This is a genomic window from Xanthomonas sp. BRIP62409 (assembly GCF_003992965.1).
In the GTDB taxonomy this organism is placed as follows: Bacteria; Pseudomonadota; Gammaproteobacteria; order Xanthomonadales; family Xanthomonadaceae; genus Xanthomonas; species Xanthomonas euroxanthea.
The window spans coordinates 172,161-229,831 of record NZ_QEZJ01000022.1; the positions used below are offsets into that span (position 1 = coordinate 172,161).

At 66.1% G+C, this 57,671-nt stretch carries 39 protein-coding genes and 1 pseudogene (1 of these 40 only partly in view); 14 read left to right on the top strand and 26 right to left on the bottom strand.

The genetic code is table 11. From position 1 onward, the window contains the following. The first annotated feature begins 675 nt into the window (after nucleotides 1–675). Complete coding sequence (locus tag EO170_RS13705; protein ID WP_126945690.1) at nucleotides 676–3,474, top strand: S8 family serine peptidase; 2,799 nt, start codon at nucleotides 676–678, stop codon at nucleotides 3,472–3,474. 191 nt (nucleotides 3,475–3,665) lie between these two features. Here EO170_RS13705 and EO170_RS13710 read toward each other — a convergent pair whose 3' ends face one another. Next, on the bottom strand, nucleotides 3,666–14,696 hold the full coding sequence (locus tag EO170_RS13710) for an autotransporter-associated beta strand repeat-containing protein (RefSeq protein WP_126945692.1): 11,031 nt from the start codon (nucleotides 14,694–14,696) through the stop codon (nucleotides 3,666–3,668). Nucleotides 14,697–15,424: 728 nt separating this feature from the next. Between EO170_RS13710 and EO170_RS13715 the strand changes: the two genes are divergently transcribed. Further along, on the top strand, nucleotides 15,425–17,236 hold the full coding sequence (locus EO170_RS13715; protein WP_126945695.1) for an EAL domain-containing protein: 1,812 nt from the start codon (nucleotides 15,425–15,427) through the stop codon (nucleotides 17,234–17,236). A 125-nt stretch (nucleotides 17,237–17,361) separates the two neighbouring features. Here EO170_RS13715 and EO170_RS13720 read toward each other — a convergent pair whose 3' ends face one another. The 4 genes and pseudogenes from EO170_RS13720 to EO170_RS13735 all read right to left on the bottom strand — a co-directional run bounded on the left by EO170_RS13720 (nucleotide 17,362) and on the right by EO170_RS13735 (nucleotide 21,298). Further along, entirely contained in the window at nucleotides 17,362–18,060 is a 699-nt protein-coding gene (locus EO170_RS13720; RefSeq protein WP_126945699.1) for a DUF1349 domain-containing protein, read from the bottom strand. Between the two features lie 134 nt (nucleotides 18,061–18,194). Beyond that, nucleotides 18,195–19,115, bottom strand: coding sequence for a M14 family metallocarboxypeptidase (locus EO170_RS13725; protein WP_126945702.1), 921 nt, complete (start codon nucleotides 19,113–19,115; stop codon nucleotides 18,195–18,197). Between the two features lie 461 nt (nucleotides 19,116–19,576). Beyond that, complete coding sequence (locus tag EO170_RS13730) at nucleotides 19,577–19,834, bottom strand: KGG domain-containing protein (RefSeq protein WP_024940389.1); 258 nt, start codon at nucleotides 19,832–19,834, stop codon at nucleotides 19,577–19,579. Nucleotides 19,835–20,162: 328 nt separating this feature from the next. After that, nucleotides 20,163–21,298, bottom strand: a pseudogene (locus EO170_RS13735) (NAD(P)/FAD-dependent oxidoreductase). Between the two features lie 234 nt (nucleotides 21,299–21,532). Between EO170_RS13735 and EO170_RS13740 the strand changes: the two are divergent. The 6 genes from EO170_RS13740 to EO170_RS13765 are packed head-to-tail and all read left to right on the top strand — an operon-like array spanning nucleotide 21,533 to nucleotide 27,546. Beyond that, a complete protein-coding gene (locus tag EO170_RS13740) occupies nucleotides 21,533–22,717 on the top strand; it encodes a glycosyltransferase (protein WP_119128761.1) in 1,185 nt (394 codons plus the stop codon). Between the two features lie 52 nt (nucleotides 22,718–22,769). Then, entirely contained in the window at nucleotides 22,770–23,543 is a 774-nt protein-coding gene (gene rfbF / locus EO170_RS13745; RefSeq protein WP_126945705.1) for a glucose-1-phosphate cytidylyltransferase, read from the top strand. A gap of 4 nt (nucleotides 23,544–23,547) precedes the next feature. Beyond that, nucleotides 23,548–24,597 carry an SDR family oxidoreductase gene (locus EO170_RS13750; protein WP_119131977.1) on the top strand — a complete coding sequence of 350 codons (1,050 nt, stop codon included), beginning with the start codon at nucleotides 23,548–23,550 and terminating at the stop codon, nucleotides 24,595–24,597. Then, nucleotides 24,594–25,175, top strand: a complete 582-nt coding sequence (rfbC, locus tag EO170_RS13755; protein ID WP_126945708.1) for a dTDP-4-dehydrorhamnose 3,5-epimerase — start codon at nucleotides 24,594–24,596, stop codon at nucleotides 25,173–25,175. Before EO170_RS13750 ends, rfbC begins: the two co-directional genes overlap by 4 nt. Then, the gene (locus EO170_RS13760) at nucleotides 25,172–26,473 is read left to right on the top strand and encodes an SAF domain-containing protein (RefSeq protein ID WP_126945711.1); all 1,302 of its coding nucleotides are present in this window, start codon (nucleotides 25,172–25,174) and stop codon (nucleotides 26,471–26,473) included. Before rfbC ends, EO170_RS13760 begins: the two co-directional genes overlap by 4 nt. Nucleotides 26,474–26,517: 44 nt before the next feature. Beyond that, a complete protein-coding gene (locus tag EO170_RS13765; RefSeq protein ID WP_126945714.1) occupies nucleotides 26,518–27,546 on the top strand; it encodes an acyltransferase in 1,029 nt (342 codons plus the stop codon). A 56-nt stretch (nucleotides 27,547–27,602) separates the two neighbouring features. Here EO170_RS13765 and cobA read toward each other — a convergent pair whose 3' ends face one another. From cobA to EO170_RS13805, 7 genes are all read right to left on the bottom strand, one after another. Beyond that, a complete protein-coding gene (cobA, locus tag EO170_RS13770) occupies nucleotides 27,603–28,349 on the bottom strand; it encodes a uroporphyrinogen-III C-methyltransferase (protein ID WP_206514018.1) in 747 nt (248 codons plus the stop codon). A gap of 67 nt (nucleotides 28,350–28,416) precedes the next feature. Further along, nucleotides 28,417–31,215, bottom strand: a complete 2,799-nt coding sequence (locus EO170_RS13775; RefSeq protein WP_164741045.1) for a nitrate reductase — start codon at nucleotides 31,213–31,215, stop codon at nucleotides 28,417–28,419. Continuing rightward, the gene (gene nirD, locus EO170_RS13780) at nucleotides 31,212–31,577 is read right to left on the bottom strand and encodes a nitrite reductase small subunit NirD (protein WP_164741046.1); all 366 of its coding nucleotides are present in this window, start codon (nucleotides 31,575–31,577) and stop codon (nucleotides 31,212–31,214) included. The genes EO170_RS13775 and nirD overlap by 4 nt, the downstream gene beginning before the upstream one ends. Further along, nucleotides 31,574–33,991, bottom strand: coding sequence for a nitrite reductase large subunit NirB (gene nirB, locus EO170_RS13785; RefSeq protein ID WP_241239446.1), 2,418 nt, complete (start codon nucleotides 33,989–33,991; stop codon nucleotides 31,574–31,576). Before nirB ends, nirD begins: the two co-directional genes overlap by 4 nt. A 58-nt stretch (nucleotides 33,992–34,049) precedes the next feature. Then, complete coding sequence (locus EO170_RS13790) at nucleotides 34,050–35,219, bottom strand: nitrate/nitrite transporter (protein WP_206514019.1); 1,170 nt, start codon at nucleotides 35,217–35,219, stop codon at nucleotides 34,050–34,052. A 972-nt stretch (nucleotides 35,220–36,191) separates the two neighbouring features. Next, nucleotides 36,192–37,268: a CmpA/NrtA family ABC transporter substrate-binding protein gene (locus EO170_RS13800; RefSeq protein WP_126945726.1), complete on the bottom strand. Its 1,077-nt coding sequence runs from the start codon at nucleotides 37,266–37,268 to the stop codon at nucleotides 36,192–36,194. A 4-nt stretch (nucleotides 37,269–37,272) separates the two neighbouring features. Continuing rightward, nucleotides 37,273–37,845, bottom strand: a complete 573-nt coding sequence (locus EO170_RS13805; protein WP_024940396.1) for an ANTAR domain-containing protein — start codon at nucleotides 37,843–37,845, stop codon at nucleotides 37,273–37,275. A gap of 82 nt (nucleotides 37,846–37,927) precedes the next feature. Between EO170_RS13805 and EO170_RS13810 the strand changes: the two genes are divergently transcribed. Continuing rightward, nucleotides 37,928–38,926, top strand: a complete 999-nt coding sequence (locus EO170_RS13810; RefSeq protein ID WP_126945729.1) for an NAD(P)-dependent oxidoreductase — start codon at nucleotides 37,928–37,930, stop codon at nucleotides 38,924–38,926. 28 nt (nucleotides 38,927–38,954) lie between these two features. On the opposite strand, the gene EO170_RS13815 is transcribed toward EO170_RS13810, so the two are convergent. Genes EO170_RS13815 through EO170_RS13825 form a run of 3 tightly spaced genes read right to left on the bottom strand, consistent with a single transcriptional unit; the run spans nucleotide 38,955 to nucleotide 41,170 of the window. Then, on the bottom strand, nucleotides 38,955–39,317 hold the full coding sequence (locus EO170_RS13815) for a hypothetical protein (RefSeq protein WP_126945732.1): 363 nt from the start codon (nucleotides 39,315–39,317) through the stop codon (nucleotides 38,955–38,957). Beyond that, complete coding sequence (locus EO170_RS13820) at nucleotides 39,301–39,870, bottom strand: molybdenum cofactor guanylyltransferase (RefSeq protein ID WP_126945735.1); 570 nt, start codon at nucleotides 39,868–39,870, stop codon at nucleotides 39,301–39,303. Before EO170_RS13820 ends, EO170_RS13815 begins: the two co-directional genes overlap by 17 nt. Nucleotides 39,871–39,916: 46 nt before the next feature. After that, on the bottom strand, nucleotides 39,917–41,170 hold the full coding sequence (locus EO170_RS13825) for a molybdopterin molybdotransferase MoeA (RefSeq protein WP_126945738.1): 1,254 nt from the start codon (nucleotides 41,168–41,170) through the stop codon (nucleotides 39,917–39,919). Between the two features lie 211 nt (nucleotides 41,171–41,381). Between EO170_RS13825 and EO170_RS13830 the strand changes: the two genes are divergently transcribed. Next, nucleotides 41,382–41,672: a hypothetical protein gene (locus tag EO170_RS13830; protein WP_104582646.1), complete on the top strand. Its 291-nt coding sequence runs from the start codon at nucleotides 41,382–41,384 to the stop codon at nucleotides 41,670–41,672. Nucleotides 41,673–41,682: 10 nt separating this feature from the next. Here EO170_RS13830 and xth read toward each other — a convergent pair whose 3' ends face one another. The 3 genes from xth to EO170_RS13845 form a co-directional block, all read right to left on the bottom strand. Continuing rightward, a complete protein-coding gene (xth, locus tag EO170_RS13835; RefSeq protein ID WP_126945742.1) occupies nucleotides 41,683–42,675 on the bottom strand; it encodes an exodeoxyribonuclease III in 993 nt (330 codons plus the stop codon). Between the two features lie 221 nt (nucleotides 42,676–42,896). After that, a complete protein-coding gene (locus tag EO170_RS13840; protein WP_104582648.1) occupies nucleotides 42,897–43,475 on the bottom strand; it encodes a DUF4142 domain-containing protein in 579 nt (192 codons plus the stop codon). Between the two features lie 504 nt (nucleotides 43,476–43,979). After that, on the bottom strand, nucleotides 43,980–44,195 hold the full coding sequence (locus EO170_RS13845; protein WP_104582649.1) for a hypothetical protein: 216 nt from the start codon (nucleotides 44,193–44,195) through the stop codon (nucleotides 43,980–43,982). A gap of 104 nt (nucleotides 44,196–44,299) precedes the next feature. Between EO170_RS13845 and moeB the strand changes: the two genes are divergently transcribed. Then, the gene (moeB, locus tag EO170_RS13850) at nucleotides 44,300–45,442 is read left to right on the top strand and encodes a molybdopterin-synthase adenylyltransferase MoeB (RefSeq protein WP_115677193.1); all 1,143 of its coding nucleotides are present in this window, start codon (nucleotides 44,300–44,302) and stop codon (nucleotides 45,440–45,442) included. Nucleotides 45,443–45,712: 270 nt separating this feature from the next. On the opposite strand, the gene glp is transcribed toward moeB, so the two are convergent. The 8 genes from glp to ndk form a co-directional block, all read right to left on the bottom strand. Continuing rightward, nucleotides 45,713–46,933 (bottom strand): gephyrin-like molybdotransferase Glp, encoded by a 1,221-nt coding sequence (gene glp, locus EO170_RS13855; protein ID WP_104582650.1) that lies wholly within the window; start codon nucleotides 46,931–46,933, stop codon nucleotides 45,713–45,715. 188 nt (nucleotides 46,934–47,121) lie between these two features. After that, complete coding sequence (der, locus tag EO170_RS13860; RefSeq protein WP_016904421.1) at nucleotides 47,122–48,519, bottom strand: ribosome biogenesis GTPase Der; 1,398 nt, start codon at nucleotides 48,517–48,519, stop codon at nucleotides 47,122–47,124. Nucleotides 48,520–48,529: 10 nt separating this feature from the next. Then, nucleotides 48,530–49,747: an outer membrane protein assembly factor BamB gene (bamB, locus tag EO170_RS13865; RefSeq protein WP_164740240.1), complete on the bottom strand. Its 1,218-nt coding sequence runs from the start codon at nucleotides 49,745–49,747 to the stop codon at nucleotides 48,530–48,532. After that, nucleotides 49,747–50,385 (bottom strand): tetratricopeptide repeat protein, encoded by a 639-nt coding sequence (locus EO170_RS13870; protein WP_104582652.1) that lies wholly within the window; start codon nucleotides 50,383–50,385, stop codon nucleotides 49,747–49,749. The genes bamB and EO170_RS13870 overlap by 1 nt, the downstream gene beginning before the upstream one ends. A gap of 70 nt (nucleotides 50,386–50,455) precedes the next feature. Next, on the bottom strand, nucleotides 50,456–51,316 hold the full coding sequence (locus EO170_RS13875) for a helix-turn-helix domain-containing protein (protein WP_104582653.1): 861 nt from the start codon (nucleotides 51,314–51,316) through the stop codon (nucleotides 50,456–50,458). After that, nucleotides 51,313–52,101, bottom strand: coding sequence for a type IV pilus biogenesis/stability protein PilW (gene pilW, locus EO170_RS13880; protein WP_119128876.1), 789 nt, complete (start codon nucleotides 52,099–52,101; stop codon nucleotides 51,313–51,315). Before pilW ends, EO170_RS13875 begins: the two co-directional genes overlap by 4 nt. Before the next feature lie 10 nt (nucleotides 52,102–52,111). Then, complete coding sequence (gene rlmN / locus EO170_RS13885) at nucleotides 52,112–53,317, bottom strand: 23S rRNA (adenine(2503)-C(2))-methyltransferase RlmN (RefSeq protein WP_104582654.1); 1,206 nt, start codon at nucleotides 53,315–53,317, stop codon at nucleotides 52,112–52,114. 18 nt (nucleotides 53,318–53,335) lie between these two features. Then, complete coding sequence (gene ndk, locus EO170_RS13890) at nucleotides 53,336–53,761, bottom strand: nucleoside-diphosphate kinase (RefSeq protein WP_024940120.1); 426 nt, start codon at nucleotides 53,759–53,761, stop codon at nucleotides 53,336–53,338. 217 nt (nucleotides 53,762–53,978) lie between these two features. On the opposite strand from ndk, the gene EO170_RS13895 reads away from it, so the two are divergent. The 3 genes from EO170_RS13895 to EO170_RS13905 all read left to right on the top strand — a co-directional run. Beyond that, entirely contained in the window at nucleotides 53,979–54,611 is a 633-nt protein-coding gene (locus EO170_RS13895; RefSeq protein WP_024940119.1) for a TetR/AcrR family transcriptional regulator, read from the top strand. Nucleotides 54,612–54,636: 25 nt separating this feature from the next. Continuing rightward, nucleotides 54,637–57,009, top strand: a complete 2,373-nt coding sequence (locus EO170_RS13900) for a 3-hydroxyacyl-CoA dehydrogenase/enoyl-CoA hydratase family protein (protein WP_126945749.1) — start codon at nucleotides 54,637–54,639, stop codon at nucleotides 57,007–57,009. 162 nt (nucleotides 57,010–57,171) lie between these two features. Further along, nucleotides 57,172–57,671 carry the beginning of an acetyl-CoA C-acyltransferase gene (locus EO170_RS13905; protein WP_016901771.1) on the top strand. The gene runs 706 nt beyond the window's last position, so the window shows 500 of its 1,206 coding nt (coding positions 1–500); the start codon lies at nucleotides 57,172–57,174; its stop codon lies beyond the right edge, outside the window.

A 57,671-nucleotide genomic window follows, 5' to 3' on the forward strand; every position in this document is an offset into this window, starting at 1 on the left:
TTGCGGCCCCCGCGTTTTTTCGCGGAATATGCGAGGAATCAAGCACAATGGCTGGGGTCGCTCGCTTTCGGTCAGTATAAATCGAGCGGATATAATGATTCTTGGGCAGGAAGTGAATATAACGCCGAGGCGATTTTCGATAGGCCAGAATCCGGCGAACGCATTACGGAAGAGTCTGCCAGAATCGCTAACTTACAGTCGAATCCGCTACAACGTGTGGGTCATTTACCGACATCTTCGACGGATTTCCTGATTACCTGCGATATGCATCGCATCTAGGATTGCCGCCCCCGGAGATTCGTGACCACTTATTGTTGTGTTCGCTCCGACATTCCGTTGCGGTTGGGCTCGGTACCGGGATTTTAATCCAATTTAGCTATGGATTAGATCGTTGAATCCTATGCGTGGCGTTTTTCTCTGAATAGCAACTGTCCGTTCAGGTTTTAGAGTTTATCGCTAGCGCCGTTAAACAATCTCGCAAGCACACGGTCGAATGCATTGGCGCATTACCGTGTTATCCGGAGCGCTTATCTGAGGGGACAGATTCGCGGCGGATAAAGTGAATAACGCGTGAAACCAATATGCCACGCCGGCGATCGCCGGTGCTGGAATCGTCTGCGCCAAATTTTAGGTTTTTTGCAGTTGCGGCGCGCCACTATCGGAATCGACCAACCCATGAATCGCTCGCTACTCGCAACCACCATCGCCTCCTGCCTTGTCCTGACCGCCTGTGGCGGCGGTGGCGGTGGCGGCAATGTCCGCAGTGATCCGCCGCAGACCACGGTGGTCGCCCCGACCCCGTCGACGCCTGCACCCACCACGCCGACGACGCCGACCGCGCCAACGCCCCCCACGACCCCGACGCCGTCGGAAACGCCTACAGCCGATCCGCTGCCCAAGGCCGCCCCGGCGCCTGCACCTGCGCCCGCCCGCTACCAGGGCCTGGGCAGCAACCTGCTGGTGCCGACCAACGCAGATCTGGCGCAGCAGGCCGGTGCCAAGGGTCAGGGCGTCAAGCTGGCCGTGCTGGACGACAATCTCTACGGCAGCTACGCGCCGGTCAGCGGCAAGGTCGATGGGTTCACCGATTACACCGCCAGCCCCGGCACACCGGAATCGACGTCGAACGCGCTGCGCGGCCACGGCACCGTCATCTCGGCATTGGTGCTGGGCAATGCGCAGGACGGCTTCGCCGGCGGCATCGCCCCGGATGCGGACCTGCTCTATGCGCGTATCTGCGCCGAAAATTCCTGCGGCACCCAGCAGACCCGCAGCGCTGCGGTGGACCTGGCCGCTGCCGGCGTGCGCATCGCCAACCTGTCGATCGGTGCCTCGTATGCGGATGCGGCCAGCAGCGCGAATGCGGCCCTGGCCTGGAAGTACGCGCTGACCCCGCTGGTGCAGGCAGATGCGTTGATCGTGGCCGCCACCGGCAACGACGGCGCGGCAGAAGCCTCCTACCCGGCCGCGACGCCGGTGCAGGAAGCCAGCCTGCGCAACAACTGGCTGGCCGTGGGCGCGGTCAACATCGACAGCGCCGGCAATGCCGCCGGCCTGACCAGCTATTCCAACCATTGCGGCGCCGCGGCGCAGTGGTGCCTGGTGGCGCCGGGCAGCTACTTCGCACCGGCGCTGGCCGGTACCGAACTGCAGGGCCAGATCGCCGGCACCTCGTTCTCCACTGCCGCAGTGAGTGGCATCGCGGCGCAGGTGCTCGGTGTGTATCCGTGGATGAGCGCCTCCAACCTGCAGCAGACCTTGCTGACCACCGCCACCGACCTGGGCGACCCCGGCGTGGACGCCTTGTACGGCTTCGGCCTGGTCAATGCGGCCAAGGCGATCAAGGGCCCGGCGCAGTTCATCAACAACTGGTCGGCCAACGTGACGTCCGGCTACGACAGCACCTTCAGCAACGACATCTCCGGCGCCGGCAACCTGACCAAGAACGGCGCCGGCAAGCTCACGCTCAGCGGCAACAACAGCTACACCGGCGGCACCAGCGTCAGCGACGGCGTGCTCGCCCTGTCCGGCAGCCTGCGCTCGGACGTCATCGTGCTCAACTCGGCCACGTTCGAATCGCGCGGCGGGGTCATCAACGGTGGCTACAGCCTGGCCAACACCACCGGCACCACCGCCATCGAATTGGGCAAGGGGCTGACCGTCACCGGCCAGGCCAGCTTGAAGGGCAACCTGCTGTTGCTGCCGGAAGCGGCTGGCTACAGCGTCGGCAGCAGCGAAAGGATCGTCAAGGCCGGCGCGCTGCAAGGCAGCTTCGACCGCGTGCAGTACGCCAACAACTTCTTCTGGACCGCCTCGCTCGCCTACGACCCCACCACCGTCACCGCCACGCTGACCCGCAATGCCTCCGCTGCCAGCGCGCAGGCGGCCGGTGCGCCGCAGTCGGTGGTCAACGGCGCCACCCAGGCCGATACGCTGGTCAAGGTGCTGGACACGCGTGTGGCCGCCGGCGATACCGATAACCTGGGTGGCCTGATCAGCGCCACCGGCGCGCTGCTGGCGGCCAATGATGCGCAGGTAGCCGCATCGCTGCCGACCCTGGCTGGTCAGGTGCACGGCATCGAGCGCACGCTGGGCTTCCAGTCCGCGCTCAACGATGCGCGCGTGGCGGCCGATCGCCTGCCCTATCTGGCCGACACCAGGTCGCTGACCACCTGGATGCAGGGCAGCTATCTGGACGGCGAGTTGGGCGGCAAGGGGTTCGACTCGGCCGATTACACCCAGCAGGCCACCACCGTCGGTGTGGATCTGCCGATGGGCAGCGCCGGCACCATCGTGGGTGCGGCGCTCAGTTCGGGTCAGGATCGTGCGCATATCGACGCATCGGCCAGCCGCCTGCGCTCGGACCGCTATGCGATGACCGCGTACCTGTATCAGCCGATCGGCCAGGCATATGTGTCCGGGATCGGTTCCTACGGCATGAGCAACGTGGACACCGAACGCACGGTGCAGGCCGGCAGCATCGGCGAGCGCCTGCAGGATCGCCGCCACGACACCAACTGGTCGCTACGCGCCGAAGTCGGCCTGATGCCGCATGCAGGGCTGTCGCCGTTCATCGCCGCAGGCGTGGTCAGCCAGACCCAGGATGCCTTCAGCGAGGCATCGGCCACCGGCCTGGGGTTGAGCGCCAACAGCGACACGCTGCGCGCCGGCTACGGCGAGGTGGGCGTGCGCGGCCATCTGGTGCGCGGCAAGTGGGGCTTCGATGGCTTGATCGCCTACCGTTCGCTGCTCGGCAACCCGAACTCTGATTTCACCGCGTGGTTCACCGGCCTGCCGGAAGCGCGCTTCAACGTGGCCGGTGAGCCGGTGTCCAAGCAGTCGGCACGTGCCTCGGTCGGCGTGCGTTACCAGCTCAACGATGCGTTCTCCATCTACGGCAACGTGGGCGCCGAGCGCGGTCGTTCGGATGCCAACAGCATCAATGCCAATGTCGGTCTGCGCTGGCAGTTCTAAGCGCCGGCCGCAACCCGCGGTGCAGCGGCAAGGCTGCGTGGCTGGCGTGCAAAAATCGGTACGCGCTACGCCGGGTCGCGGTTGCCGGCGCAGCCGGCCCGCACCTGGCGGCGCAGTCGTTGCAATGGGCGTGCCTGCGCTGGTGTCGAAAAAAAGCCCCGGCAGTGCCGGGGCTTTCTGGTTGCGGTGCATCAGAACGTCCATCCCCAGGTGACCTGGCCGCCGTATGCGGTCTGGCCATCGCCGTTGAGTCCTTGCAACGACAGCGCCATGCGGCTGTTGGGCGAGGTGATCAGGCTCACGCCCAGTTCGCCGACCACCGCGTTCTTCGCCAGCGTGACGCTCTGCACCGAGAACTGCGAACCGGTGCCGATGAAACCGGCCGACCGCTGCACGGCGCGGTCGCCGAATGCATGGCGCCACCCGACCGAGGCATACACCCCGGCGGCCGGACCCAACTGCCAGCGCCCGCGCAGACCCACCGTGCTGGTGGTGTACTCGTCCTTGGCACTGTCGACCAACAGCCCGGCAACCCCGCCACGCTCGTTGAAACCATCGGTCTTCAGATGCGTGTAGTCCGCCGCGACGAAGGGGCTGTACACCGCATTGCCGGTGCGCAGGTTCCATGCCGCTTCCATCGATACGGTGATGGCCTTCGCGTCGTAATCGCTGGTCAGCCGCTCTTCGAGCACATCGGGCAGCATCACCCGGCGGCTGCTGTCCACGCTGTAGTCCGCGTAGTCGACCGACGCCTGCAGAGCGAACGCGGACCAATCGGCCTGGCCGTAGATGCCGGCATGGGTGCCATCGATATCGGAACGATCGAGGGACTCGCGCGAGCGGGTTTCGATGTCCTGGTTACCGACCGCGATACCGACCACAGTGCGCTCGCCGATGCGCCGTTCCGCACCAGCCATGATGCCGTTGTCCTCGCGTCGCACCGAGGCGGCGTTGGCATCGCCATCGACACGGTTGGGCAGGCTACGGCCGGTGATCCAGACCGTGGTGTCACCCACGCGCGCATCCTGACTGTCGCCACGCAGGTGATTGCCGACCCCGCTCTGCAGGAAGCGGCTATCCAGCAAGGCGGTCGCCGTACTGGCATGGCTTTCGCCCGACAACGAGGCAAACGCCGTGCTGATCGCCTGCGGGTCGTCGGGCAGACGCACCACCGCCTGGTAGACCGGACTGGTGGTTGGCAAGCCATCCACGGCCGCTGCGGCAGCCTGCTGGTTCGGTGCGGTGACCGCATCGACCATGGCCTCGGTGTTGCGGCCGAACGACACCGACAGCGCGGTGGCGCTGGCGCTGACATTCGGTGAAACGAAGGCATAGTCGGAGACGACACTGCCGAACTGTCCGGTGAGCCCGCCAGTGGCGTTGATGACCGGAATCTCGGTAAACAGCGGCAGATCCGTCGCACGCACCAGTTGCAGGGTGCTGCCCGGCGCCAGCGTGGCCGCACCGCCCACACTGATGGGGGTGACCGCGCCGCCTGCGCCCGGCGTGACCTGCAAGGTGGACCCGCTGCCGAGCGTGGCATCGCCGCCGACGCTGATGGTGCCGACGCCGCCACCGATCGCCACGGTACCGCCCGAGCTCAGGCCACCGACGCTGCCGCTGCCGGTGAGCGTGCCGCCCGGGCCCACCGTGACCGGCCCGCCCAACGCGGCACCCGGATTGGCCGGGTTGCCCACGCTCAGGGTGCCCGCAGCAACTGTGATCGGCCCGGTGAAGCCGCCGCTGTTTGCAGTGACCAGCAAGGTGCCCACGCCATCCTTGAGCAGGCTGCCGCTGCCCGACAGGATTCCCGCGTAGGTGCCATTGCTGGCTTGCTGGAACACCAGCGCGCTGTTGTTGGCAATGTTGCCCTGAAGGCTGTCGGTATCGCCGATCACTGTACCGGCGTTGATCGTGGTGCCACCGAGATAGGCGTTGACACCATCCAGCGTCAACGCACCCGCGCCGTTCTTGATCACCGTACCGCTACCGGTGATGTTGCCGGCGAACGTGCCATCGCCGGCCTGGTCGAACACCAGTGTCGCGTTGTCGACGATGTTGCCCTGCAGGCTGGTGGTGGTGCCGATCAGGCTGCCGCTGGCGATGGTGGTGCCACCGCTATAGGTATTGGGTGCCACCAGCGTCAACGCCCCTGCCCCCTGCTTGACCACGCTGCCCGTGCCACTGACTGCACCGGCGAAGACACCATCGCTGGCCTGATCGAACACCAGCGTGGCGTTGTCCACGATGTTGCCCTGCAGGCTGGTGGTGGTGCCGATCAAGCTGCCGGCGCTGATCACGGTGCCGCCGGTGTAGGTGTTGGGCCCGAGCAGTTGCAGCGCGCCGGTGCCGGCCTTCTGCAGTGAGCCGGTGCCGCTGAGCGTGCCGGCATAGACGCCGGCCGTGTTCTGGTTGAACACCAGTGCCGCGTTGTTGGCGATATCGCCCTGCAGGCTGGTGGTGTCGCCGATCAAGGTGCCGGACGTGATCGTGGTGCCGCCGGTGTACCCGTTTGCACCGTTGAGCAACAACGCGCCGGCGCCATCCTTGATCACGCTGCCGGTGCCGGTGATCGACCCGGTGAACACGCCATCGGCCAGCTGGTTGAATGCCAGCGTCGCGTTATCGACGATGGCCCCCTGCAGGCTGGCGCTGTCGCCAACCAGGGTGCCGGCATTGACCGTGGTGCCACCGCTGTAGCTATTGCTGCCGTCCAGTGTCAGCGTGGAAACACCATTCTTGATCAACCCGCCGGTGCCGGTCACCGGACCGGTCAAGGTCAGATCGTTGCTGCCCGCAACCGCGACTGCACCTGTCAGCTCGACCGCGTTGGCGACTGTCAGTGCCTGATCGGTATCCAACGTGGTGCCGATCGCGGCGGTCAACGTCCCGGTGCCCAGTGCTTGTGCATCGCCCAGCACCAAGCTGCCGCTGGCAAGCGCAGTGCCGCCGCTGTAGCTGCTGGCCTCGGCAAGCGTCAACGCCCCTGCCCCCTGCTTGACCACGCTGCCGGTGCCGCTGACTGCACCGGCGAAGACACCATCGCTGGCCTGGTCGAACACCAGCGTGGCGTTGTCGACGATGTTGCCCTGCAGGCTGGTGCTGTTGCCGATCAAGCTGCCGGCGCTGATCACGGTGCCGCCGGTGTAGGTGTTGGGCCCGAGCAGTTGCAGCGCGCCGGTGCCGGCCTTCTGCAATGAGCCGGTGCCGCTGAGCGTGCCGGCATAGACGCCGGCCGTGTTTTGGTTGAACACCAGTGCCGCGTTGTTGGCGATATCGCCCTGCAGGCTGGTGGTGTCGCCGATCAAGGTGCCGGCCGTGATCGTGGTGCCGCCGGTGTACCCGTTTGCACCGTTGAGCAACAACGCGCCGGCGCCATCCTTGATGACGCTGCCGGTGCCGGTGATCGACCCGGTGAACACGCCATCGGCCAGCTGGTTGAATGCCAGCGTCGCGTTATCGACGATGGCCCCCTGCAGGCTGGCGCTGTCGCCAACCAGGGTGCCGGCACTGACCGTGGTGCCACCGCTGTAGCCATTGCTGCCGTCCAGGGTCAGCGTGCCGGTGTTGGTCTTGATCAGCGCGCCGCTGCCACCGATATCGCCGGCAAGCGTGAGGTCTGCCGGGTTGTCGACGCGCAGCGCAGCGCCTAGGGTGAGCGCATTGCCCACGGTTGCGGCAACAGGGTTGGTCAGCACCGCATCGCCGACCACCGCCAAGGTGCCGGTGCCCAGCGCGGTGTTGCTGCCGATCGACAAGGTGCCATCACTCAGCACGGTCCCGCCGGTATAGCTGTTGTTGCCACTGAGCGTGAGCGTGGACGCGCCGGCCTTGATCACGCCGCCGGCACCGCTGATCGCGCCGGTCAGGGCCAGATCGTTGCTGCCGAGCAGCGTCACCGCACCGTCGAGCACCACCGCGTTGCCCACGGCCAATGCCTGATCGGTATCGAGGCTGGTGCCGGCTGCCGCGGTCAAGGTGCCGGTTCCCAGTGCCTGCGCATCGCCCAGCACCAGCGTGCCGCCGCCGAGCGCGGTGCCGCCGGTGTAGGTATTGGCGGCGCCCAGCACCAGCGTGCCGGTATCGAGTTTCTGCAGCGTGCCCGTGCCACCGATGCCGACGTCGATGGTGCCGGTGACGCCGGGATCGACCCGGATGATGGTGGTGGCCGCATTGGCGCTCACTGCACCGGCGCCGGCATCGCTCAGCACATACCCGTCGCTGGCGAACTGCATGCCGGTGATGCCTTGCGTGCCCTGCACGCCCACGTTGCCGGCGGTGCCGGCGAACACGGCAAAACTGTTCTGCCAGTTGCCGTTGCTCAGCCCATCGATCGAGGTCCAGTTGCTGGGGCCGGCCGCCCAGATGCCTGCGCCACCGTCGATGCTGCCATTGGCGATCGTCTGCGCACCATCCCAGAACTGCACGTTGCTGCCGGGCGACACCAGCACCACGTTGACCTGCTGGGCCAGCGCGGTCTGCAGCGTCAGCTGGGCCGGGTCCACGCTGCCGGGCAGCGTGCCAACGCCCAGCCCGTTGTCGGTCAACCCACCGGTGTAGTCGATCAGGCGATACACGCCGGTGCCGAACCCGCCGATGTCGGTGATGTTGAGCGTGCCGTCCAGGGTGAGATCGCCGTTGACGGCCAACACGCCGGTCTGGCTGGGGACGCCCAGGAACGCGTCGAGCGTGGCGTTGGGAGCCAGGCTCAGGCTGCCGGTGGTGAGCACTGCGCCACTGCTCACCACCAGGCGGCCGCCATCACTCACCGTGACCGCCGCATCGACCACACCGCTGCCACTCAGGCTGCCCCCGCTGCCCACGGTCAGGCCGCCGGCACTGGCCAGCGTGCCATCCACATCCAGCGTGCCGGCGGTAACCTGGGTGGTGCCGCCGAGCGCGCTGGTGCCGGTGAGCTGCAAGGTGCCGGTGCCAACCTTGTCCAGATTGCCTGCATCGCTGAGGCTGCCGGCAAAAGTACTGCCGACGTTGTTGGCGCCGAGCTGCAGCGTCGTACCGCCCGACACTGCGACAGTGCCCTGCCCGGTCACCGCGCCCAAGGCCGTATCGCTGCCGAGCGACAGCCCGGCACCCGCGGCGATGTCCACGGCGCTGGTGTTGCCCAACGCGCCCGGGGCGGCAGTGGCGAGCACGCCGGCCTGCACCGAGACCGGGCCGGTGAACGTATTGACGCCAGACAGGGTCAGGGTGCCCAGCCCCGTCTTGGTCACGGCACCCGCGCCACTCAGCACCCCGGTCAAGGCCAGATCGTCCGCGCTGGCAATGGTCAGGTCGGCGCCCAGACTGACGCTGTTGCCCAATGCCAACGCAATCGCATTGCTCAAGGTGGCATTGCCCAGCACCGACAGGCTGCCGACGCCAAGCGCCGTGTTGCTGCCCACCGCCAGGGTGCCTGCGTTCAACACGCTGCCGCCGACGTAGCTGTTGGCACCATCGAGCGTGAGCGTGGAAGTGCCGTTCTTGATCAGGCTGCCCGCACCGCTGATCGGGCCGGACAGGCTCAGGTCGTTGCTGCCGACCAGGGTGAGCGCACCCGTGAGCGCCACCGCATTGCCGAGCGCCAATGCCTGGTTGCTATCGAGGCTGGTGCCGGTTGCTGCGGTCAACGTGCCGGTGCCAAGTGCCTGCGCGTCGCCCAGCACCAGGGTGCCGCCGCTCAGTGCGGTGCCGCCGGTGTAGCTGTTGGCCGCATTGAGCACCAGCGTGCCGGTGTCGAGTTTTTCCACGCCACCGATGCCGGAGATCGCCACATCGATGCTGGCGGTTGCACCTGGATCCACACGGATCGCGGTCAACGGGGCGGTCACCGCCAGCCCACCCGCGCCGGCGTCGGTCAACTGATAGCCGTCGGTGACGAACTGCAGGCCGCCGATGCTCTGCGTGCCCGCCACGCCCACCGCGCCGGCGCTGCCGGCGAACACCGCGAAATCGCCTTGCCAGGTGCTGTTGGCACTGCCGTCCTGGCTGGTCCAGTTGGTCGCCGCACCCCACGTCCCTGCACCGCCATCGACAGTGCCGTTGGCCGTGGTCTGCACGCCATCCCAGAACTGCACGATGCTGCCCGGCGCCGTCACCACCAGGTTCAGTTGCTGGCCGATGGCGGTCTGCAGCGCAAGCTGGCTGATATCCACGCTGCCGGGAAACAGGCCGATCGCCAGACCGTTGTTGGTGAGCAAGCCGGTGTAGTCGATCAGGCGATACACGCCCGTGCCGAACCCACCGATGTCGGTGATGTTGAGCGTGCCGTCCAGGGTAAGGTCGCCATTGACCGCGAGTAGCCGCGTAGTGCTCGGCGCTGCCAGTGCAACATCGACGAACGCACCCGGCGCCAGGGTCAGGCCACCCACGCTGAGCGAGGAGCCGCTGCTCAATGCAAGCCGGCCGCCGTCGGCGATGGTCACGTTGCTGCCCACGCTGCCGGTGGTGCCGGTGCCGGTCAAGCTGCCGCCCAGCGCCACGTTCAACGCGCTGGTGCCGAGGCTGCCGATCACATCCAGGGTGCCACCGCTGACCTGGGTGGCACCACCGATCACGCTGTTGCCAAGCAAGCGCACCGTGCCCGCGCCGACCTTGTCCAGATTGCCACCACCGCCCAGGCTGCCGGCAAAATCGCCGCCACCCAACTGCAGCGTGCCGCCGGCATCGGTAGTGACATTGCCGGCGCCGCTGAGCGCGGTGATCAGGCCACCGGTGCTGAGATTCAGCACTGCACCTGCAGCGACATCGACATTGCTGGCGTTGCCAAGCGACGCGGCCGTGCTGGCCACCAGCGTGCCGGCCTGGATCGCCAGCGGGCCGGTGTAGCTGTTGCTGCCATTCAAGCTCAGGGTGCCGGCGCCGGTCTTGATCAAGTCGCCGGTCCCGCTGAGGGCGCCGCTGATCAGCATGTCCGCACCGTTGTCCACGGTGAGTGCTGCGCCAAGCGCGATGTCGTTGCCCAATGCCACTGCAATCGCATTGCTCAGCGCCGCATTGCCGACGACCGACAGGCTGCCGGTGCCGAGTGCACCGTTGGCGCCGACCGCGATGGTGCCGGCCGTCAACGTGGTGCCACCGCTATAGCTGTTGCCGGCGTTGAGCGACACCGTGGTGGCGCCATTCTTGATCAGGCTGCCGGTGCCGGTGATGGCACCGTTCAAGCCCAGGTCGTTGCTGCCGATCAGCGTGAGCTGATCGTTCAACTGCAGCGTATTGCCCAGCGTCAATGCGGCAGTGGCATCCAGTTCGGCAGCACCGCCGACCAGCAGCGCACCCACGCCCAAGGCAGTGTCGTTGCCGAGCACCAGACGCCCGGAATCGAGCGCAACACCGCCGCTGAAGGTATTGGCATTGGCCAGGGTCAGCGTGGCAGCGCCTTGCTTGTCGAGGCTGCCGATCCCGCTGACGACGCCGTTGAGCGTGATGTCCTGCGTGCCTGGCAGCGTGAGGGCGCCATTCAAGGCAAGCGCATTGCCCAGCGTTACCGCAGTGCCGGCATCCAGCGTGGTGCCGTCGGCGGCGCTGAGCGTACCCAGCCCCAGCGCGGTGTCGCTGCCGACCACCACTGCGCCGCCCTGCAGCTGCAGGCCGCCGGCCCAGGTATTGCTGCCATTGAGGGTGAGCGTTTGCGCGCCGTTCTTGATCAGGCTGCCGGCGCCGTCGACCACGCCATCGAGCGTGAGGTCCTGGCCATCGATACCGAGTTGACCGGTGAGGTTGACCGCGTTCTGCAAGGTCACTGCAGTGCTGGCAGTGAGCTGCGTGCCATCGGCAGCCGTGAGCGCGCCGGTGCCCAGTGCAGTATCGCTGCCGACCACCAGGGTGCCGGTGTCGACCAGGGTACCGCCGGTGTAGAGATTGTTGCCGGTGAGCGTCAGCACACCGGCACCCTGCTTGATCAGGCTGCCCGCGCCACTGACGATGCCGGTGACGCCAAGATCGGTATTGCCGGTGAGCGAGAGCGCACCTTTCAGGGCGACGTCGTTGCCGATCGTGGTCGCGACGGTAGCCTGCAGCTGCGTGCCATCGGCAGCGGTCAGCACACCGGTGCCCAGTGCTGCGCCGTTGCCGATCAGCAAGGCGCCTGCATTGAGATCCACGCCACCGGCAAAGCTGTTGGGTCCAGCCAGCGTCAGTGCAGCGGCGCCGTCCTTGATGACGCCACCCACGCCGCTGACCGCGCCGGTGAGGGCGAGATCCTGGCTGCCGCCGAGTTGCAGATCCGCTTCCAGCGCGACGTTATTGGCTAGCACGCGTGCGGCGGTGCTGTCGAGCAGCCCGCCGCCGACGGTCAGGGTGCCAAGCCCCAAGGCCGTGTCACTGCCCAGGACCAGGCTGCCTGCGCTCAGCCGCGTCCCCCCGGTATAGCTGTTGTTGCCGGCCAGGGTCAGGCTGGCGGGACCCAGCTTGTCCAGGCTGCCCACACCGGTGATGGCGCCACTGAGTGTGAGCGCGTTGCTGCCCCCCACATCGACCAGGCCCGCCAATGCAATGGCATTGGCCAGCGTGCTGACGGTTGCAGTGTCCAGGGTGGTGCCAGCCGCTGCGTTGAGCGCGCCGACACCGAGCGCGGTGTCGCTGCCCACCGTCAGTTTGCCCGCGCTGAGCGTGGTACCGCCGCTGTACAGATTGTTGCCGCTCAGCGTGAGATCGCCGCTGCCGGATTTGACCAGGCTTCCGGTCCCGCTGACCGCGCCGCTCAGCGTCAGTGCCTGCGCCCCGCTGAGTGTCAACGCACCCGGGGTCAACGCGATCGCGTTGCTCAGCGAGGTGGCCGCCGTGTTTTGCAGGGCCGCATTGCCGGTGACGTTCAAGGCACCCGCGCCCAGTGCGGTGCCGCTGGCCACCTGCAAGGTGCCGGCATTGAGGTTGGTACCACCGGTATAGGTATTCAGGCCGCCCAGGGTCAGGGTGCCGGTGCCAAGCTTGGTCAACGCACCGGTGCCGCCGATGGCGCCGGTCAGGTTCACGGCATTGCCGCTGCTGCCCACGCCCAAGGCGCCGGTGAGTGCGATCGTGTTGCCCAGGGTTGCCGCTGCGGTGGCATCCAGCTCGCCGCCGCTTGCGGTCAATGTGCCGGTGCCCAGTGCCGCGTTCGCGCCCACCACCAGGCGCCCGGTATTCAAGCTGGTGCCGCCGGTGTAGGCGTTGTTGCCGCTCAACGTGAGGTCGCCCGCGCCGCTCTTGATCAGGCTGCCGCCACCGTTGATGGCACCGCTCAACGTCAGCGCCTGCGCGCCGGTCCAGTTCAACGGCCCGCCCAGGCTGATGCCGTTGGCCACCGTCAATGGCGCACTGCTGCTGAGGTTGGACGCGCCAGTGACATTCAAGGCACCGGTGCCCAGTGCCGAAGCAGTACCCAGTTGCAAGGTGCCCGATGCCAGCGTGGTGCCGCCAGTGAAGGTGTTGGTACCGCCGAGCGCGAGCGTGCCGGTGCCGGTCTTGTTGATGCCACCGGCACCGGCAAGCGTGCCGGTCAACGTGAGTGCGTTGCCGCTGGCGCCCACGCCCAGTGTGTTGGTCAGTGCAAAATTGTTGGCCAGGGTCACCGGAGTGCTGGTCTCCAGCTGTCCACCGGCGGCGGTCACCGTGCCCGCTCCGAGCGCGGTGTTGGTTTCGATCAGCAGCGTCCCGGCACCCAGCGTCGTGCCCCCGGCGTAGGTGTTGTTGCCGCCAAGGGTGAGCGTGCCGGTGCCGATCTTGTTCAGCGCTCCGGCGCCACTGACGCCGCCGCCGAGCCGCAGGTTGCTGGCACCGCCGATGCCGATGACGTTGTTGAGCACGAATGCGTTCGGCAGGTTGACGGCCGCACTCGCAAGTACGCTGCCGGCAGATGCGTTGACGGTGCCTGTTCCCAACGCGCTGTTGGTGCCCACGGTCAGTGACCCGCCGAGCAGGTTGACGCCGCCGCTGAAGGTATTGGTGCCGGTCAGGCCCAGCGCACCGGTACCGGTCTTGGTCAGCGCACCGGTGCCGTTGATGGGGCTGGCCACGGTCAACGCATTGGCGCCCTGCAAGGTCAGGCCACTGGTGCCCAACGTGATGCCGGCGGCCGGTGACAGGCTCAGGCCGGCGGCTGTTGCCTCCAGCGCACCGCCGTTGGCGCTGATGGCAGTCCCCAGCTGCGCGGGATTGGCGAACTGCAATACGCCGCCATTGAGCGCGCTACTACCGAAGTTGCTTGCGCCTCCCACCGACCAGGTGCCGCTATTGACGCGCAGGCTGCCGAAATTGATGTACTGCGCCGTGCTGAGCGTTCCTACGCCGGTGCTGCCGCTGCCGGTTCCGCTGGCCGAATTCTGCAGGATCAGCGTATTGGTACCGCCTGCACCGCCATCGACCACACCGGTCTGCGCAAAGCTCAGCAACCCGCCTGGTCCAAGCAATTCGAGCGCCAGCCCGCCGCCGCTGTTGACGCTGCCGCCGGTCACCGCAGTGAAGGTATTGGTGCTGCCTGCTCCCAACGACACGCTGCCGTTGATGGTGCCGGAATTGACGAAGCTGTTACCGGTGGCCGAGCTCTGGAAACCCACGCGCCCGTTGATGGTGCCGGTGTTGACCGCATTGACGGTACCGCCGCCGCTGACCGCAATCACCGGCGTATCCGCACTCAGGACCGATAGGTTCAACAACGCACGGCTATCGATCAGGCCGGCGTTGTTGATCTGCACGACGCCATTGCTGGCCGAGGTAATGCCGAGCGCCATACCGTCGAGATTGAGCAGATTGGCCCCAAGCACGCCGCCGGTGCCGTAGATCGCGCCGCCGGCGAGATTGTTGGCGGTCACCGCGGTGGAACTGGCATTGCCCATGGTGACGCCGGTGCTCAGCACCGACAACAGGCCAAGCACGGATGGATCGATCGTCCCGCTGTTGTTGAGGGTGGAATTGGTGCCGCTGAGCGCAACGGCGGTGCCGCCAAGCAAGCCGGCGGTCATTTGCGTGCCTGCCGCCACGTTGACAGTCAGGTTGTTGGTGCCGCTTGTGAAGCTATTGCTGGTGATTGGCAGCCCGGTGCAGGTGACGGTTGCGCCCGCTGCAGGAACCGCGGGCGTGCATGCTCCCCAGGCCAGCATCGGTGCGGCCACTCCCACCGCCAGGACGACAAGGTTCGACACACTGCGGCGGGTTGCCCCGGACTTGCGCCGCCGACGCACCAGTTCGTGCGTCACGACCCAATTGCCAATTGCTGCGTTCCAGACCAGCGCAAATGCACGATTCATTTTATTCCCCCTGTATCGCCGTGCAGAGACTCACGCACACACACACGCGCTCTCCAACAGCAGAAAGTTGATTTACTGTCGAGTCGGTTTAAAGCAATTAAAGCTGCGCCCGCTTTTATCGTTCTGCGGATGAGTGCGTTTAATACCACTCCCTGCGAACAATAGTGGGAGATTAATAAGAAAATCGCCATGCTTGAAACTGTGCTGAATATCACTAACCACAACACTGCCCACGACGCACGTCGAAATTGTCGATTGGTTTGCTCGTGCCCGCCAACGCTCTCCAGCCGCCTCATGCGATGGTCACCGCACGTCTGGCTGGTTGCATCTCGCTAAAAAAAGGCATTTTCTCGCATAAGGAGCTACCCATGCCTGGAAGAGTCCGAATACCTGACGGTGATTTGATGCGGCCACCGAACTGCTGGCGAACCGGACCATTTGATTGACGATCGCGCACTTGATGCTGCGCTGCAGAAGCGATTTCCGGCATCGGCTATCACACTCTGCCGATGAATGAGTCCGCTTTCATCATTAAGACCACTGCCAACCGTCGACGCCAATCAGCGATTACGGTATTTGTGTGCAGGCGTTCCGTCGGTCCGGTTTATGGTCGTGCTCGATAGTGCGGACGGAGTTTATTGAAGCGAGCCGGATTACTTCAACGGCGTGACACCGGATGATCGTCACCTGTCGATGACCTCGGTTTGTTTCTAGTAGCCATGCGGTGTGTGATGTTCAACACGGAATCTGACGACATGACGCTTGCTTTGGACCCCAAACGGCAGGAACAGCACTTCGACTGGTCAGGTGTGCCGATCGACCTGGGCGGCATGGAGCCGCTCGATCAGATCGCGCGCCTGCTCTGCCATGCACTGGTTGCGCCCGCGGCTGCATTGACCATCGTCGAAGGTGGTCGCGTGCGCGTGCTGGCGGCGCGCGGCATCAGTACCGAGCATGTCGAGCAAGCCATCGAACTGTGCCGGCATGCGTCTGCCGCGGCCAACGGGGTGAGGGAACTGATCGAACCTGCCGCACTTGCGCCGATCCAGTTGGGCGACGCCGCCTTCCCGGGCCTGCCGGCACGGTTTATTGCGTGCGTCCCGGTGGGTGCACCGCAGACCGGCGTGTCCGGCACCCTGTGCGTGATCGACACGCGTGAGCGTCTCCTGGCCAGCCAGGAACACCAGCAGCTGTTGATGTTCGCCAACGTGGCAGCGGCGCAGCTGGAGTTGCAGTTCGGTGCCGGGCGGCGCGAACCGCATAGCGGCCTGCTCAATGCACGCCAACTGCAGTCAGATCTGGATGCCCTCGCCTTCGGCAGCCACTGCGTGCCCACCATTGCCGCCTTCATCGAGGTCTATGACACCCAGGCGGCCAATGAAGCGCGTCAGGCGCTGGGCATGCAGCCACTGGAAGAACTGGTGCGCCACGCCAGCTATGTGCTGACGCGTGCATTGCGCGGCAAGGCCACCGTCTATCACGTGGCACCGATGCGTTTTGCGTTCTTCCTGTTGAATTCCGCGCCCGACGAGATGGAGGACCTGTTGCTCGATCTGCGCGACATGTTGCATGCACCGATGGATGCGGCCGGCATCCCGATGTCGTTGACCTTTCATGCCGGCGTGGTGCGCTTTGCACCGCAGCAGCCGGACACCAACGATGTCATGCGCAAGGGGCTGGTGGCGCTGGGCGATGCGATCAGCAACCACGCCATCGTGTGCTGGTACAGCGCCTCCCACGACGATGCGATCCAACGCTCGTACCGGCTGGCGCTGGACGCCGAAAAGGCCCTGGAAGCCGGTGATTTCCGCCTGGTCTTCCAGCCCCGGATCAATCTCGAGGACCTGTCGGTGACCGGCTTCGAGGCACTGCTGCGCTGGCGGCATGCCAGCCTCGGCCCGATCGGCCCGGACGAATTCATCCCGTTGTTCGAAAAGACCGCCTTGATGTGCACCGTCACCAACTGGGTGATCGAGCACGCGTTGGTGCAATTGGCCAGCTGGCGCGCGCAGGGCCTGGATTTTTCCTTGTCGATCAATCTGTCCTCGCGCGATTTCGGCAACCTCAATCTTGCCGCAGACCTCATCCACCGCTGCCGGGAACTGGCCATTCCCACCCAGCGGATCGAGCTGGAAATCACCGAGGGCCGCTGGCTGCGCAGCAATGTGGAGGCGGTGCCGCGGCTGCGCACCCTGCGCGACGCCGGCGTCAGTGTGGCCATCGACGACTTCGGCACCGGCTACAGCAACTTCGGTTACCTCACCGAGCTGCCGGTCAACGTCCTCAAGCTCGATCGCTCGTTGGTGACCGGCATCGCCACCAAGGCCGGCATGCAGATGCGCGCCGAGGCGGTGGTACGCCTGGCCAGTGCGCTGGGATATCGCACCGTGGCAGAAGGCATCGAACACGCCGACGAAATTGCACTGCTGCGCAGTTGGGGATGCGACGAAGCACAGGGGTATCTGCTGGCCCGGCCGATGGAGGCTGAGCTGGTCGCCGCGTATGTGGCAAACACGGTGGCCGAGCAGCGCTTGCCGTGATGCGATGTGTCCGGGGCGCGCCATGCGCGCGCATCTGCAGTGATCGATGCGCGCAGTACCGCCCTCGCCTCCTGCAGTGAGACACGTGGCAACGCAGCGGCGCATGCTGCGTTGCCACGCGGCGATCAACTCAGATCGTGCAGGTCCTTGCCCAGCGGCGGACCAAGCGTCCAGTCGGAAAAACGCACCTTCAGCCCGGCACGCTCCGGGGTGCAGCACATCGGCCCGACCTGATATGCCTCGGCAACGGGAAACGGGCAAAGCCTCAGCAGCGGCCAGGTCTTTCCATCGGCCGATACCTGCAGACGCAGGACGCCGTCGGCAACGGTGGCGCGGATCCAGAAATCCTTGGGGTCGCCCTCGTAGGGGCCGGTCGCCCAATCGGAGACAGGGTTGGTCAACACGCTGCTGAGCATCGCACGGCCATCGCTGAGCTCGATGCCCGCCTTGACCCAATGCTGCTCGTCCACGCGCACCATGATGCCGGCCTGATCGTAGAGCGACTCGTATTGCGCGCGCACCCGCAGCTGTGCAGTGAAGCGCGCCGCGGCGGTGAGGCCGAGAAAATGCCCGCTATCGCGGGTAAACCCGTAATGCGTCTTGCGCCAGAAATCGGTGGCCTTGTCGGTGACCACATCCAGTGTGCCGCCGTCGATCGCGACGGTGCGTGGCCGATTGAGCCAGCTGCCATCCTGCCACTGCGTGTGCTGTGCCATCGTGTTCTCCGTGTTGGGTTGCCTGGCAAGCACGCCGCCGCTGATGGCCATTCCCATCGCGCCGCCCAGCAGGCGTCTGCGTGCACTGTCTATCGCATCGTGGGTCATCCAGTGTCTTCCATGCATTTGACGAACTGCATAGTCTAGCCGCGCAGTGGGTCAACGCGCATGCGCTTGCGCAGCGGTGCAGATGCTGACGTTGCCGTGGCGGCAGCTCCGATGCGCGCTGCCGGCCCGTGCTGTCAGTGATGTGCGAGCGCGTAGTCCAACGCCGCGCAGATGGCCGCCACCTGCGCGGCATTGCACTGCGCAGGTGTCGCGCGTGGGCTGTCCGGATACACCTCGGTGGTGGTGCGATACCGTGCGCCGGTGACGCCTGCGCACAACCCCAGACGCCGCACCGGGTAATTGATGACGCCATGCGCGACCACCGCTGCACCGATGATCTGGCCGTTTGCATCGGCAGGTGCGATATGGGTGACCTCGGCGACGGCGGCAATGATTGCCTGCTGAAACTGCGGTTGCGGATCTTCGCTGTCGCCCACCAGGTAGAAGCCATCGGGAATGCTGCCAGGCACGAAGTCGACGCCGTCACGTGCGGCCAGGGCCGGGCGAAATTCGCTTTCGTCGCTGTCGGTGGTTTCGTGCAGGTCGATGTGCACCAGCGCCTGCCCGGCCACTGCGGCGACCAGCTGCATCAATGCCGCCGACTCGGCGGCCGGGCTGTCCGGGCGAAACGCACGATTGGGGTCGATGGCATCGGCATTCCAGCGCTGGACCCGCTCGTAGCCCCACGGATTGACACAGGGCGCCACCAGCAGATTGAGCTTGCCTGCGTAGGCTGCGGCACGGTGCTGCAGGAATTGCAGCGCACCTTGCACGCCGCTGGTTTCGTAGCCATGCACGCCACCGGTCACCAGCGCCCACGGCAACGCGGCGTCCCAGCCGGCGCTGCGCAGCGCAATCAGCGGAAAGTGCTCGGACGCCGCCTGGATCGTTCCATAAGGCACGCGCTCGAGGCTGGCATCCAGCGCATCGATCACCTGCACCACATCCGTCGCATGACTGCGCTGACGCAGCTGGCGTGCCCGCCATGCGGCGCGCTCTGCATCGCCCCAGGGTTGCCTTGCGGTGCCGATCGGATACGCCATGCGCTCTGTCATTCCAGGTGCCATCCAATGAAAAGACGGCCAGGGTAAGCGCTTCACGCTGGGTGGTCCATTCGGCGGCTGGCGCGATGCCCATGGCCCGCAAGGCCGAGTCCGGTTGCAGGCCGGCGCTGCTGGAAATTCTGCAGCGGATGCAAATCCTGCATTCGCTTGGGAAAACACAGTAGGCAATTGCGAAATATTTCCCTGCAATCGATAGCGTGCGCACGGCAATCAGTGAAAAAACTTCCGACACCCCGGTGATGCATTGCACATCAACATCTGCGTCACGTCTGGAACAACTCAAGCAAGGCGAAAGTCGTCGAAGACCCCGCGCAGCTGCAATCGATTGTTCACGCCTTTCTGGTGACCTGGCGGCCACGTCCGCAAAACGATGCAGGCCCCGCACGTCGCGTGCAGGGCCTGCGGTCCCGCTGCAGCAAGAACGGCGCGCCGGAGGCGCGCCGCACTCTTGCCTAGACGGCCTCTTCCTGAGGTTTGGCCTGCTTGGAACGCCCCCCCTTGCTGCCGATCCGCGACATGTGATCGCGATCGCGGCTCACGGCCTGGCCGCCCTTGCGGCCCGCTTCGCGTGCTTCGTCGCTGGTGAATTCGTGCGCATTGCCACTGGCATGCGCTGCCTTGCCGCCACTGCTCGCCAACACGCGGCGTTTTTCAGGATCCAATGCGGCAAAACCGCGCCGGCTACGCGTACTGCTTTGTCCGTCTTCCACTGTGCCTCCTCTCGATGCGTCGATCACGCCACTGGTAGGGGGGATAACGCAACTATCGTGCCAACACGTAAAGCCAGGCGAGGCGGTGCACGGCCGCACGTTGCAGGAAAAAACAGCTGCGCTCGCTGTGCAAATCTTGCACTCCCGGTAATGGCTGGCCGACGCGTCGCAGGCCAAATGTGGATAGCGCTACCAGTGCGCCGGCGCGCGCGCCTCATCGCGCCGATGCTGCCCGGCACCATCTCGGCATGCAGCATCGTCGGAGCATCGATGTCCTCGCTTGCCCAAGGAACCAGCAAGCCGGAATCAACGCCAGGGCGCGGCGACGTCAGGCCGGCAGCGCGGGAACGGTGCGCCCGGCAGCCAGCAATGCGGCCACATGCCGCGCGATGCTCAGGCAACAGGTCAGGCCTGGCGACTCGATGCCGAACAGGTTCACCAGGCCGGCGATGCCGTGCATGGACGGACCATCGATACGGAAGTCGACCGCCGCCTCGCCTGGTGCGCTGATCTTCGGGCGGACGCCGCAATAGCCGGGCTGCAACGCGCCGTCCGGCAGGCCAGGCCAGGCCAGTAACGCCGGATCGCTGCGGCAAACCGCGCGGCATGGCCTGGCGCGCAGTGATAGTCGGGCTGCGCGACCCACTCCACGTCGGGGCCGAAGCGCGCACGCCCGTGCAGATCCAGCGTGAGATGCACACCCAGGCCACCGGGTTCGGGCATGGGGTAGATCAACTGCTGGAATGGCGAGCGCCCTGCCAGCGTGAAGTAACTGCCCTTGGCGAAATAGCCGCGCACCTGCGCATGCGCTGGCAGGCCATCGATCCGCGCGGCCAGCGGCGGTGCACCATGACCTGCTGCGTTCACCAGCCAGGCACAGGACAGCCGTGCCGATGGCTGACCTGCGACGGTCACGCGCAGCCCTTGCGCAAGCGGCTCGACCTGGTCGACGTGCGCACGCAGCGCCACGGTGGCTCCATGCGCTTCGGCATCGCCCTGCAACGCCAGCATCAGCGCATGGCTGTCGATGATGCCGGTGGTGGTGGACTCCAGCGCCGCGACGCAGCGCAGGGCCGGCTCGCGCGCCTGCATGTGTGCCGCGTCGAGCGGCAGCAACCCGTGCGCGCCGCTGGCAATGGCGCTACGGTGCAGCCGATCAAGCTGCTCGCGCTGGCCGTGGTCGCAGGCGATGATCAATTTGCCGCAGCGCCGATGCGGCACGTGGCGCTGCTGGCAGTACGCGTACAACAGTGCATTGCCACTGATGCACAACCGCGCCTTCAACGAACCGGCCGGATAGTAGAGCCCGGCATGGATCACCTCGCTATTGCGTGCGCTGGTCCCGGTGCCGATGGCGGCTTCGGATTCCAGCACCAACACCTCGTGCCCCCGCATCGCCAGCTCGCGCGCAATTGCCAGCCCCACCACTCCGGCACCTATCACGATGCACTCGACGTCTTGCATGGCCGTTCTCACACGAGGGTCGATCAGTCTATCCGCCTACTAGAACGCACAGGATTGTTGTGATTGCCATCACTTTTTTCTCACAAACCAACCCTATATTCGGCTCGACATATGACGTAAATCACGTTACTCGACGCTACAGACGTTTCCCGCATTTGCGGTGTGCATTCTTCCCCCTACCCGAGCGCGCGCTGTCGCGTCCGGTTCGAAGCTGCAATCACCGAAGGAGTTTGAATGGACGCAACGCGTTCGGTCCTGCTTGCCTCCAATTACGAGGCATGGCCAGAGGCCTTCAATGGGCAGGCGTATGCGTTGCTCAACGTGATCCGCAGCCTGGAACACGCGCAGTTGCTGTGTCCGCCCGCGGCCGAGTACACCCGCGGACGCGGCGTCAATCCCGGCGTGTCGTATCTGCTCAACGAACTCACACACCGTGGCGTGTCTGCGCTGCAACGGCTGAGCGGGCGGCCTGCGCTGTCCAACGCACAGCCCCGGGTGGTCGAACAGGACCATGACCTGTTCTTCTACGTGTGCCAGTTCCCCAGGGAATTGGGCACACTGGCCCGCATCAAGGGATGGCGCGAGCGCTGCCGTACCCGCGTGGTGTATCTGCTGGAAACCTGGCCGGAATTGCTGGACTCGCAGAAGGCCGAGTTGAAACTGCTGGACCAGTTCGACCATGTCTTCGTGCTCAACGCCAGTTGCGTCGATGCGCTGCGCCGCTACACCAGCACCCCGGTGTCGTTTCTGGCCAGCGCCTGCGACACACTGCTGGCGACGCCACTGCCGCGGCCGCCACAGCGCTGCATCGATGTGGTTAGCATCGGCCGGCGCATGCCGCAGGTGCATGCGCACTTGCTGGCACATGCACAGGCCAACCCCGATTTCTTCTATCTGCACGATGTGCTGCGCGGCGGCGCGGTGCAGGACTGGGCGGCACATCGGCTGCAGTCGGCCGCCATGATCAAGCGCGCCAAGTTCTTCATGGCGCACGACTTCGTGGTCGACACCCAGGGGTTCTTCAAAGGTGTGAAAAAACAGGCACTGGCAACACGCTATTTCGAAGGTGCCGCCGGCGGCGCGGTGATCCTCGGCTCCGCGCAGGCATGTCCGGAATTTGCCCAGTATTTCGATTGGGAAGACGCCGTGATCGAGCTGCCGGCCGATGGCGCGGAGATCGGCCCGTTCCTGCGCGATCTGGAGCAGCAGACCGAGCGCCTGGAGCGTGCCCGTCTGCACAACGCCGTGCAGTGCCTGCGACGGCACGACTGGGCACACCGGTGGGCGCAGATCCTGCAGACGCTGCAGTTGCCGCCCCCGCCGCTGATGGCCGAGCGCCTTGCCATGCTCGACAACCTGGCCACGATGGCCGAACAGGCCGCCTGCCCGCCGGCGATCGCGCTGAGCATGACCGCCTAGCGCCTTATCGCACTGCGCCGCGACCAGCGGCGCCTCAGTTCAAGGATCAGCAATGAAAGCAGTCATTCTGGCAGGCGGCCTGGGAACGCGCATTTCCGAGGAAACCGCCATCCGCCCCAAGCCGATGGTGGAGATCGGCGGCAAGCCGATCCTCTGGCACATCATGAAGATCTACGCGCACCACGGCATCCAGGATTTCATCGTCTGCCTGGGCTACCGCGGTGAGGTGATCAAGGATTTCTTCATGAATTACCACATGCGCGAATCCGACGTCACCTGCGACCTCGGCAGCAACACCACCACCTTGCACAACACCCGCGCCGAGCCCTGGCGCGTGACGCTGATCGATACCGGCGCACAGACCATGACCGGCGGCCGGTTGCGCCGCGTGCGCGAACATCTGCGCGAGGAGGCCGCGTTCTGCATGACCTATGGCGATGGCGTGGCCGATGTGGACATCACTGCCGCCATCGCGCTGCACCAGCGCGAAGGCCGCATGGCCACGGTCACCGCCGTGCAACCGCCCGGCCGCTTTGGCGCCCTGCGGGTGGAAGGCGAGCAGGTCACCGGATTCCGCGAGAAGCCGCTGGATGGCGATGGCCTGATCAACGGCGGTTTCTTCGTGCTCGATCCGCGCGTGATCGACGTGATCGAGGGCGATGCCACCGTGTGGGAGAACAGCCCGCTGGAAACGCTGGTCGATCGCGACGAGCTGAGCGTGTATCGCCACGACGGCTTCTGGCAACCGATGGACACGCTACGCGACCGCAATCATCTCGAAACCCTCTGGTCGTCCAATCGCGCGCCCTGGCGCGTGTGGGAGTAACAACATGCGTATTCTGATCACCGGCAACATGGGCTACATCGGCCCGGTCGTGGCCGCACATTTGCGTCAGCGCTATCCGCAGGCCTGGTTGGTGGGGCTGGATCGCGGCTGGTTCGCGCACTGCCTGTCCGACCCACGCCGCCTGCCGGAAGTGGTGCTGGACCAGCAATGGTTCGGCGACGTGCGCGATCTCACTGCGCAGCAGTTGCAGGGCTTCGACGCGGTGGTGCACCTGGCGGCGATCTCCAACGATGCGATGGGCAAGCGTTTCGAGCTGGTCACCGATGCGATCAACTGCCGCGCCAGCGTGGCGGTGGCGCAGGCGGCCGCGCAGGCCGGCGTGGGGCACTTCGTGTTCGCCTCCAGCTGCAGCGTGTATGGCGCCGCCGCCGATGGCACGCCACGGTCGGAAACCAGCGCCATCGCACCGCTGACGGCGTATGCGCATTCCAAGATCGATACCGAGCGTGCGCTCGCACAGCTGGACACCGACATGGTGATCACCTGCCTGCGCTTTGCCACCGCCTGCGGTGCCTCGCCGCGTCTGCGGCTGGATCTGGTGCTCAACGATTTCGTCGCCAGCGCGGTGGCCAACGGCACCGTGGAGGTGTTGTCCGATGGCTCGCCCTGGCGGCCGTTGATCCATGTGCGCGACATGGCGCGCGCCATCGACTGGGCAGTGAGCCGTACGCCCGCGGCCGGCGGGCAGTTCCTGTTCGTCAATGCCGGGTCGGAGCGATGGAACGTGCAGATCCGCGATCTGGCCCATGCAGTCGGCGTGGCGATTCCCAGTGCGCACGTTGCAATCTCCACCAGCGCGCCGACCGACAACCGCTCCTATCGCGTGGACTTCTCCCTGTTCGAACGCCTGGCGCCGGAACATCAGCCGCAGGAAACCCTGCGTTCGACCATCACCGAGCTGCGCGACGACCTGCAGCGTGCCGGGTTCAACGATGGCGACTTCCGCCAGCGGTCGGACTTCATTCGTCTGCGCATCCTGCAGCAGCTGGTCGACACAGGCGCCCTGGCACCGGATCTGAGGGTGGCGGCATGATCTTCCACCCCACCCCGCTGGCAGGCGCGTTCGTGGTCGAGCCGCAGCAGCGTGGCGATGAACGCGGCTGGTTCGCACGCGTGTTCTGCACCCAGGAGATGGCGCAGGCCGGCCTGGTCGATCAGTTCGTGCAGGTCAACAACTCGTTCAATGCGCAGGCCGGCACCCTGCGCGGCATGCATTACCAACTGCCGCCCGCCGCCGAGGTCAAGATCGTGCGCTGCATCCGTGGCGCACTATGGGATGCGATCGTGGACCTGCGCCCGGATTCACGCACGTATCTGCAGTGGTACGGCATTGAATTGACTGCCGACAATCGCCTGGCCCTCTACGTGCCGCGCGGCTTTGCGCATGGCTTCATCACCCTGCAGCCGCAGACCGAGGCGTTGTATTTCGCCAGTGCGATGTACACGCCGCAGGCCGAGCGCGGCTTGCGCTGGAACGATCCGCGCCTGGGCGTGCAGTGGCCGCTCGAACCACAGCTGGTGTCCGACAAGGATGCCGCCTGGCCGGACTTCAACGAACACCAACACGGCATCCCCACCCTTGCCGGACTCACCCAGCGGGAGCGCGCATGAACATCGATCGTCTATTGCAGGCCCGTGCTGTCGAAGGCCGCCCATTGCGTGTCGGCCTGTACGGCGCCGGCTTCATGGCACGCGGCATCGTCAACCAGATCACGCACTCGGTGCCGGGCATGCGGGTGTCGGCGATCTGCAACCGCAGCGTGGACAAGGCACTGGAGGCCTACCGCCAGGCCGGCCAGCACGCGCGCGTGGTGGATGGCGCCGGCGAGTTGAAGCGCCAGATCGCTGCCGGCATTCCTGCGGTGACCGACGACCCCGCACTGCTCTACGAATGCGATGGGCTGGATTGCCTGATCGATGCCACCGGAGCCATCGACTACGGCGCGCGCATCAGCCTGGGCGCCATCGCCCATGGTCGCCACATGGTCACGATGAATGCCGAACTCGACGGCACCGTCGGCCCGCTGCTCAAACGCAAGGCCGACGCGGCCGGGGTGATCTTCAGCGCCTGCGATGGCGACCAGCCCGGCGTGCAGATGAACCTGTACCGGTTCGTACGCTCGATTGGTCTGACGCCGCTGCTGTGCGGCAATATCAAGGGCCTGCAGGACCCGTATCGCACACCGGCCACACAGGCCGGTTTCGCCGCGAAGTGGGGCCAGGACCCGCATATGGTCACCAGTTTTGCCGACGGCACCAAGATCAGCTTCGAGCAGGCGATCGTGGCCAATGGCACCGGCATGTCGATCCTGCAGCGCGGCATGACCGGCCATGAGCATCGCGCACATGTCGACGAACTGACCCGGCGCTACGACATCGAGGCCCTGCGTGCGGTCGGAGGGGCGGTGGATTACGTGGTCGGCGCCCTGCCCTCGCCCGGCGTGTTCGTGCTGGCCAGCCACGACGATGCCAGGCAGCAGCATTACCTCAATCTCTACAAGCTCGGCGAAGGTCCGCTGTACAGCTTCTACACGCCGTACCACCTGTGCCACTTCGAGGTGCCGCTGTCGGTGGCGCGGGTGGTGCTGCTGGGCGATGCAGTGCTGCAACCCCTGGGCGCGCCGCTGGTGGAAGTGATTGCCACCGCCAAGCGCGACCTGGCCATCGGCGAAACCATCGACGGGCTCGGCGGCTACATGAGCTACGGCCAGTGCGAGCGCGCCGACGTCACCGCAAACGCAAGGCTGCTGCCGATGGGCGTGGCCGAAGGCTGTGTGCTCCGCCATGCGGTGCCCAAGGACCAGGTGCTGACCTACGACGACGTGCAGTTGCCGGCCAATCGCCTGATCGATCGCCTGCGTGCCGAGCAGGCCAGCGTCTTCGCCGACGCTGCGGAACTGGCTGCCTGAGCGCGCAGACAGCGGCCTGCGGCCGCGTGCCGATGCCGCAGCCGATGGCCGTGCTGCCTGCCCGTCCCACCATCGGCGTGCTGCAGGCCGGGCGTGCGCTGGCCGCCACGATGGTGGTGCTCAGCCACAGCGTGCTGCCCACCACGCACCTGGTGCAGCCGTTACCGGCATGGCTGGCCGCGGCGCTGGCGCACGGCTACCTGGGCGTGGATTTCTTCTTCGTGCTGTCGGGTTTCATCATCTACTACGTCAACCATGCCGGTGCGGACACGCCGGGCTGGAGCCGCGATTACGCCGGCAGCCGTCTCAGCCGCATCTATCTGCCGTACTGGCCGGTGGGGATCGCGCTGGCGCTGGCCTATACGCTGCGGCCCAGCCTGGATGATGGCGACACCGGCTGGTCATGGCTTGCCACGCTGACCCTGCTGCCGGTCGGCGGGCAGTCTGCATTGGGCGTGGCGTGGACGCTGGGCTACGAGCTGGTGTTCTACGCACTGGCGTGGCTGTTCTTCCGCAGCGGGCATCCGCTGCGCTGCGCGCTGCTCTGGGCGGGCCTGACGCTGCTGCATGCCGCCGTTGGCGCGCCGTTCGCGCAGCCGGTGGAGCTGTCCTGGCGGGCGTTGCTGCTGCATCCCATCACGCTGGAATTCGTGTTCGGCATGCTGGCGGCACGCGCGGTCTTGAGCGCTGCACCGTGGATGGTGTGGGTCAGCCATGCAGTTGCGGTGGTCGCGTCCGCGTGCTTCGTGCTCGATGGCATGCAACGCGTGCATTCGCCGCTGTTCGGCCTGGCGCTCGCCGGCGCAGTGGTCGGCCTGGTGCGCGCGGAGTGGCGTGGCTGGCTACGTATCGGCCCGGTGCTGCTGTTGCTCGGCAATGCGTCGTATGCGATCTACCTGGTGCACATGCCGCTGATGTCGCTGGTGGCACGCACCACGCGGCGGATGGGGCCGCTGGCCACCTGGCCGGTGAACCTGCTGCTCAGCGTGGGCGCCGCACTGCTGCTCGGCGTGCTCTATCACCTGTGCTACGAGCGCATCGCGTTGCGGCATGCGCGCCGCCTTCTGCGTTGAAGCGTCACGATGCCGCCGCGCGTGGATTGGCGCGCGCGGCGGTCCGCAGGTCGCGCTCAGCCCACCGCCTGCTCCAGCACCCTGCCGGCGCGATCGTCGCACTGCGCTGCCGCCTCGGATAAGGCAGCGCCCACCAGCAGCAGGGTCGGCAAGCCGGGCAGCATTGCCGCAGCGGTAATCCCCAGCTCGCCCAGCGTGGTGAGCCGGCGTTGCTGCTCGGGCCGGGTGACGGCCTGCACGATGGCCGCCGGCGTGCTGGCCGGCAGATGCACCAGCAAGGCGCTGGCCAAGGCCTCGGCACGCCGCAGGCCCATGTAGATGCCCAGCGTCGTGCCGCTGGCGGCCAGTGCGCCCCAGTTCGGTGCGCCGTGATCGTGCGTATGCGCGGTGACGAACGTGATGCCATGGCAATGGCTGCGATGGGTCAGCGACACCTCCAGCGCGGATGCCGCGGCGAATGCGGCACTGACGCCGTTGATGATCTGCACGCCCACTCCGGCGCGGCGCAGGAAGCTGATCTCCTCGCCGGCGCGCCCGAACAGCAGCGCATCGCCGCCTTTGACGCGCACCACGCGCAGGCCCTGCAAGGCGTAGCGCCGCATCAGCCGGCAGATGAAATCCTGCGGCGTCGAGCGGCAACCACCACGCTTGCCGACCCGGATCACCCGCGCCTGTGGCGCGAGGTCGACGATCTGCGGGTTGGCCAGATCGTCCAGCAGCACCACTTGCGCGGCCGCCAGCGCCTTGACCGCCTTGACGGTGAGCAGGTCCAGATCGCCGGGGCCGGCGGACAACAACACCACATCACGTACGCAGGAAGGAAGGACTGACATGAGAAGGTCTCGCAGGATGTGAGGTCAGGAAGGCCGCTCAGGCGTGCCGTGGTTGCCGGCACAGCCGGGTGAGTTGCGGGACACAGGAGCCGCAGACCGTGCCGCAGCCAAGGCGTTGCTTGAGCTGGGGCAGATCGGCACCGTCGTCGATGGCGGCATGGATCGCAGCAGTCGAGACCTGCATGCAGCTGCAGACGATCGGGTCGCTGGGCGCGCCCTGCGTCTGCGCAAACACCGCCAGCCGCGGACCACGCCACGGCAAGCCTGCCAATGCGGTGCGCAGTAATGCCTGGTTGGCCTCGCTGGGCTGCGCTGCGGTGAGCAGCAGGCCGTCGATATGGCTGTGGCCATCCTGCATGCGCCAGCCCACACGACGCATCAGCCCGCGGCGCAGGTCGCGGTACTCCAGCACGTCGGCGCCGGCCGGCAGCTGCAGTGCCGCAATCAGACGGTCGAGCCAGCCGGCATCCGGGGCGCGCTCGCAGGCCGCATGCAAAACCGCCCAGTGCCCGCCGGCCCCGGCCAGCGGCTCGGCATGCAGCCGCAGCGATGCATAGCCGCAATCGCGCAACAGCGGCTGCAGCGCCCGTTGCAGGGCCAGCGCATCGCCGCGCCGCGCCGCCAGCAGATGCCAGCCGAACACCGCCTTCTCCACCCGCACCGCCGCATGCTTGAGCTCGGGCTGCTGCGAGCGCGCGTCCACCGCCGGGCTGCTGACTTCGTTGATGCCGCCGCTGGACAGGTGCTGCCCGCTCCAATGCATCGCAGCGAACACGGTGCCCGAGCGCAGCTCGTCGGAGAGTTCCAGCGGCAGCACCAGCGCACCGCGCTTGCTGGCGATCTGCACCAGCTCGCCAGCGACCAGGCCGCGTCGCGTCGCATCGTCCGGATGCATGCGCAAGGCCGGTTCGGGGCTATGCGCAAACGCTGCCGGCACGCGTCCGCTGCGCGACATGCCATGCCATTGGTCGCGCAGCCGCCCGGTCAGCAGCCGCATCGGGAAACGTGCCGAGGTCGGCTCGGCCACCTTGCGATACGGCGTGGCGTGGAAGCGCGCGCGCCCGTTGCCGGTGGCGAACACGCCGTCGGTATAGCGACGCGCCTGCCCGTGTGCAGTGCCGGCAGGGAATGGCCACTGCTGCGGCCCGCCGTCCAGCATCGGGTAGTCCAGCCCGCCGATATCCAGGTCACGGCCCACCGTCAACGCGCGATGCTCGTCGAAGATCTGCGCGGCGCTGTCGAACCCGAACAGGCCTGTGCCGCTCGCTGGTGCAAGACGCGCCTCGAGCCGGCGCGCCACTTCACTGGCGATCCACCAATCCGCGCGCGCCTGGCCCGGCGCGTCCACCGCCTTGCGCACGCGGGTGATGCGACGCTCGGAGTTGGTCACGCTGCCGTCCTTCTCGCCCCAGCTGGTGGCCGGCAACAGCACGTCGGCATACGGCACGGTGTCGGTGCCGGAGAACGCGTCCTGCACGATCACCAGCTCGGCCTGTTCCAGTGCGGCGCGAATGCCATCCACCTCCGGCATCGAGTGCACGGGGTTGGTACACACGATCCACACCGCCCTCAGGCTGCCGGCACGCAGGCGCTCGAACAACTGCACGGCCGGTGTGCCGGCCGTGGCACTCAGCCGGCCGGCCGGCAGATGCCACAGGCGTTCCAGTTCCGCACGGTCCTCGGCATTGCCGATCTCGCGATGCGCCGCCAGCATCGTCGCCATGCCGCCGACCTCGCGCCCACCCATCGCATTGGGCTGGCCGGTCAGCGAAAACGGGCCTGCACCCGGCTTGCCGATCTGCCCGGTCGCCAGATGCAGGTTGATCAGGGCCAGGTTCTTGTCGGTGCCCTGCGCGGACTGATTCAGGCCCATGCAGTACAGCGACAAGGCCGCCGGGCTGCGCCCGAACCACTCGGCCGCCTGCACCAGGTCCTCATGCGAGATACCGCAGATCTCGGCGCTCATGCGCGGGGTGTATTCGCGCAGCAGGTGCTTGAGTGCGTCGAAGTCCTCGGTATGGGCCGCAACGAAACGCGCATCCACCAGACCCTCCCAGATCAGGTGATGCAGCATGCCGTTGAACAGCGCAACGTCGGTTCCGGGCTCGATCGCCAGGTGCAGGTCGGCCATGGCCGCGGTGTCGGTGCGACGCGGGTCGATCACGATCCAGCGAATCCCGGGATTGCGCGCGCGTGCATCTTCCAGGCGGCGAAACAGCACCGGATGCGCATACGCCATGTTGCTGCCGGCAAACAGCACGGTCTGCGCCAGCTCCAGATCCTCGTAGCAGGTCGGCGGGCCGTCGGCGCCCAGCGCGAGCTTGTAGGCGGTGACCGCGCTGGACATGCACAGCCGCGAATTGGTGTCGATGTTGTTGGTGCCGAGCAGGCCCTTGGCGAGCTTGTTGAAGACGTAATAGTCCTCGGTCAACAACTGGCCCGAGAGATAGAACGCCACCGCATCCGGGCCATGCTGCTCGATGATCGCCGCCAGCTTGCCGGTGACGTGGTCGAGCGCCTGATCCCAGCTCACTACCGCCCGCGGCGCCTGCCGATGACGACGCAGTTCGGGCGCGAGTACGCGCCCCTGGGTGCTGGCGACGGTCTGCGGCAAGGCCAGGCCCTTGCTGCACAAGCGGCCATGATTGGCCGGATGCAGCGGGTCGCCTTCGATCCCGACGATGCGTTCGCCAGTGGCATCGTGCTCGCTGTGGATCAGCACCCCGCAGCCCACGCCGCAGTAGCAGCAGGTCGAACGCGTGATGCGGTGCATCGGCGCGGGCGTCTGCGGCGGCACCGCCTCACCGGTCAAGGGTCGCTGCTGGCCGTCGCTCATGCGGCCGGCTCGGCGACGGCATCCGGCAGCGATACCGGCTGCAACACGATCCACACCGCCTCGGCCTCCACCTTGACCGGGTAACGCGGCGCGCAGCCCACATCCGGCGCGCAGGCCTGGCCGCTCTGCAAGGCGATCGCCCAGCCGTGCAACGGGCAGGTCACCGTTTCGCCGGCCACGATGCCCTGCGACAACGGCCCGCCCTTGTGCGGGCAGCGGTCGCGCAACGCAAACACCTGGTCGCTGGCGGTGCGGAACAGGGCGATCGGCGCAAGGCCGTCGACTTCGAGCACGCGCGCGCCCAATGCAGGCAGGTCCTGCAGCGCGCACACGCGGATCCAGGCGGTCTGCTGCATGTTCATTCCTCCACCGTCGCGGCCGGCGCGGCGATGCGCAGCGGTTGGTACTCCTGCCGACGTTCGCCGGCGACACGCGCCTTCCACGGGTCGACCAGACCCTCGAGCGAATACAGCAGGCGCTCGTACAAGGCACGCCGGTTGGCCGCGTCATCCACCACTTGTGCGCGGATGTAATCCAGCCCCACCCGTGCGATGTAGTGCACGGTGCGATCCAGGTAATACGCCTGCTCGCGATACAGCTGCAGGAACGCGCCGGTGTATTCGCGCACGTCCTCTGCGGTGCTCACCTTGACCAGGAAGCGCGCCACTTCGGTCTTGATGCCGCCGTTGCCGCCGACATGCAGCTCCCACCCCGAGTCCACCGCGATGATGCCGACATCCTTGATACCGGATTCGGCGCAGTTGCGCGGGCAACCGGACACCGCCAGCTTCACCTTGTGCGGGCTCCACATATTGGCCAGCATGGTTTCCAGGTCGATGCCCATCTGCGTGCTGTTCTGGGTACCGAAACGGCAGAACTCGCTGCCCACGCAGGTCTTCACCGTGCGGATCGACTTGCCGTAGGCGTGGCCGGAAGGCATGCCCAGATCGCGCCACACATCCACCAGGTCTTCCTTCCGGACCCCAAGCAGATCGATGCGCTGGCCACCGGTCACCTTGACCATCGGCACGGCGTACTTGTCGGCGACATCGGCAATGCGGCGCAGCTCGCCGGCATTGGTCACCCCGCCCTTCATCTGCGGAATCACCGAGAAGGTGCCGTCCTTCTGGATGTTGGCGTGCGCACGCTCGTTGATGAAGCGCGACTGCGGATCGTCGATGGCCTCGTGCGGCCAGCTCGACAACATGTAGTAGTTGATTGCCGGCCGGCAGGTCGCGCAACCATTGGGCGTGCGCCATTCCATGAAGGCGTAGGCCTGCGCATGGGTCAGCAACCGGTGCTCGCGAATGGCGCGACGCACCTCGCCATGGCTCAGATCGGTGCAGGCGCAGACGGCCTTGGTTTTCGGCGTTTCCTGGAAGTTGGAGCCCAGGCAGTTCATCAGGATCTGCTCGACCAGCCCCGTGCACGAGCCGCAGGAACTGGCCGCCTTGGTGTGCTTCTTCACCTCATCGACGGTGAACAGCCCCTGCTCGCTGATGGCTTTGACAATCGTGCCCTTGCACACCCCGTTGCAGCCGCAGACCTCGTCGCTGTCGGCCATCGCACTGGCGCGGTCCTGCCCGCCGGTACCGGCATCGCCGAGTGTGCTCTCGCCGAAGATCAGCTGGTCGCGCTGCGCCTGGATCGGCGTGCCGTCCTTGAGCAGCTTGAAGTACCAGCCGCCATCGCTGGTGTCGCCGTACAGGCAGGCGCCGACCAGCACATCGTCGCGGATCACCAGCTTCTTGTAGACCCCGCCGGCCGGATCGGACAGCACGATCTCCTCGCAGCCATCGCCGCCCATGAAATCGCCGGCCGAAAACAGGTCGATCCCGGTGACCTTGAGCTTGGTCGAGGCCACCGAACCGCGGTAGATGCCGATGCCGAACTGCGCCAGGTGATTCGCGCACACCTTGGCCTGCTCGAACAACGGTGCCACCAGGCCATACGCAATGCCACGGTGGTTTGCGCACTCGCCCACTGCGTACACGCGCGGATCGAAGCTCTGCAGACTGTCATTGACCACGATGCCGCGCGCGCAATGGATGCCGGCGTCTTCGGCCAGCCGGGTATTCGGGCGGATGCCCGCTGCCATCACCACCAGATCGGCCGGGATCTCGCTGCCATCGGCGAACTTCACGCCAATCACCTCGCCCTGCGCATTGCCCAGCAATGCACTGGTCGCGGTACTCAGCTTGAACTCCAGCCCGCGCGCGCGCAGTGCCTGCTGCAGCAGATTGCCGGCCACCGGGTCGAGCTGGCGCTCCAGCAACCACCCGGCCAGATGCACCACGGTCACGTCCATCCCGCGCAGCTTCAAGCCATTGGCCGCTTCCAGGCCGAGCAGGCCGCCACCGATCACCACCGCGTGCCGCTTGCTGCGCGCGGTCTCGATCATCGTGCGCGTGTCCTGGATATCGCGGTAGCCGATCACACCGTTCAAATCGTTGCCGGGGATCGGCAACACGAACGGCACCGAACCGGTGGCGATCAACAAGCGATCGTACTCGGCCTCGGTGCCATCGGCGGCGATCACGCGGCGACGCACCCGATCGATGCGCGTGACTTCCTTGTTCAAATGCAGGTGGATGCCGTTGTCCCGATACCACTGCAACGGATTGAGCACGATATCGTCGAACTCCTGCTCGCCGGCCAACACCGGCGACAGCAGGATGCGGTTGTAGTTGGGATGCGGCTCGGCCCCGAACACGGTGATCTGGTACATGCCCGGCATCAGCTTGAGCAGTTCCTCCACGGTGCGGATGCCGGCCATGCCATTGCCGATGACGACGAGTCTGGGTTGCTTCATTGCCTGGATTCCTGTCGACATGTCAGACCCGCGCCGCGCCGGCGCTGGACCATTCGCTACGCCACTGCGTCTTGACACCGGCCAGCAACGCCCAACCACCGAGTGCGAACGCAGCGAACACCCACATGCCGATCGCGTAGCTGCCGGTGTGCTGCTTGAGCACGCCCAGGCCCGCAGCCAGCGCAAACCCGCCGATGCCGCCGGCCATGCCGATCAAGCCGGTCATCACGCCGATGTCCTGCGCAAACCGCTGCGGTACCAGCTGGAACACCGCGCCATTGCCGGCGCCCAGGCACAACAAGGTCAGCACGAACAAGGCCAGCGTCACCATCGCACCGCCCGCACCGACACCTGCGATGCCCACCAGCGCAGCCACCAGGAGATAGACGGTGAGCAAGGCACGCGTGCCGCCAACGCGGTCCGCAATCACGCCGCCCAACGGGCGCATCACCGACCCCGCCAGCACGCAGGCAGCGGTCGCCCAGCCCGCAGTGCGCGCATCGAAGCCGAACTGGTCGTGGAAGTAGCCCGGCAACGCGCTGGCAAACCCGGAGAAACCGCCAAAGGTCACCGAATAGAAAAACATGAAGCGCCAGGCATCGCGGTTGCCCACCAGCACGCGGCCGTAGTCAGACCAGCGCTTGCGTGCGACCGGTGCCGGCGCCTCCTTCGCAATCAAGACAAACACGATCAGCGTCAGCAGCAACGGGATGCATGCCAGTCCGAATACATTCTGGCAACCGAACGCCAACGCCAGCATCGGTGCGAACAACGCCGCCAGCACCGTGCCGGAATTGCCCGCACCGGCAATGCCCATCGCCGTGCCCTGATGCTCGGGCGGATACCAGCGCGAGGCCAGCGGCAGCGCAACCGCGAACGAGGCACCGGCAATGCCGAGCAACACGCCCAGCAGCAACACCTGCCCCATGCTGTGCACGCCGAACTGCCAGGCACCAAACAACGACGCGATCACCGCAAGCTGTGCGGCAACGCCGGCACGCTTGGCACCGATACGATCGGCCAGCATGCCCAGCGCCAGCCGCAGCACGGCGCCGCACAGGATCGGCACCGCCACCATCAGGGCGCGCTGCTGCGTATCCAGTCCCAGCGATTGCGCAATCGGCACCTGCAGCGGACCGAGCAGATACCACACCATGAAGCTCAGGTCGAAATACAGGAAGGATGCGAACAAGGTGGGCGTGTGCCCGGATCGCCAGAACGAGCGCTGCATAGAGACCTCTTCGAATGCGATGGCCAAAAAAAAAACGGCGCCCCTCCGGTAAAACCGGAAGGACGCCGTTGTCCTTAATGCGTGCGGATCGCCGTTGATCCGCTGCATCGTGTGTGTGTTGTTGCAGGTACGCCGTTGCACCTGCACGTGAGTGCCAAGCAATCAACGTGCCAACTTGCGCACCCGGGGCATCATGCCGCTGCAAGTCACTGGAAAATGGTGGCTTTCTTGCAATGCCTGAAGTTCGCCAACGATCTGTCGAGGAACGGATGCAGCGTGCCGTTCCCGGCTTTCGTGCGCCGATGCACCAATAGCGTGCGTCGGTTGGTGCGCGCCCTGCCCCCATCGCATGGCTAAGAGCGCCGAATACATCTGGTGCACTACAAGGGCGCGGTGTCCTTATTAGATGCAGTCAAATGTTTAGGTCAAAGCTTGGCTAGTCGAGGGCGCGATGCCCTCACCGCTTGCGGGACATGCCGTGAATCCATCCGTGGACGCTCGGTGGCGGCCTCCATGCCGCAACACGGTCCCGCAACCGGCGAGGACACCGCGCCAGACAGTTGGTCGGCGCTTAGTTGAAAAGCTGTCTTTATTGTGGCGTGCATCAGACATGGAGCCGATGCTTCATGATCGAACGAGGCGCATCCAGCACTGCTCTTGCCATGCACACCGACCATCTCGACTGGCCCTTGCCCGCTCACCGTCGCGGGACCCTGAGCGGCATGGATGCCGCGCCGGAGCCTACAAGGACGTACTTGCGGCGTGTCCTGCGATGGTGGGCGGGCAAGGGCCCTGCAACCAAGCGGCAGACCACATGCCTCGCGCCGTTGCCGTTGCCGTTGTAATTTTTGCCGCTGCTTCCGCTTCCACTCGATCCAGTGCATCCAGCCAACCGCAGCCTGGCTGGCCGCACGACCCTCTTGTCAGCCACGCTCAGCGCGAATCGAACAACCGATTGCTGCGGTGATCGCCCTCCGGCACGGCCACGCCGATGCGTGCGGCCGCGCGCCGATAATTGTCCAGTCGATGGATGTCGCGCAGCCGCGCGATGTCGTCTTCCTGGATGTCATGCCAGCCCCAGCGTTGAAACTGGGTCAGGAACCACTCGCCGTCCGATAGCCAAGGCATGTTGACCGCGCCATCGCGGTGAAAGGCCAGCGCCGTCCCATCGTTCGCAGATGCCTTCGCATCGGCATCGGCATCGGCGTCGAGGCAGGCCGCCAGATGCGCCGCCGACACACCGATATGCTGCGGCTCGGCCAGCCACTGCGCACATTGCGCGCGATTGGCCGGGTCAGCATCCAGCCAGCGGCAGGCCTCCAGCACGCAGGCGGTCAGGCGTTCGGTCAACTCGGGTTGCAGCGCGGCGAATTCGCGTCGGCAGGCCAGCACTTTTTCCGGATGGCCGGCCCACAGCTCGCCACTGCGGATCACCCGTCGACCGCTGCCCTGCGCCTGCGCAACCGCCGCCCATGGCTCACCGGAGCAATAGCCATCGACCAGGCCACTGGCCAAGGCGTCCGGCATCTGCGGCGGCGGGATGCTGAGTACCTCCACTTCGCGCATCGGGTCCACGCCGCGTGCGGCCAGCCAGTAGTACAGCCACAACGCATGCGTGCCGGTGGGGAAGGTCTGCGCGAACACGGCGCGGCGACCCAGGCTGGCCAGCGCCTGTGGCAAGGTCTGCCCATCGGCCAAGGCCTGCGCGAGCGCAGGTGCCAGCGTGATCGCCTGGCCGTTGTGGTTGAGCGTCAGCAACAGCGCCATCGGGCACTGCGGCCCGGCAATGCCCAGGTCGATCGCATAGACCAGGCTGGCCAGGGTGTGCGCTGCATCGACCTCGCCCGCCAGCAGACGGTCGCGTACGCCGGCCCAGGACGCCTGCCGTTGCAAGTGCAACTGCAGCCCATGCACGTGATCCAGGCCCAGTCGTTGCGCCGCGACCAGGGGCGCGCAATCGATCAGCGGCATGTAGGCCACGCGCAGTACGGGGAGGTCGGCTTGGCTCATGTGGTCATCCCAGCAACTCGGCCATGGCCACGATGCGTCGCGCCACTTCGGCCAGTTTGACGCCCTGCTTCATCGCCTGCTGGCGCAGCGCCGCGTAGGCGTCGGCCTCGCTCAGGCCGCGTTTTTCCATCAACAGGCCCTTGGCGCGATCGATCAGCTTGCGGTCCTGCAGCGCCTGCTGCACATCGTCCAGGCGCTTGCGCATGCTGCTTTCCTGCGCAAACCGCGCAAGCGCCACCTGCACGATCGGCGCCAACCGCGCCGGCGCCAGGCCATCGACCACATAGGCAGTGACGCCGGCGCCGACGGCCGCATGGATCAAGGCATCGTCGCCATCTCCGGAAAACATCACCACCGGGCGCGGCGCGTGGGCATGCAGCATCGACAGTTGCTCCAGGGTGTCGCGCGAGGGCGAGTCGACATCGATCACCACCACGTCCGGCTGCTGACTCTGTACCGCATGCAGCAAGGCACCGACCGATGCCACATCGTCGAGCACCGTGTAGCCGGCGCGCGTCAATGCCTGACGCAGTTCGCCGATCGGCTTTTCGGTATCGTTGACCAGCAGGACACGCATTGGTGGCAGCGAGGCGTGGACGTGGCCTGATGGTGCCATGCAACATGCCGTCGATGCGAGCCATCCTTTCGGAGTACGTCTGATGCCGTTGTTCCCGTTGTTCGCAAACCTGCAGGCGCGCGCCGTGCTGGTCATCGGCGGTGGCGAAGTCGCCACGCGCAAGGTGCTGGCGCTGCTCAAGGCCGGTGCGCACATCCGCCTGTACGCGCATGCGCTCTCGCCCGAACTGGCAGAGCTGATGCAGGCCGGCCGTTTCGAACAATTGGGCGGCCAGTTCGATCCCGCCTGGATCGATGACGTGTGGCTGGTGGTCGCCGCCACCGACGACGGCGCGTTGAATCAACATGTCGCCACTGCCGCCGGCGCGCGTCAGCGCCTGGTCAACGTGGTGGACGATGCGGAGCTGTCGACCTATCAGGTGCCGGCCATCGTGGACCGCGATCCGCTGGTCATCGCCATTTCCTCCGCCGGTGCCGCACCGATGCTGGCACGCCGCCTGCGCGAACGGCTCGAGCGCGAACTGGATGTCTCGGTCGGTCGCTTCGCCGGCCTGTTTGCGCGTCACCGCGAGCGCATCCGCAGCCAGTTCCCCGACATGAACCGGCGCCGGCGCTGGTTCGACCGCGTCATCGACGGCAACGTGCCGCTGCTGCTGCAGGCCGGCAACGACGACGCGGCCGAAAGCGCCTTCATCGCCGCACTGGACGACGCCGGCGCGGTGCCGGCACGTGGCAGCGTGCAACTGGTCGGCACCGGACCGGGCGATCCCGGCCTGCTCACCCTCAAGGCGCTGCGCGCGATGAATCTGGCCGACGTCCTGCTGATCGGCGACGACATCCCCGAGGCAGTGCTGGAACTGGCAAGGCGCGATGCCTCACGCCGCGGCTTGCCGCACGATGCCGCTACACAACACGATCTATTGCTGGAACTGGCCACCGAAGGCCTGCACGTGGTCGCGTTGCGCAGCGGCGCCGGCTACAGCGATACCGATGCTGCCGCAATCCAGGCCGCGCTGCAGGCGCGTGGCCTGGCGTGCGAGCGTGTACCCGGCATTGCTGCGCGGCTTGAAGCCGGCGCATAAGCGGTGCGCGCGCGCGGCCACCGCCACCTCAGGTTTTCGGAAAGCGCTTGCGCGCACTGTCGCGCACATCGATATCGAAGGTCACCTGTAACGTCGTCTGTTCGGCATGGCCAGCACCGGCGTCGAAGCTGAAGCGCAGCCCCTCGCGGCTGGGCAATTGCCTTGCATGGTCCTCCAATGCATCGCGCGGCACCGACAACTGCCAATGGTCGGTGGCGCAGTTGCAGGCTGCGTGACCGCCGGTCAGGCTCACGCTGTGGCGCACCAGGCGCGCGCCCTGCCCGCTCGGCAAGCGGCTCAGGTTCTCGACCGTGCGCCCGGCAAGCAACTCGGCCAGTTCGGCTTCGTCGATGCGAAAGCGCAGCTGCTGACCTTCAATCTGGATTTTCATGCGTGAGCTGACTCCACTGCTCGGGCGTATTGCAATTGACGAACGCGGCGCGTTGGCTGGCGGTGACAGCCACGCGATGGCAGTGCAATGCGGCCTGCAGGGCGCGCAGCGAGCGCGACGGCCCGGCGCCGGCCATCAGCGCAGCGAGTGCCTCACGCACAGCGGCATCCAGGTACAGCCGCATTGGCAACATCTGGTCTTCGAAGGCAACGCAGCGCCGATGTGGCGGGGCCAGCAGCCGCTCTAGCAATGCCCTGGACAGCAGTGGCATGTCGACCGGGACTACCACCAGCGTCACTGCATCGGCCAGTCGACTGATGACGCTGGCCAGGCCGCCAAGCGGCCCCAGGTCCGGCTGCACGTCGGCAATCCCGGCATAGCCCGGGCGATTGCCGCTGATCACCACATCGCGCGCGCCGGCATCACGCAGCAAGGCCTGCATGTGCTCCAGCAATGGACGGCCGTGCCACTGCAGCAGCGCCTTGTCCTGCCCCATCCGAGAGGACCGGCCACCGGCCAGCACCACACCCGTCCAGGCAGACGTGGCACTCATGCCGCCCGCCCGCCGGCACCACATCGCGCCACGTGCCGGCGCACGCTCATGGCACAAGCGCCGGTGCGGCCGGCTGCAGATGGCCCAGCCCGAACACCTGCGCCGTCGTCGCGGGCGCGGCGCCTGCGTCCTGCGGTTCCAGCACTGCCCACACATTGGCCTGCAGCAACGGCGCCACGCGGAACGACTCCTGCTGCGGCAGGATCTGCACGCAGAGCACGCCGGCAGCGCTGCAGCTCAAGCGTGCGCGCAGGTGCTGCCGCCAGAGTGGCCGTGCCTGCATCGGCGTCTCCAGCGCAACCTGCAAGCCGCGCTCGGCCGGCATGCCAAGCAAGCCGCGCAACGCCGGCTCGACGAAAAAACGCAGCCCGGCGGCGCTGGCCATTGGATTGCCCGGCAGGCCGACATACAGCACGCCGTCCTCGAAGCGCGCCAGCAACACCGGCTTGCCCGGCCGCACTGCAACCTTGTGGAACAGCACCGCCGCGCCATGCCGTGCCAAGGCATCCGGCACGAAATCGTAGCGACCGCGCGACACCGCGCCCGTGCTCAGAATCACATCTGCGCCCGCATTGCGCGCCTGCGCAAGCGCCGGATCGAAGCCGGCAGCGTCATCGCCCACCTGTCCATGCCACACGACTTCGGCACCGGCTGCACGCAGCTGGCTGAGCAGATAGCTGCTGGTGCCATCGCGGATCTGACCAGGCTGCAGCAGCTGCGCCGGATCGCCGACCAGCTCGCGGCCGGTCGCAATCAGGGCCACACGCGGACGCCGCACCACCTGCACACGCGCACACCCCAGCGCGGCCAACAGCATCAGGTGGGCGGCGCGCAGCACGGTGCCGGCTGCGATCACGCGATCGTGCAAGGCCACATCTTCCCCGCGTCGCCGAATGTGCTGGCCGGCGCGAAGATCGGTGCGCAGACGGATGCGGCTGGGCCGTGGGCCATCATGCGCCAGCACGTCCACCTGCTCGATCGGCACCACTGCATCGGCACCCGCAGGCAAGCCGGCACCGGTCATGATTTCCCAAGCGTGGCCAACCGCGATGCCACCGGCATCTTCACCTGCGGCAACGCTGCCGCCGATGACGTGTTCGCTGCCGGCGGTTGCACCGCGGCCGGCAGTGAGCAACGCAAATCCGTCCATCGCACTGTTGTCGAACACCGGCAGCTCGGCCGGACTCGACAAGGCCTGCGCAAGCACCCGTCCCTCGGCATCGGCACTGTCCACCCACTCGCCGGCAAGCACGGCGATCTGCTGGTGGACAATCGCAAGTGCGTCGGCGTAGCTGATCATGAGCAAGGCACGGTCGAGCGATGGATGACCTGGCTAGGATACCGGCCCCCGGGCGCGGCCGGTACAGGCATGGCGGTTGCGGCATCGCTGCGTCCTGCTGCACGCACAAGCCTGTCTGGCCGATGGCGCGCGTCGCTTGAAGCCGCTAGAACGCCACGCCCACATGGCACCTCGCACTATTGCACGCCGTTCCCCACGGTAGCCGTTCCGCATGCAACCCGTCGACCTTGTGGGCTGGCTTGCCAGTACCATCCTGATTGCCACCTTGATCCGCCAGATCTACAAGCAATGGCGCTCGGACGCAGCGCACGGCGTGTCGCGCTGGCTGTTCATCGGCCAGATCAGCGCCTCGGTGCTGTTCATCCTCTACAGCTACCTGGTCGGCAATGCAGTGTTTATCGTCAGCAACGTACTGATCCTGCTGACCGCCCTCACCGGCCATGTGCTGCACCGGATCAAGCAGCGTCGGACGGAGCGCCGCCATGCAAGCGGAACCGGCTAAGCCTGCCGCATTATTCAGCGCGTTTCTTCGCCAGCTTGCGTGGCTTTGCGGGTGCGGTTGACGTGCTGGTGGCGGGCCGCGTTGGCGTCTTCTTCGTCCCGGTCTTGGGCGCCGTCTTCGCGGTTGGCTTGCGCACCGCAGCTGCCTTTGCGACGGGCCGTTTACGCGGCTTGGACACAGCCTTGGCCTGCGGTGCCGGCCCGGCTACCACGTCCGGCACATGCACGCTGATCCATGTCGGCGCGTGATCGCTGGCCTTTTCCAATGCACGAACCCACTTGTCCACGCCGGCGTCCTGCAGTCCGGGCGCCAGGGTGCGATTGAGCAGCAGATGGTCGATGCGCAGGCCGCGATCACGCGCAAAATGCTGGCGAAAATAGTCCCAGAAGGTATAGATCGGCGTCTGGCCGTGGACGGCAAGCAGACTGTCGGTCCAGCCCTGGTCGAGCAGGGTCCGATACGCCTGGCGGCTCTCCGGCTGCAGCAATGCATCCTTGCGCCAGCCTTTGGGATCATAGATGTCGGCATCGGTCGGCACCACGTTGAAGTCGCCGATCAGTGCGACCGGGTGTGGCAGATCCACCAGCGTCCTGGCATGCCGGATCAGGCGTTGAAACCATGCCAGCTTGTAGTCGAACTTCGGCCCGGGCTGCGGATTGCCGTTGGGTAGATACAGGCAGGCCACCACGACCCCGTGAATTGCCCCTTCGAGATAACGGCTCTGCGTATCGCCACGGTCCCATGGCAGCCCACGACGGATTTCCACCGGATCGGCTCCACGCGCCAGCAATGCCACGCCATTCCACGACTTCTCGCCCTGCCAGATCACGCCGTACCCGGCATTACGGATCGCCTGCTCCGGAAAGGCATCCTGCGTGGCTTTCAGTTCCTGCAAGCCGACGATGTCCGGTTGCTCGCGCTGCAACCATTCCAGCAAGTGCGGCAGCCGGCTAGTGATGCCATTGACGTTGAAGGTCGCGATCTTGCGGGTGGTGGCGGGCATGGGCGAACGGCCAGATGAGCGTAATGGAACAGCATCGCCGGCCTGGCATTAAGCAGATGCTCAAGCGGAGTGAAGCTCCGCCGCGTGCTGGCATCGGTACCCACGCCTAGCAGACGATCAGCCTGTGTTGCCGGTCTTGACCGACACCCTCGAAACCTGGACCGCCCGTTGCAGCGGCAACCGGGCGGTCAGTCACCACTTGCCGGCCATGCGCACAGGCCTCAGCGTCCAGCACCCTTCGTGCCGGCCTGCAGGGCCTTGGCTGCCGCCAGATGGTCGGCGACATGGCTACGCGTGGTCTGTAGATGCGTCAGCACCTGCGGCGTTTTGGCAGCGGGAATCAGCTGCTTGTCCAGCGCTGACAATGCATCGGTGTGGTCCTTGACCATCGCCGTGACGTAGGCGGCCTCGAATGCCTTGGCGTCGAGTTTCTGCAGCGTCGCCAGTTCGGTCTTGCCCTTGCTCATCTGCGCCTTGGCACTGGCAGCAGACACATCCGGCGACCATTTGGCCAGCTTCTGATTGTTCTCGGTGTGCTCCTTGACCATCTGCATCGCATAGTCGCGCACGCCGCCTTGCACCTGCTTCTGCAACGCGAGATTGGCCGCGTTGATTTCGCTGGTATTGATGGCGCTCAAGGTGCCCAGCGCCTCGCGCTCCTTCGCGCTCGGCATGCTGTTGGCCGCCTGTTGCTGGGGGGCGGCCGGCATGTCGGCCTGCGTTGCAGCCTGCGCATGCGCAGCGACGGTGACGCCCAAATACAGGGCCAGCGCTGCAAACATCGGGTGACGTGCTTTCATGAGAATCTCCACGCTAGAGGATGTGCCTCCATGCTGGCCCTCCCCGCGTGACCCGATCGTCGAACCGGTGTCGACGATCGGAGAAAAAACCTTACTGCACCGCACCGCACTTCACGTCAAGTGAAGGTCACGAAGTTTTTCGGCGCCATTGGATGCAGCGCAATGCGGTGCGCCAATGGATCCCGTGGCGATCGCGTATGGCTCGGATCATCGGACTGCCTGCAATCCTCGGCAGCCCGACACCCGCGTTGCGATCGAACGCAGGACGCACGCGCGCCGGAGGCTCGAGCCTCCATCGGTTCCGCGTGGCGGCCTGACGCTGTGCTGGCAGCAATTGCATGTCGACACTGCGGCGCCAGGCTGAACCGGCGCAGGCACCGCTGCGGGCAAGCCGGCGCTACAACTATGCCGCGCCGGCTTGCTGCCGGTCGATGCTGGAGATGCGCGGATCGGGCATAGGCCAACCTAGCTCACCGCAACGCCCACGCATCGAGGACCGCGGGCTCAGGCACCGGGATCCGCAGGTCCAAGCTGATTGGCCGCCAGGATGTCGTCGATCCGCTTGACGATTTGCGCCGCCTGCTCCTGCGAGCCTGCGGCAGCGGTGATCTTCTCTGCACGTGCGTGGAAGACATCCCAGAAGTCGTCCGGATGCTGGCGACGCATATCAGGCAATGCATCGGCAAGTTGTTTCAGTTGCGCGTCGATATCAGGTGTCATTGAGGGTCTCCTTGTACGACCACGCTACCGCCGTGCTGGTGAGCCTGATGCCAACATGGCAAGCCCGTGCATCGCATGCCCTGCGTTTGCGCGACAATGGCGCCATGAGCAGCCACGACATCTCCCCTGCAAACGCCCGCCTGCGCGCCCTGCAAGGTGCCTTGCTGGTCGATATCCGGCAGCTGCACGAGCGTGCCGGCGGCCAGGCCGAAGGCGCGTTGGCCATTGCGCAGCGCGATCTGGAAACCGCACCCGCACAGCACCTGTCGGAGCAGGCGCGCGAGATCGTGCTGATCTGCCAGAGTGGCAAGCGCTCGGCACACACGGCGGAGATCCTGCGCGCGCAGGGCTATACGCAGGTGTCTTCGGTGCTCGGTGGCACCACCGCATGGACGAGCGCAGGCCTCCCCCTGGTGCGCCCGACCCTGCCGCCCGACGAGCAGGATTTTCTCGAGCGGTATTCGCGCCATCTGCGCCTGCCGCAGGTCGGTCTTGAAGGACAGCAGCGCCTGGCGCGTTCGCGCGTGTTGCTCGTCGGTGCAGGCGGGCTCGGCTCGCCTGCGGCGTTCTATCTCGCCGCCGCCGGCGTCGGCCAGCTGCGGATCGTCGATGACGATGTCGTGGACCGCAGCAATCTGCAGCGCCAGATCCTGCATGTCGAGGACAGCGTCGGCATTGCCAAGGTCAGCTCGGCCGCGCAGCGCATTGCCGCGCTCAATCCACGCGTGCAGGTCCAAGCGCGGCAGGCGCGCGTGACTGCCGACAATGTCGACGCCTTGCTCGAGGACGTGGATGTCGTGGTCGACGGAGCCGATAATTTTCCTGCGCGTTATTTGCTCAACGACGCCTGCGTCAAACTCGGCAAGCCGCTGGTCTACGGCGCGGTACAGCAGTTCGAAGGGCAACTGAGCGTGTTCGATGCCGGCCGCAAGCGCGGCCAGGCACCGTGCTATCGCTGCCTGTTTCCCGAGCCACCGCCAGCCGAATTCGCGCCCAGCTGCGCCGAAGCCGGCGTGCTGGGCGTGCTGCCCGGCGTGATCGGACTGCTGCAGGCCACCGAGGCGATCAAGTTGCTGCTCGGTATCGGCGACACACTCACCGGACGCTTGCTCAGCTTCGATGCGCTGGCGATGCGGTTCCGCGAGATCCGCCTGCCGCCCGACCCGCAGTGCCCGGTCTGCGCACCTGGCGTCGCATTCGCCGGTTATGCCGATTACGCCGCGTTCTGCGGCAGCGCAATCGGCTGAGAGCGGCGACCGAACGGACATCGGCGGCGTGGTTGCCGCCGATCCCCCGTGCGCCGGCTTGCTGCATGGACAGGCGATGTCTTCCGCTGCGTGTCGTCGTTCCCTCGGCGTCGCCGACACCATGTGACGCACCGTTGGCGGATGCGTGCGAACGGCGCGGAAGCAACCGCATGGACCAGAAACCGGGGCACCTGCCGCATCGTGCAGCGGCCGCGCCCGCTGGCGTCAGGCACGGTATTTCCTGCTGGCGGCGCCTGGTTCACCAAGGGATCACAGCGCGTAGGGAATCACCCGCACGATCTCGCCCGCCTCGAAGCGCCGCGCCTGTTCCGGCAACACGATCAGGGCATTGCTGTCGGCCGCGCCACGCAACAGATGCGATGCATCGCCGCGGTGCGGCAACGCGCTCAGACGTCCGTCTTCGCCGCACTCCAGGCGCCCGCGCAGGAACTCCAGGCGCTCGTGGCGTTTTTCCCACGGGCTTGCCAGCGCCGCATGCCAGGACTGACGCGGCTCGCTACGTCCCTGCAGGCCATCCAGCAACGGCACGCCGTAGGCGATCAATGTCGCCAGCACCGAGACCGGGTTGCCCGGCAGGCCCAGCACCAGGCAGCGCCCAATCTGGCCCAGCACCGCCGGCATGCCCGGGCGCATGCGCACGCGCCAGAAGTGGATGCGGCCCAGTTCGCCGATCAGTTGCGGCAGATAATCCTTCTCTCCCGCCGAGACGCCGCCGCAGGTGATCACCACGTCGAAGGCCGCAGCCGCATCTTCCAGCATCGTGCGGATACGTTGCGGATCGTCGGGCAGGGTCGGCCAGGCGGTCGGCGCATAGCCCAGTGCCCGCAGCTGCGCCATCAGCATGTCGCGGTTGCTGTTGTAGATCTGTCCCGGCCCCAACGGCATGCCCGGCTCCACCAGCTCATCGCCGGTGGCCAGCACCGCAATGGTCGGCCGCGGCGCCACTGCAAGCCGCGACAGGCCCAGCGCAGCCGCCAGTCCAATCCGGGCAGGCGTCAACACCTGCCCGCTCTGTATCACCAGGTCGCCCGCGCGCACGTCGCTACCGGCCTGGCGTACCGCCGCACCCAAGGCAGGCGCCGTGCGGAAGCGCACCACGCCATCGCGCTCCTGCGCATCTTCCTTCGGGATCACGGTATCGGCGCCATCGGGCAGCGGCGCACCGGTGGTGATGCGCAGGCACTGGCCCGCGCTCAGCGTGCCGGTCCAGCGCTCGCCGGCGAATTGTTCGCCGACCAGTTGCAATGACGCATCGCCAGCAGCGACATCGGCATGCCGCAACGCAAAGCCATCCATCGCGCTGTTGGCGAAGGGCGGCAATGCAAGCGGCGCAATCAGATCGGCAGCGCAGATGCGCCCATCGGCACGCGAGGTGGCGATGTTTTCGTCAGGCGGACGGCTGTTGGCTGCGACGGCCTGCAGGATCTGCAATGCCTGCGCATAGGGAATGCGGGAAGGATAGTCGGTCATGGCACGCAGGATACCAGTGCGACACGACGGCCCGGAGCGCCCGGCACCGCGCGTGCAGGTGCCGCAAGCAGGTCAATGCCGGTACCCCCGGTGTGGTACGCGCCGCATCGCCATGGCAAGAAAGGGTCCGGCACTCACTCCACCTGACGATCGCGCGCCAGGCGTGGCTGGTGCCCTGAGTGCCCTGCTTACTTGCCCTTGACGTGCTTCATCAACCGTCTTTTGCGCGCCACCTGCCGTTCGGTGAGCGTGTTCTTCTTGCCCTCGTACGGATTGGCACCTTCGCGGAAGATGAAACGTACCGGGGTGCCGACCAGCTTGAAGCGCTTGCGGAAAAAGTTTTCCAGATAGCGCTTGTAGGACTCCGGCAGCACCTTCAGGCGCGTGCCATGCACGATGAAGGTCGGCGGATTTGCGCCACCCGGATGCACGTAACGCAGCTTGGAGACATGGCCACGGATGCTCGGCGGCGGATTGGTCTCGTAGGCGATTTCCAGCGCCTGGTTGACTTCGCTGGTGCTGAACTCGTGCGTAGCCGACGCGTGTGCACGATGGATCGCCTGGAACAGCTCGCGCATGCCCGAGCCGTGCAGCGCGGAAATCCGCACCGCCTCGGCCCAGCTGACGAAGCCCAGCTTGCGCGACAGCAGGTCTTCGGCCTGCGCACGCTGGTAGTCGCTCTGCCCGTCCCATTTGTTGATCGCCACCACCAGGGCACGACCGGCATCAAGGATCGCCCCCAGGATGGTCGCGTCCTGATCGGTGACGCCTTCGCCGGCATCGAGCATCAGCACCGCGACCTGGCATTGCTCGATCGCCTGCAGCGTCTTGAACGCGCTGAATTTCTCCACCGCCTCCTCAACCTTGCCGCGGCGACGCAGGCCGGCCGTGTCGATCAAGCGGTACTGGCGCCCGTCGCGGTCCATGTCCACGGCGATCGAATCGCGCGTGGTGCCCGGCACTTCCGAGGCGATCATGCGCTCCTCGCCGAGCAGGCGATTGACCAGCGTCGACTTGCCCACGTTCGGGCGGCCGACAAAGGCGATGCGCACACGTGCCGGGTCGGTATCCAGCAACTCGCCGGCACCTTCCTCGGGCAGGCGTGCGCCGACTTCCTCGAGCAACTCGTCGATGCCCTGCCGATGCGCGGCAGACAGCGCCACCACGTCGGAGAAGCCGTAGCGCGCGAATTCCGAGCGTACGGTCTCCTCGTCGGTGCCGTCGATCTTGTTGATGACCAGCACGGTCGGCCGCGCCAGCTTGCGCAGCCAGGCCAGGATCTCGTCATCCAGCGAGGAGGCGCCTTCGCGGCCGTCGACCACGAACAGCACCAAGTCGGCTTCACCGGCCGCGGCACGTGCCTGGCGTGCGGTGGCGCCGGCCAGGCCTTCCTCGTCGCCGGCGATACCGCCGGTATCGACGACGATGAACGGGCGCTCCTCGTCGAGACGACACACCCCGTAGTTACGGTCGCGGGTGACGCCGGGCTGGTCGTGGACCAGCGCGTCACGGGTGCGCGTCAGCGCATTGAAGATGGTGGACTTGCCGACATTGGGCCGTCCGACCAGGGCGACCAGGGGCAGCATCGCGAAGTCCTTATTGTGCCAACCGGAAGGCGGTGATATCGCCATCGGTGTTTTGTACCAACAGAATGCCATCCACGACGATCGGCTGCGCCAGCAGCGTGTCGCGTCCAGCGCGAGCGCGCGCGGCCAGTGCACCATCGCTGAGCTTCAGCCAGTGCAGATAGCCCTTGTAATCGCCGACCACGGCGTAATCGCCCTGGATGGCCACACCGGTCAGGGAGCGACGCGCCAGCGCGGCCTGCGACCACATCGCCGCACCGCTGCTCTTGTCCAGGCCCCACACCGAGCCGGCGTTGTCGGACACCACCACCACCGCGGACGACACGCCGACGCCACCGGCGCCGCCGTGATCGCGCGTCCACAGCGGACGACCGCTCGGGCCTTCCAGTGCGAGAGTCTCGTTCTTGAAGCTGGTCGCATACAGCGTGGTGCCGTCGAGCACCGGCGCGCCGTCCACATCGGACATGCGCTCCAGCTCGGTGCGCCCTTCCGGCACACCAATCGCCTGTTCCCACAACGGGCGGCCGTCCTGCAACGCCAGCGCGCTCAAGGTGCCGCTATCGTTACCGACGAACAGCACACCCGGGCCGGTCACGATCGGTGCATTGCCGCGCACCGACAGGGTCGGGCCTTCTTCGGCATGGAACCAGCGACGCTCGCCGGTGGCTGCGTCGAAGGCAGTGACGCGACCATCGTTGCTGCGCACCAACACCAGGTTCTGTGCAATGGCCGGTGCAGCGATGACTTCGTTCGGCACCTTGGCACGCCACTTTTCGGTGCCATCGGCCTGGTTCAACGCAATCACGTCGCCAGACAGCGTGCCGATCACCACCAGGCCTTCGCCGACGCCGGGGCCGCCGGACAGGCGCTGCTTGAACTTGCGATCGTTGCGCTCTTCCTTCTTGGGCTTGTATTCCCACACGCGCTTGCCGGTCTGCAGGTCCAGTGCCTGCACGCCCCCGGTGATCGCCGAGGCGTACACCTTGCCATCGGCCACCGCCGGACGCTGACGCACGCCGATATGGCCTTCGCCCTTGCCCACGCCGGTGGACCAGATCTTGTCGACCTTGACCGACGGCTCGAACTTGACCAGCTCGGCAGGTTCCTGCGCCTTCTTGGCGGCAGCGTCCTTCCCGGCAAACCAGCCCTTGACGGTGCTGCAACCGGCCAGCGACACGCCCATCAGGGCGATCAATGCAATGCGCTTGTACATATCAACCTGCTTCATCAAATCGGCTCCGCCGGATCGGGCACCTTGCCGCCCACATCCATCAGCTTGGTTTCCAGCAAACGGCGCTGCGGCGAGGCCACGTCCACCGTGGTCAGGGCCTTGGCGTAGAGCGCACGCGCTTGATCCGGCTTGCCCTGCACCACCAGCGCATCGGCGCGGATCTCCAGGCTGGTGTGATCCTGCGCATCGGCCAGCAGCGTGATCGCTTCGTCCGGCTTGCCGCTTTCGGTCAGCACGCGCGCCAGGCGCTGCTGCACGATCTGCTTGAGCTCGCCTTCGGCGGGCACGTCGCGCAAGGTCTTGATCGCCTCGGCATGCTTGCCGGCATCCACCTGGGCCTTGGCCAGACGCAATGCAGCCAGCTCGGCGTAGATTCCACCCTTGCCGTCATCGAGCGCCACGATGTCCTTGGCCGCCTTGTCCAGGTCCTTGCCCTGGATGGACTTCACCACCGCCTCGTAACGAGTATTGGCTTCCACCGATTGAGTGGCGGTGTGCTTCTGCCACCACTGCCAGCCCAGGATCAGGGCCAGGCCCAGTACGACGCCGCCAATCAGCCCTGCGCCATTCTTTCTCAACCAGGAACGAACGCGTTCGCCTTGTTCGTGTTCGTCCAGCAGATCGTCGATCGCCATGCGTACTCTCGCTCCGTCATCCCGGAGGCGCGGAACATCAATAGGGAAAAATGAAAAACCGCAGTCCGCTTCACTCGGAAGCAGGTACCACGGAGCCGTCGGAGGATACCGCAAAACGGGCGACGTTAGCGCGCTGGAACGGTCTCACGTCGACGATACTGCCGCCTTGCTGAACCTCTACCGCCGACGCGTTGCCCAGCACGACCCGGCCCACCTGCCCGGGCGAATAACTGCGACGCTCGCCGGCACGCACCAGTGCTTTTTCGACCGCGCTGCCATCGGGCGCCAGAATCTGCACCCAGCTGTCGCCACTGAAGCTCAACGACAGACTGCCGCCAGTGGCGGACGCCGCTGCAGGCGTCTCGACCTCGGGCGTGGCGCGCGGCACTGGCGTCATCGAGGCGATGTACGGGGCCGGCTGCTCGCGCGGCGCGCCGGCCGGCTGTGTTGCAGCGTTGGCCGGGGTACCGGCCCTGGGCGTCTCGGGCATGCTGTCCAGCGACACCGTGCTGGGCACCGTGCCATCCAGGTGCGAGCGGGTCGCATACCACACCGGCACCGCGAACACGCCGGTGATCACCACATACATCGCCTTGCGCGCCGTACTTTCCAGGATGCGCCGCGCCCGCGGCGTATGCGTATGACTGACCAGCTTGACCGGCTCGATCGGCGCAATGGTGGCCTGCTTCAGCAATGGCTCCAGGTCCACATGCAGCAGGCGCGCATAGCTGCGCAACTGACCACGCACAAAGACCGGCGCGCCCAGGCGCTGCCATTCTTCCTGCTCCAGCGAGCGCACCACATGCGCCGGCATGCGCAGCTTGCCGGCGACTTCGTCCACGCTCAGACCTGCCGCTTCGCGCGCGTCGCGCAAATGCTGTCCGCAGCCCTTTTCCTGCTCGAAAGGGTTCGGATTGGAATCACTGATCACAATGCATTGGCCCCGGAGTTGGCGGTCGCTGCGTCAGGAAATTCCCTGACCAACCGCTGTTGGTAACGGCTGGCAGCTACCTTGTCGCCCAGCCCTTGCTCAATCTGAATGGCGAGTTGTAACACGGAAGCGGTTGCCGGTGCAGCCGCAAGCCGTCGTTCGATAAAGGCGCGCGCTTCGAAATAATTGCGACGTGTCGCTTCCGAACGCGCCATCGACTCGAGTGCGTACGGATTGAGCGGATCCAGTTCCAGCGCTTTCCGCAAGTCACTGGCTGCACGTTCCGGCTGCCCGGCCTTGAGCGCGCAACCGCCTGCATTGCCCAATGCAGAGGCGGGCGAGGCGTAGTTTCTGTCGGTCAGGGCGCGATCGAACCAGAGCAAGGCTTCGGCAGGCGAGCCGTTCGCGCACAACCATGCGCCGTAATTGTTCAAGACATCGCCACGCTGCGGTGCAAGTTCCGCAGCCCGGCGGTAAGAGGCACCGGAGCCGGAAACATCGCCCTTGGCACCCTGAATCAGCGCGAGCAACCCAATGGCATCCACCGATTGGGGATCTTTCTTCAAGGCTGCACGGACCTGTTCCTCGGCAGCGGCATAGTCGCCTATCTGCAGCCGGTTATTGGCCAGACCGAGCTTCTCCTGCACCGCCAGACGATTCTTGGTTGCGTTGCTGTCGCGGAACGAGTGCACCTGCGCGACCTCCTCGACCGTCTGGACCGAGCCCGCCTTGGCATTGCGACCACCGCAGCCGACCACGCTCAGCGCGATCGCCGCGGCCGCCATGACGGCAAGATCACGCTGCCGCATCTCGACCGGCCTGCCCTTCCAGGGTGCGCAGGAAATCCGCCTGTCGACGGGTACGGTCCATGACCTGCCCCTTGAGCTGCCCACAGGCGGCGTCGATGTCGTCACCGCGGGTACGGCGCACCATCGTCAGTACTTGCGCATCGAGCAGGATCTTCTGGAAGGCGCGGATCTCGGTCTCGCCCGAGCGCTCATAACGCGTGCCCGGGAATGGATTGAACGGGATCAGATTGACCTTGCCGGCGTCCTTGGACTGCACCGCATTGTCGAACTGCCGCATCAACCGGGCCAGCTGGCGCGCATGCTCGGGCTGGTCGTTGATGCCCTTCATCAAGGTGTACTCGAAGGTGACCGAATCGCGCTTCTTGTTGCCGCGCAGATAGCGCGCGCACGACTCCATCAGCTCGGCGATCGGGTACTTCTTGTTCAACGGCACCAGGCTTTCGCGCAGCGTGTCGTTGGCGGCATGCAAGGAGACCGCCAGCGAGACATCGCTTTCGGTCGAGAGCCGGTCGATCATCGGCACCAGGCCCGAGGTCGACAGCGTCACCCGCTTGCTGGCTAGGCCGTAGCCCAGGTCGTCGCGCATCACGCTCATCGCGCGCACGACGTTGTCGAAATTCATCAGCGGCTCGCCCATGCCCATCATCACCACATTGGTGAGGCGGCGCTGCTGGTGCGGCACGTTGCCCAGATGGCGCGCCGCCACCCACACCTGCCCGACGATCTCGGCGGTGGTGAGGTTACGGTTGAAGCCCTGGGTGGCGGTCGAACAGAAGGTGCAGTTCAGGCCGCAGCCGACCTGGGACGACACGCACAGCGTGCCGCGGCCCTTGTCGGGGATGTAGACGGTTTCGATCGCGTTCTTGCCGTCGGTGCCCATGGCCAGCAGCCATTTGTGGGTCCCGTCGGTGGACGGCTTGTCGAACACGACATTCGGGACGAGGACCTCGGCATGCTGGTGCAACTTCGCACGCAGCGCCTTGCCGAGGTCCGTCATCTGGTCGAAATCGGTGACGTAGCGATGGTGGATCCACTTCATCACCTGATGGGCACGGTAGCGCGCTTCGCCGAGCGTGTCGGCGAAGAAGCGCTCCAGTCCCTCGCGGTCGAGGTCGAGCAGGTTCTGCTTGCGCAGTTCCGGGGCACGGACGGGAACGTCCTGCAGCACGGAGGGGATCACGACCTCATTCACGATTCGACTCTCTCGGCCTCAGCGCGAGACCACTTCGGTGGCGGCAAAGAAATACGCGACTTCGTTGGCAGCGTTCTCGACCGAATCCGAGCCGTGGGCGGCGTTGGCATCGATCGAGTCGGCGAAGTCGGCGCGGATGGTGCCCGGCGCGGCGTCCTTGGGATTGGTCGCGCCCAGCAGGTCACGGTGTGCGGCAACGGCGTTCTCGCCTTCCAGCGCCTGGATCATCACCGGGCCGGAAATCATGAACTCGACCAGCGCGTTGAAGAACGGACGCTCGCGGTGCACGGCATAGAAGCCTTCGGCTTCGCGACGCGACAGCTGCTTGTACTTGGATGCCACGATCTTCAGGCCGGCCTTTTCGAAACGGCTGTAGATTTCGCCGATGACGTTCTTGGCAACGGCGTCGGGCTTGATGATGGACAGGGTGCGCTCCAGCGCCATGGGAAGATCTCCGTTGGGCGGGCCACTGAAGGCCCGAGATTATCATGAAAAAAACCCGCGTCAAAACGCGGGCTTAGGCTTCTTTGCGATGGTCAATTCTATCTCTTCATCGCTGCATTTGCACACCGCCCCCTGAATCGTGCTGCGCTGCCGCATGACCGGCGCGGCGGCCAGCCCGTAGACTCAAACAATCGTTTGATTGAGTTTCGTCCCGCGCATGCCCAAGCCCGCCCACTTCTCCACCAAGGACCGCATCCTCGGCGCGGCCGAGGAGCTGTTTGCCCAGCATGGCTTCGCCGGGACCTCGCTGCGCCAGCTGACCACCCAGGCCGACGTCAATATCGCCGCGGTCAACTACCACTTCGGTTCCAAGGAAAACCTGGTCAACGAGGTGTTCCGCCGCCGCATGGACGAGATGACCGCCGCGCGCCTGCAGCAACTGGAGGCGGCCAGGAAGTCACAGCCAGGCGAGCTCACCGCGGTGCTCGCGGCCTTCGTCGAGCCGGCCCTGGCGATGGCCCAGGACCGCCAGAGCGGCGGCGCGTTCGTGCGCGTGATTGCGCGCGCCTACGCCGAAAAGAACGACAACCTGCGCAAGTTCCTGTCCGACCACTACGGGCATGTGCTGCGCGAATTCGGCAAGGCCATCGCTGCCTGCGTGCCGGGCCTGAGCAAGGAGGAGCTTTACTGGCGCCTGGATTTCCTCGCCGGTGCGCTCACCTATGCCATGGCCGATTTCGGCCTCATCAAGCGGCCGGCCGGCGTCAGCGAGGCCGACCACCGCGCGCGCGCCGCGCGCGAACTGATCCGTTTTGCAGAACCGGGTTTCCGTACCCATTCCACACCGTAGTCGCTCACACCAAAGGCTCATCGCTATGTCCAATCCGTTGCTAGTCCGTCGTGCTGCCGTGCTCGGTGCCGGCGTCATGGGCGCGCAGATCGCCGCGCATCTCACCAACGCCGGTGTCGACACCGTGCTGTTCGACCTGCCTGCCAAGGAGGGTCCTGCCGACGGCATCGTGCTCAAGGCCATCGCCAACCTCGGCAAGCTCAGCCCTGCCCCGCTCGCCAGCAAGGCGCTGGCCGAGGCGATCACTCCGGCCAACTACGAGAGCGGCCTGGAGCAGTTGCGCGATTGCGACCTGATCATCGAGGCCATCGCCGAGCGCATGGACTGGAAGCAGGACCTGTACAAGAAGATCGCCCCGTTCGTGGCCGAGCATGCCGTGCTGGCCTCCAATACCTCGGGCCTGGGCATCAACAAGCTCTCCGACGTGCTGCCCGAGCAGTTGCGTCACCGCTTCTGCGGCGTGCACTTCTTCAATCCGCCGCGCTACATGCACCTGGCCGAACTGATTCCCGCAAAGGGCACCGATAAGGCCGTGCTGGAAGGCCTGGAGAGCTTCCTGGTCACCACGCTGGGCAAGGGCGTGGTGTATGCGAAGGACACCCCGAACTTCATCGGTAACCGCATCGGCGTGTTCTCGATCCTGTCCACCATCCACCACACCGCCGAGTTCGGTCTGGGCTTCGACGAAGTCGATGCGCTGACCGGCCCGCTGGTCGGGCGCCCGAAGTCGGCGACCTACCGCACCTCGGACGTGGTCGGCCTGGACACCATGGCGCACGTGATCAAGACCATGGGCGACACCCTGCCCGACGATCCGTGGCATCAATATTTCAAATCGCCCAAGTGGCTGGATGCGTTGATCGGCAAGGGCGCGCTCGGTCAGAAGGTGGGTGCCGGCATCTTCCGCAAGGTCGGCAAGGACATCGTGGTGCTGGACCTGCAGAAGCAGGATTACAGGACCGCCGACCGCAGTGCAGCGCCGGAAGTGGTCGAGATCCTCAAGATCAAGAACCCGGCCGAGAAGTTCGCCAAATTGCGCGAGAGCCAGCACCCGCAGGCGCAGTTCCTGTGGGCCACGTTCCGCGACCTGTTCCACTACAGCGCCTACCACCTGGCCGATATTGCCGAGACCGCGCGCGACGTGGACCTGGCGATCCGCTGGGGCTACGGCTGGTCGCTCGGCCCGTTCGAGACCTGGCAAGCTGCCGGCTGGAAGCAGGTGGCGCAGTGGATTGCCGAAGACATCTCCAACGGCAAGAGCATGAGCAGCGCACCGCTGCCGAACTGGGTGTTCGACGGCCGCGACGGCGTGCATGCAGCCGAGGGCTCGTACAGCCCGGCACGCGATGCCAAGCTGCCGCGTTCGGCGTTGCCGGTATACAAGCGCCAGCGCTTCCCCGACCCGTTGCTGGGCGAGCAGTTCTCGCCGGGCGAGACGGTGTTCGAAAACGACGGCGTGCGCATGTGGCACGACGGTGACGACATCGCCGTGGTCAGCTTCAAAACCAAGATGAACACCGTCTCCGACCACGTGCTCAATGGTCTGCAGGAGGTCGTCGGCCGCGCCGAGAAGGACTTCGCCGGGCTGGTGATCTGGCAGCAGAAGGAGCCCTTCTCCGCCGGCGCCGATCTGGCCGGTGCGCTGGGTCTGCTGCAGGCCGGCAAGGTCGATGCGTTCGAAGCGCTGGTCGCCAACTTCCAGGCCACCAGCCAGCGCATCAAGTATGCGCAGGTGCCGGTGATTTCGGCGGTGCGCGGGCTGGCGCTGGGCGGCGGCTGCGAGTTCCAGATGCATAGCGCCAAGACCGTGGCCTCGCTGGAAAGCTACATCGGCCTGGTCGAAGCCGGCGTCGGCCTGCTGCCGGCCGGCGGCGGGCTGAAGGAAATCGCCGCGCGCGCCTCGGTGGCGGCAGGTCCGGGCGGCGACGTGTTCGCTGAGCTGAAGAAGACTTTCGAAACCATCGCGATGGCCAAGGTCTCCAATTCGGCGGTCAATGCCAAGGAGCTGGGCCTGCTGCGGGCCACCGACAAGGTGGTGTTCAACGGCTTCGAGGCCTTACACATCGCCAAGGCCGAAGCGCGCGCACTGGCCGAGGGCGGCTACCGCGCTCCGCTGCCGGCACGCCGCATCCAGGTCGCCGGCGACGTCGGCATCGCCACCTTCAAGATGCTGCTGGTCAACATGCTGGAAGGCCGTTTCATCAGCGAATACGACTATGAAATCGCCACCCGCATCGCCACGGTGATGTGCGGCGGCGAGGTCGATCGCGGCGCGCTGGTCGACGAAGAATGGCTGCTCAAGCTGGAGCGCAAGCACTTCGTCGAACTGGCCCAGCAGGAAAAGACCCAGGCACGGATTGGGCACATGCTCAAGACAGGTAAGCCGTTGAGGAACTGAGATTCGGGATTTGGGATTGGGGATTCGCAACAGCGGCTCCCCTGCCCTCCAACCTTCTCGCTTCCACCAAATTCATCCGCCGGGCAGGAACCTTCAGGAATCAGGATCCGCAGTTGCGAATCCCCAATCCCGAATCCCCAATCCCGGCTATCGGAGATAGCCATGAGCAAGCAGATTCAAGAAGCCTACATCGTCGCCGCCACGCGTACGCCGGTGGGCAAGGCGCCCAAGGGCGTGTTCCGCAATACCCGTCCCGACGACATGCTGGCGCACGTCTTGCGCGCAGTGGTGGCGCAGGCGCCGGGCATCGACCTGTCGCGCATCGACGACGCCATCATCGGCTGCGCGATGCCCGAGGGCGAGCAAGGCATGAACGTGGCGCGCATCGGCGTGTTGCTCGCCGGCCTGCCCAACACCGTGGCCGGCCAGACCATCAATCGCTTCTGCTCGTCCGGTATCCAGGCGGTGGCGATGGCCGCCGACCAGATCCGCCTGGGCAATGCCGACCTGATGCTGGCCGGCGGTACCGAGTCGATGTCGATGGTGCCGATGATGGGCAACAAGGTTGCCATGTCGCCAAACGTGTTCGCCGACGACCATGTTGCCATCGCCTACGGCATGGGCATCACCGCCGAGAAGGTCGCCGAGGAATGGAAGGTCTC

Bases quoted from the DNA above. Each gene is read 5' to 3' on its own strand.
- EO170_RS13895 (WP_024940119.1), top strand. From the start codon at position 53,979: ATGCCCAAGCCCGCCCACTTCTCCACCAAGGACCGCATCCTCGGCGCG.
- EO170_RS13815 (WP_126945732.1), bottom strand. From the start codon at position 39,317: ATGAAAATCCAGATTGAAGGTCAGCAGCTGCGCTTTCGCATCGACGAA.
- EO170_RS13720 (WP_126945699.1), bottom strand. From the start codon at position 18,060: ATGACCCACGATGCGATAGACAGTGCACGCAGACGCCTGCTGGGCGGC.
- EO170_RS13845 (WP_104582649.1), bottom strand. From the start codon at position 44,195: ATGACACCTGATATCGACGCGCAACTGAAACAACTTGCCGATGCATTG.
- EO170_RS13710 (WP_126945692.1), bottom strand. From the start codon at position 14,696: ATGAATCGTGCATTTGCGCTGGTCTGGAACGCAGCAATTGGCAATTGG.
- rfbF (WP_126945705.1), top strand. From the start codon at position 22,770: ATGAAAGCAGTCATTCTGGCAGGCGGCCTGGGAACGCGCATTTCCGAG.
- EO170_RS13765 (WP_126945714.1), top strand. From the start codon at position 26,518: ATGGCCGTGCTGCCTGCCCGTCCCACCATCGGCGTGCTGCAGGCCGGG.
- EO170_RS13705 (WP_126945690.1), top strand. From the start codon at position 676: ATGAATCGCTCGCTACTCGCAACCACCATCGCCTCCTGCCTTGTCCTG.
- bamB (WP_164740240.1), bottom strand. From the start codon at position 49,747: ATGAAGCAGGTTGATATGTACAAGCGCATTGCATTGATCGCCCTGATG.
- EO170_RS13870 (WP_104582652.1), bottom strand. From the start codon at position 50,385: ATGGCGATCGACGATCTGCTGGACGAACACGAACAAGGCGAACGCGTT.
- EO170_RS13840 (WP_104582648.1), bottom strand. From the start codon at position 43,475: ATGAAAGCACGTCACCCGATGTTTGCAGCGCTGGCCCTGTATTTGGGC.
- nirB (WP_241239446.1), bottom strand. From the start codon at position 33,991: ATGGCCGGCATCCGCACCGTGGAGGAACTGCTCAAGCTGATGCCGGGC.
- EO170_RS13740 (WP_119128761.1), top strand. From the start codon at position 21,533: ATGGACGCAACGCGTTCGGTCCTGCTTGCCTCCAATTACGAGGCATGG.
- EO170_RS13805 (WP_024940396.1), bottom strand. From the start codon at position 37,845: ATGCGTGTCCTGCTGGTCAACGATACCGAAAAGCCGATCGGCGAACTG.
- xth (WP_126945742.1), bottom strand. From the start codon at position 42,675: ATGCCCGCCACCACCCGCAAGATCGCGACCTTCAACGTCAATGGCATC.
- EO170_RS13820 (WP_126945735.1), bottom strand. From the start codon at position 39,870: ATGAGTGCCACGTCTGCCTGGACGGGTGTGGTGCTGGCCGGTGGCCGG.
- der (WP_016904421.1), bottom strand. From the start codon at position 48,519: ATGCTGCCCCTGGTCGCCCTGGTCGGACGGCCCAATGTCGGCAAGTCC.
- EO170_RS13830 (WP_104582646.1), top strand. From the start codon at position 41,382: ATGCAACCCGTCGACCTTGTGGGCTGGCTTGCCAGTACCATCCTGATT.
- EO170_RS13760 (WP_126945711.1), top strand. From the start codon at position 25,172: ATGAACATCGATCGTCTATTGCAGGCCCGTGCTGTCGAAGGCCGCCCA.
- EO170_RS13800 (WP_126945726.1), bottom strand. From the start codon at position 37,268: ATGAGCCAAGCCGACCTCCCCGTACTGCGCGTGGCCTACATGCCGCTG.
- EO170_RS13725 (WP_126945702.1), bottom strand. From the start codon at position 19,115: ATGACAGAGCGCATGGCGTATCCGATCGGCACCGCAAGGCAACCCTGG.
- EO170_RS13900 (WP_126945749.1), top strand. From the start codon at position 54,637: ATGTCCAATCCGTTGCTAGTCCGTCGTGCTGCCGTGCTCGGTGCCGGC.
- EO170_RS13810 (WP_126945729.1), top strand. From the start codon at position 37,928: ATGCCGTTGTTCCCGTTGTTCGCAAACCTGCAGGCGCGCGCCGTGCTG.
- glp (WP_104582650.1), bottom strand. From the start codon at position 46,933: ATGACCGACTATCCTTCCCGCATTCCCTATGCGCAGGCATTGCAGATC.
- ndk (WP_024940120.1), bottom strand. From the start codon at position 53,761: ATGGCGCTGGAGCGCACCCTGTCCATCATCAAGCCCGACGCCGTTGCC.
- nirD (WP_164741046.1), bottom strand. From the start codon at position 31,577: ATGAACATGCAGCAGACCGCCTGGATCCGCGTGTGCGCGCTGCAGGAC.
- rfbC (WP_126945708.1), top strand. From the start codon at position 24,594: ATGATCTTCCACCCCACCCCGCTGGCAGGCGCGTTCGTGGTCGAGCCG.
- EO170_RS13750 (WP_119131977.1), top strand. From the start codon at position 23,548: ATGCGTATTCTGATCACCGGCAACATGGGCTACATCGGCCCGGTCGTG.
- moeB (WP_115677193.1), top strand. From the start codon at position 44,300: ATGAGCAGCCACGACATCTCCCCTGCAAACGCCCGCCTGCGCGCCCTG.
- EO170_RS13825 (WP_126945738.1), bottom strand. From the start codon at position 41,170: ATGATCAGCTACGCCGACGCACTTGCGATTGTCCACCAGCAGATCGCC.
- pilW (WP_119128876.1), bottom strand. From the start codon at position 52,101: ATGGCGGCCGCGGCGATCGCGCTGAGCGTGGTCGGCTGCGGTGGTCGC.
- EO170_RS13775 (WP_164741045.1), bottom strand. From the start codon at position 31,215: ATGAGCGACGGCCAGCAGCGACCCTTGACCGGTGAGGCGGTGCCGCCG.